47 protein-coding genes, 1 tRNA gene and 1 pseudogene are annotated in these 52,159 nt (G+C 55.5%); 8 read left to right on the top strand and 41 right to left on the bottom strand.

The features are described from left to right. Window positions 1-1,451: 1,451 nt before the first annotated feature. The 11 genes from Q1A74_RS18240 to Q1A74_RS18190 form a co-directional block, all read right to left on the bottom strand. Window positions 1,452-1,793 carry a hypothetical protein gene (locus tag Q1A74_RS18240; protein WP_299599684.1) on the bottom strand — a complete coding sequence of 114 codons (342 nt, stop codon included), beginning with the start codon at window positions 1,791-1,793 and terminating at the stop codon, window positions 1,452-1,454. Between the two features lie 123 nt (window positions 1,794-1,916). After that, window positions 1,917-2,495, bottom strand: a complete 579-nt coding sequence (locus Q1A74_RS18235; protein WP_299599682.1) for a hypothetical protein — start codon at window positions 2,493-2,495, stop codon at window positions 1,917-1,919. A gap of 132 nt (window positions 2,496-2,627) precedes the next feature. Beyond that, window positions 2,628-3,161 (bottom strand): DinB family protein, encoded by a 534-nt coding sequence (locus Q1A74_RS18230; protein ID WP_299599680.1) that lies wholly within the window; start codon window positions 3,159-3,161, stop codon window positions 2,628-2,630. A gap of 589 nt (window positions 3,162-3,750) precedes the next feature. Continuing rightward, on the bottom strand, window positions 3,751-4,185 hold the full coding sequence (locus tag Q1A74_RS18225; protein ID WP_299599678.1) for a hypothetical protein: 435 nt from the start codon (window positions 4,183-4,185) through the stop codon (window positions 3,751-3,753). A gap of 731 nt (window positions 4,186-4,916) precedes the next feature. Beyond that, window positions 4,917-5,516 carry a hypothetical protein gene (locus tag Q1A74_RS18220; RefSeq protein ID WP_299599676.1) on the bottom strand — a complete coding sequence of 200 codons (600 nt, stop codon included), beginning with the start codon at window positions 5,514-5,516 and terminating at the stop codon, window positions 4,917-4,919. Window positions 5,517-5,630: 114 nt separating this feature from the next. Then, on the bottom strand, window positions 5,631-5,960 hold the full coding sequence (locus tag Q1A74_RS18215; protein ID WP_299599674.1) for a nucleotidyltransferase domain-containing protein: 330 nt from the start codon (window positions 5,958-5,960) through the stop codon (window positions 5,631-5,633). Window positions 5,961-6,101: 141 nt separating this feature from the next. Next, window positions 6,102-6,527 carry a GFA family protein gene (locus Q1A74_RS18210; protein WP_299599672.1) on the bottom strand — a complete coding sequence of 142 codons (426 nt, stop codon included), beginning with the start codon at window positions 6,525-6,527 and terminating at the stop codon, window positions 6,102-6,104. Window positions 6,528-6,659: 132 nt separating this feature from the next. Further along, a complete protein-coding gene (locus Q1A74_RS18205) occupies window positions 6,660-6,821 on the bottom strand; it encodes a hypothetical protein (protein ID WP_299599670.1) in 162 nt (53 codons plus the stop codon). Then, window positions 6,818-7,351 carry a hypothetical protein gene (locus Q1A74_RS18200; protein ID WP_299599668.1) on the bottom strand — a complete coding sequence of 178 codons (534 nt, stop codon included), beginning with the start codon at window positions 7,349-7,351 and terminating at the stop codon, window positions 6,818-6,820. The genes Q1A74_RS18205 and Q1A74_RS18200 overlap by 4 nt, the downstream gene beginning before the upstream one ends. Before the next feature lie 660 nt (window positions 7,352-8,011). After that, window positions 8,012-8,449 (bottom strand): hypothetical protein, encoded by a 438-nt coding sequence (locus Q1A74_RS18195; RefSeq protein ID WP_299599666.1) that lies wholly within the window; start codon window positions 8,447-8,449, stop codon window positions 8,012-8,014. Window positions 8,450-9,050: 601 nt separating this feature from the next. Further along, window positions 9,051-9,374 (bottom strand): hypothetical protein, encoded by a 324-nt coding sequence (locus Q1A74_RS18190; RefSeq protein WP_299599664.1) that lies wholly within the window; start codon window positions 9,372-9,374, stop codon window positions 9,051-9,053. Between the two features lie 337 nt (window positions 9,375-9,711). On the opposite strand from Q1A74_RS18190, the gene Q1A74_RS18185 reads away from it, so the two are divergent. Next, complete coding sequence (locus tag Q1A74_RS18185) at window positions 9,712-10,749, top strand: integron integrase (protein WP_299599662.1); 1,038 nt, start codon at window positions 9,712-9,714, stop codon at window positions 10,747-10,749. A 103-nt stretch (window positions 10,750-10,852) separates the two neighbouring features. On the opposite strand, the gene groL is transcribed toward Q1A74_RS18185, so the two are convergent. The 5 genes and pseudogenes from groL to Q1A74_RS18160 all read right to left on the bottom strand — a co-directional run bounded on the left by groL (window position 10,853) and on the right by Q1A74_RS18160 (window position 15,578). Beyond that, window positions 10,853-12,493, bottom strand: coding sequence for a chaperonin GroEL (groL, locus tag Q1A74_RS18180; protein ID WP_299599660.1), 1,641 nt, complete (start codon window positions 12,491-12,493; stop codon window positions 10,853-10,855). A 46-nt stretch (window positions 12,494-12,539) separates the two neighbouring features. Continuing rightward, window positions 12,540-12,833: a co-chaperone GroES gene (gene groES, locus Q1A74_RS18175; protein WP_299599658.1), complete on the bottom strand. Its 294-nt coding sequence runs from the start codon at window positions 12,831-12,833 to the stop codon at window positions 12,540-12,542. A 492-nt stretch (window positions 12,834-13,325) separates the two neighbouring features. Beyond that, window positions 13,326-13,652 (bottom strand): annotated as a pseudogene (locus tag Q1A74_RS18475) (FxsA family protein); the annotation flags it as partial. 96 nt (window positions 13,653-13,748) lie between these two features. Beyond that, a complete protein-coding gene (locus Q1A74_RS18165; protein ID WP_299599654.1) occupies window positions 13,749-14,510 on the bottom strand; it encodes an SDR family oxidoreductase in 762 nt (253 codons plus the stop codon). A 42-nt stretch (window positions 14,511-14,552) separates the two neighbouring features. Next, the gene (locus tag Q1A74_RS18160; protein ID WP_299599652.1) at window positions 14,553-15,578 is read right to left on the bottom strand and encodes a DUF481 domain-containing protein; all 1,026 of its coding nucleotides are present in this window, start codon (window positions 15,576-15,578) and stop codon (window positions 14,553-14,555) included. A 158-nt stretch (window positions 15,579-15,736) separates the two neighbouring features. Between Q1A74_RS18160 and Q1A74_RS18155 the strand changes: the two genes are divergently transcribed. Next, window positions 15,737-16,054, top strand: coding sequence for an MGMT family protein (locus tag Q1A74_RS18155; protein ID WP_299599690.1), 318 nt, complete (start codon window positions 15,737-15,739; stop codon window positions 16,052-16,054). A 36-nt stretch (window positions 16,055-16,090) separates the two neighbouring features. On the opposite strand, the gene Q1A74_RS18150 is transcribed toward Q1A74_RS18155, so the two are convergent. The 7 genes from Q1A74_RS18150 to Q1A74_RS18120 all read right to left on the bottom strand — a co-directional run bounded on the left by Q1A74_RS18150 (window position 16,091) and on the right by Q1A74_RS18120 (window position 26,214). Continuing rightward, on the bottom strand, window positions 16,091-17,452 hold the full coding sequence (locus Q1A74_RS18150; RefSeq protein WP_299599650.1) for an MFS transporter: 1,362 nt from the start codon (window positions 17,450-17,452) through the stop codon (window positions 16,091-16,093). Between the two features lie 61 nt (window positions 17,453-17,513). Next, entirely contained in the window at window positions 17,514-18,143 is a 630-nt protein-coding gene (locus tag Q1A74_RS18145; RefSeq protein WP_299599648.1) for a YbhB/YbcL family Raf kinase inhibitor-like protein, read from the bottom strand. A gap of 57 nt (window positions 18,144-18,200) precedes the next feature. Next, complete coding sequence (locus Q1A74_RS18140) at window positions 18,201-19,232, bottom strand: threonine/serine dehydratase (protein WP_299599646.1); 1,032 nt, start codon at window positions 19,230-19,232, stop codon at window positions 18,201-18,203. 70 nt (window positions 19,233-19,302) lie between these two features. Continuing rightward, window positions 19,303-20,232: a regulatory signaling modulator protein AmpE gene (gene ampE / locus Q1A74_RS18135; RefSeq protein ID WP_299599645.1), complete on the bottom strand. Its 930-nt coding sequence runs from the start codon at window positions 20,230-20,232 to the stop codon at window positions 19,303-19,305. Window positions 20,233-20,314: 82 nt separating this feature from the next. Further along, window positions 20,315-20,890 (bottom strand): 1,6-anhydro-N-acetylmuramyl-L-alanine amidase AmpD, encoded by a 576-nt coding sequence (ampD, locus tag Q1A74_RS18130; protein ID WP_299599643.1) that lies wholly within the window; start codon window positions 20,888-20,890, stop codon window positions 20,315-20,317. 194 nt (window positions 20,891-21,084) lie between these two features. Beyond that, the gene (locus tag Q1A74_RS18125; protein WP_367275434.1) at window positions 21,085-23,400 is read right to left on the bottom strand and encodes a DUF1631 domain-containing protein; all 2,316 of its coding nucleotides are present in this window, start codon (window positions 23,398-23,400) and stop codon (window positions 21,085-21,087) included. Between the two features lie 534 nt (window positions 23,401-23,934). Next, a complete protein-coding gene (locus Q1A74_RS18120) occupies window positions 23,935-26,214 on the bottom strand; it encodes a DUF1631 domain-containing protein (RefSeq protein ID WP_299599641.1) in 2,280 nt (759 codons plus the stop codon). Between the two features lie 416 nt (window positions 26,215-26,630). On the opposite strand from Q1A74_RS18120, the gene nadC reads away from it, so the two are divergent. Further along, window positions 26,631-27,488: a carboxylating nicotinate-nucleotide diphosphorylase gene (gene nadC / locus Q1A74_RS18115; RefSeq protein ID WP_299599640.1), complete on the top strand. Its 858-nt coding sequence runs from the start codon at window positions 26,631-26,633 to the stop codon at window positions 27,486-27,488. A gap of 27 nt (window positions 27,489-27,515) precedes the next feature. On the opposite strand, the gene Q1A74_RS18110 is transcribed toward nadC, so the two are convergent. The 13 genes from Q1A74_RS18110 to Q1A74_RS18050 form a co-directional block, all read right to left on the bottom strand. Continuing rightward, window positions 27,516-27,911, bottom strand: a complete 396-nt coding sequence (locus Q1A74_RS18110; RefSeq protein WP_299599638.1) for a GtrA family protein — start codon at window positions 27,909-27,911, stop codon at window positions 27,516-27,518. 69 nt (window positions 27,912-27,980) lie between these two features. Beyond that, on the bottom strand, window positions 27,981-29,450 hold the full coding sequence (locus tag Q1A74_RS18105; protein ID WP_299599636.1) for a hypothetical protein: 1,470 nt from the start codon (window positions 29,448-29,450) through the stop codon (window positions 27,981-27,983). A 40-nt stretch (window positions 29,451-29,490) separates the two neighbouring features. Further along, window positions 29,491-30,930 (bottom strand): isoprenylcysteine carboxylmethyltransferase family protein, encoded by a 1,440-nt coding sequence (locus Q1A74_RS18100; protein ID WP_299599634.1) that lies wholly within the window; start codon window positions 30,928-30,930, stop codon window positions 29,491-29,493. Between the two features lie 182 nt (window positions 30,931-31,112). After that, window positions 31,113-32,006: a sulfite exporter TauE/SafE family protein gene (locus tag Q1A74_RS18095; protein WP_299599632.1), complete on the bottom strand. Its 894-nt coding sequence runs from the start codon at window positions 32,004-32,006 to the stop codon at window positions 31,113-31,115. Between the two features lie 14 nt (window positions 32,007-32,020). Then, on the bottom strand, window positions 32,021-32,260 hold the full coding sequence (gene ccoS, locus Q1A74_RS18090; protein WP_299599630.1) for a cbb3-type cytochrome oxidase assembly protein CcoS: 240 nt from the start codon (window positions 32,258-32,260) through the stop codon (window positions 32,021-32,023). A 26-nt stretch (window positions 32,261-32,286) separates the two neighbouring features. Then, window positions 32,287-34,791, bottom strand: coding sequence for a heavy metal translocating P-type ATPase (locus Q1A74_RS18085; protein ID WP_299599621.1), 2,505 nt, complete (start codon window positions 34,789-34,791; stop codon window positions 32,287-32,289). Between the two features lie 4 nt (window positions 34,792-34,795). After that, window positions 34,796-35,332, bottom strand: coding sequence for a FixH family protein (locus tag Q1A74_RS18080; RefSeq protein ID WP_299599619.1), 537 nt, complete (start codon window positions 35,330-35,332; stop codon window positions 34,796-34,798). A 15-nt stretch (window positions 35,333-35,347) separates the two neighbouring features. Continuing rightward, window positions 35,348-36,763 (bottom strand): cytochrome c oxidase accessory protein CcoG, encoded by a 1,416-nt coding sequence (gene ccoG / locus Q1A74_RS18075; protein ID WP_299599617.1) that lies wholly within the window; start codon window positions 36,761-36,763, stop codon window positions 35,348-35,350. A 159-nt stretch (window positions 36,764-36,922) separates the two neighbouring features. Continuing rightward, window positions 36,923-37,831, bottom strand: coding sequence for a cytochrome-c oxidase, cbb3-type subunit III (gene ccoP / locus Q1A74_RS18070; protein WP_299599615.1), 909 nt, complete (start codon window positions 37,829-37,831; stop codon window positions 36,923-36,925). Continuing rightward, window positions 37,828-38,052, bottom strand: coding sequence for a cbb3-type cytochrome c oxidase subunit 3 (locus Q1A74_RS18065; RefSeq protein ID WP_299599613.1), 225 nt, complete (start codon window positions 38,050-38,052; stop codon window positions 37,828-37,830). The genes ccoP and Q1A74_RS18065 overlap by 4 nt, the downstream gene beginning before the upstream one ends. 14 nt (window positions 38,053-38,066) lie before the next feature. Beyond that, window positions 38,067-38,684, bottom strand: a complete 618-nt coding sequence (ccoO, locus tag Q1A74_RS18060) for a cytochrome-c oxidase, cbb3-type subunit II (RefSeq protein WP_299599611.1) — start codon at window positions 38,682-38,684, stop codon at window positions 38,067-38,069. A gap of 12 nt (window positions 38,685-38,696) precedes the next feature. Continuing rightward, window positions 38,697-40,157, bottom strand: a complete 1,461-nt coding sequence (ccoN, locus tag Q1A74_RS18055) for a cytochrome-c oxidase, cbb3-type subunit I (RefSeq protein ID WP_299599609.1) — start codon at window positions 40,155-40,157, stop codon at window positions 38,697-38,699. 144 nt (window positions 40,158-40,301) lie between these two features. Continuing rightward, a complete protein-coding gene (locus tag Q1A74_RS18050) occupies window positions 40,302-41,522 on the bottom strand; it encodes an argininosuccinate synthase (protein WP_299599607.1) in 1,221 nt (406 codons plus the stop codon). A gap of 353 nt (window positions 41,523-41,875) precedes the next feature. On the opposite strand from Q1A74_RS18050, the gene pyrC reads away from it, so the two are divergent. The 4 genes from pyrC to Q1A74_RS18030 all read left to right on the top strand — a co-directional run bounded on the left by pyrC (window position 41,876) and on the right by Q1A74_RS18030 (window position 46,215). Continuing rightward, window positions 41,876-42,913, top strand: a complete 1,038-nt coding sequence (gene pyrC / locus Q1A74_RS18045; RefSeq protein ID WP_299599605.1) for a dihydroorotase — start codon at window positions 41,876-41,878, stop codon at window positions 42,911-42,913. A gap of 66 nt (window positions 42,914-42,979) precedes the next feature. After that, window positions 42,980-43,672 carry a ribonuclease T gene (rnt, locus tag Q1A74_RS18040; RefSeq protein WP_299599603.1) on the top strand — a complete coding sequence of 231 codons (693 nt, stop codon included), beginning with the start codon at window positions 42,980-42,982 and terminating at the stop codon, window positions 43,670-43,672. Window positions 43,673-43,790: 118 nt separating this feature from the next. Beyond that, window positions 43,791-45,758, top strand: coding sequence for a PHB depolymerase family esterase (locus tag Q1A74_RS18035; protein ID WP_299599601.1), 1,968 nt, complete (start codon window positions 43,791-43,793; stop codon window positions 45,756-45,758). Between the two features lie 259 nt (window positions 45,759-46,017). Continuing rightward, complete coding sequence (locus tag Q1A74_RS18030) at window positions 46,018-46,215, top strand: hypothetical protein (protein WP_299599599.1); 198 nt, start codon at window positions 46,018-46,020, stop codon at window positions 46,213-46,215. 174 nt (window positions 46,216-46,389) lie between these two features. Here the strand turns inward: Q1A74_RS18030 and secF are convergent, their stop codons facing one another. The 4 genes from secF to queA all read right to left on the bottom strand — a co-directional run bounded on the left by secF (window position 46,390) and on the right by queA (window position 51,685). Then, on the bottom strand, window positions 46,390-47,391 hold the full coding sequence (gene secF / locus Q1A74_RS18025; RefSeq protein WP_299599596.1) for a protein translocase subunit SecF: 1,002 nt from the start codon (window positions 47,389-47,391) through the stop codon (window positions 46,390-46,392). A 10-nt stretch (window positions 47,392-47,401) separates the two neighbouring features. Beyond that, entirely contained in the window at window positions 47,402-49,270 is a 1,869-nt protein-coding gene (secD, locus tag Q1A74_RS18020) for a protein translocase subunit SecD (RefSeq protein ID WP_299599594.1), read from the bottom strand. Between the two features lie 164 nt (window positions 49,271-49,434). Continuing rightward, window positions 49,435-50,568: a tRNA guanosine(34) transglycosylase Tgt gene (gene tgt, locus Q1A74_RS18015; protein WP_367275432.1), complete on the bottom strand. Its 1,134-nt coding sequence runs from the start codon at window positions 50,566-50,568 to the stop codon at window positions 49,435-49,437. Between the two features lie 61 nt (window positions 50,569-50,629). Continuing rightward, window positions 50,630-51,685 (bottom strand): tRNA preQ1(34) S-adenosylmethionine ribosyltransferase-isomerase QueA, encoded by a 1,056-nt coding sequence (queA, locus tag Q1A74_RS18010; protein WP_299599592.1) that lies wholly within the window; start codon window positions 51,683-51,685, stop codon window positions 50,630-50,632. 140 nt (window positions 51,686-51,825) lie between these two features. On the opposite strand from queA, the gene Q1A74_RS18005 reads away from it, so the two are divergent. Next, window positions 51,826-51,912: transfer RNA gene (locus Q1A74_RS18005), tRNA-Leu, on the top strand. A 28-nt stretch (window positions 51,913-51,940) separates the two neighbouring features. On the opposite strand, the gene Q1A74_RS18000 is transcribed toward Q1A74_RS18005, so the two are convergent. Next, on the bottom strand, window positions 51,941-52,159 hold a 219-nt coding region (locus Q1A74_RS18000; protein ID WP_299599590.1), incomplete at its 5' end, for a hypothetical protein.

The following is a 52,159-nucleotide window of genomic DNA, read 5'->3' as shown; positions in this document are numbered from 1 at the left end:
TGAATGCGATGATTCGAGAAAAACAAGCGTGGTGCGCAACTTAAATTTGGGGTGGTTGACACCACAGTCGCTTGTTAGGGTTTATACGCTCTGAAGCCAGCACCAGGCACATACCAAACCCGCCGCCGGAACCAGGGTAAAAAGGCTAAAAATTATTTTTACATTTACGATTGATCTTGACCAACCTACTAACCCCAAAACTAGCGCTAAAGCTAAAATTCCCAAGTATATTTTTAAATAGCTAACGCTACATTTTAGCCCTGCGAGCTTATCACCCGGGTTATTTTCGACGTATTCCGTGCATGACAATAGCAGTCCATATGAAAGCAAAAGAATTCCAAGGAAGCTGACAACCGTACCGAAAACCGTCAAATGCTTTCTCATTTCAGCTTGACCCTAACGCCGCTAGCAGGGGCAGCTTACCTTGTGCGCTTTTTGCGCGAAAATGGGAGCGCAGCGACCCGCGCAAAACATGCACAAGGTAAGCTGTCCCGCGGAGGGCCGAAGGCCCGTAGCTTTACTGCCTGGCTTTGTTAACTTTGAACCCCGGTTAGACCTTTGGAATGGGCTCGTAACACCCCTCTTCTGCGTGCCATATTTCTATGTCTTTATGAAAAAGCACATTTCTTACAAAGCAAATTAGCTCAAGAGTATCCGGCGAACTAAATTTAACCTCCCATGGATCGGAGATTATGACCCGATCCTCATCTTCGTATTTTCTCAATGAAAACTTCGTATTCCCAGAGATGATGCAATAGTCATCCCCAACATAGGAATAGCCAAGCTCTTCATCTACATCTTCAAAGTGCCTTTTTTCTAATATTTCCGGCATAGCTCTAAAAAGTTAACGCCGCGTTATGGGGCCGGAGTGTAGGTGCTTGGCTTTGTGTTAGCGTAGCGACCAACACAAAGCCAAGCACCGAAACGGAGGTGCCAGCAGCCGAAGGCTGCGAACATGAACGCTTTGTTAGATGATTGATTAGCCATTTACTTTAGCCCCGCAGTTTTTTTGATTAAGTAAGCCTTGTAATTTATGTTTGGCCATTAACTTTGATGGTGCGAGTTTTAAACTAATTGAACTAGATTTACATTTTTGACTGCAATGAACTAAAAAAGTGCAAATGACCAAACTCCATCTCTCTTTCTCCCCAACACTTTACGGCGCGATTTCACATTGAAATGTGGAACACGTTTTGATGACTGAAACGACACCCGTAATCTCTCTCTTTATTTCTTCTGATAGATTAACTCTAATCCATTCTTACGTTTATTACGACCAACTTCCGATGTATGTTTGTTTTTGCTCTGCGCACATCTAACGCCCACAGCAGGGGCGGCTTACTTTATGCACGGTTTGCGCGAAAATGGGAGCGTAGCGACCGCGCAAAACGTGCATAAAGTAAGCCGTCCCGCGGAGGCCCGAAGGGCCGGAGCCTCGCTGCCTGTGATTGTTAGGGCTTGATATCACTGCCGCGCTCGTTGTTACTATTATGTAGGAATACCCGACTACTCAGTGAGCTACAGCTTATAGCTGAAGCTACTTTATAATTTCCCTCTTTTGCGCTCACCTCGGCAAGAACTAACTTTTGACCAGTATCATCAATAACTTTTTGGCTCAAATAAGTGTTGCCTAACCCAGCGATACCTTGGGTACAGCTATGGTAAGCCGCTTCATACTTACCTTTTTCAATTTCCGCATTCCCTTGAGCCAATAAGGACTCAACTCGCACCATATCTTCAGAAAAAGCAGAATGCGAAATGAGCAATATCGACGCTAAAAAGTATCTCTTCATGGCTAAGAGCCCTAACGCCGCGCTCAGGGGCGGCTGACTTTGGGCGCATTTTTGCGCAAAAATAGGAGCGAAGCGACTGCGCAAAAAGGTGCACAAGGTTAGCCGTCCCTTTGCAGCGCCTTGTTAAGCTGCTGCCTCTTCGGCCTCAAATCCCTGCTCTTTCGCTATCTGATTTAGATTGTCATAAATTGCAGATCTTGTGGAATCAATGTTACCCGCAGCGTGATTGATCATGTCAATATTGCCATGACCAATTGAGTTCAAAAAATACTCAACCATAACATTAAGCATTCTTATTTTTCTCGCTACATGTAGAAGTTGATGGCTCAATCTGGAATCAAATTTTCCTGATAAAGCCACCTTTTCCATTGCTATAGGTTGAATGTTTGCGACTAAAACTTTACGAGTTACACCACCCGGCAAATTGATGGTCATCAAATCTTCTGTAACCATTGTGTTTTGGATATCAATCATTTCGGCTTTCAGAATTTTACGTAAATCCTCTTTCTCGGATTTAGATGTCGTTTTTCTCTGATTTTCGAATAGAAGCAAACCAGTAATCACTGCCATCGCGGATGAAATCAATACGGCAATGATGGCATTAATCCACAATGCAAGTTTATCGGGATAAATTTTATAGACCGCGAAAGTGTAAGCTGAAACAAGAAAAACAATTATTCCGATAGCATACCGTTTCTTCACTCAATTTCCTCACTCATAGCTTAACGCCCAGCGCAGGCGCAGCCAGCGCGGAGCACCTTTTGTGTTAATGTTTGAGCGCCAGCGAGTAACACAAAAGGTGCGTAGCGTTGGCTGTCGCTCTGCCGCTGATTGTTATAACCGGGGATCACTCGGGATGCACATAAGTAGATCAGTAGCCCCTACATCATGCCCAAGCTGGTTAAAGAGAGTACTAACCTGTCCCCTGTGATGCGTTTGATGGTTAAACATATGCTGCAAAAGGTGACCGAAGTTTTTGCTAAACTCCTCACCCTTTGTATTGCGATAATTTAACGAGGAGTCGGCATCCGTTTGCGATATTTCTTTTGAAAAGCTGACTATTATTTCATCAATAATTTTTCTTTCACTAGACAAAACAGATAAATCACTATGTGTAACTTCTGCCAGAGATTTAGGTTGCGCTCGATTTCTCAGATAGATCAGCGATGAAAAATCTTTAGGATGTTCCGAAAAGCGCTTTAACCAAATAATATCACCAACGAGAATATGGTTAAGCGTACCCAAAACCGATCCAAAAAATGCACCTCTATCTTCAGCTAACTCATCCTCACTGAGCTTTTCAGCACAAGTGTATATTTTTTCATTCATCCATTTATTGTACTGTGCCATTAACTCAAAGGCTTTCATTCCTGGAACTGCCTCGATTGGTTATAACGCCCACAGCAGGGGCGGCTTACCCTATGCACGTTTTGCGCGAAAATGGGAGCGTAGCGACCGCGCAAAACATGCATAGGGTAAGACGTCCCGCGGAGGCCCGAAGGGCCGGAGCCTTGCTGCCTGTGATTGTTATGTTTTCCGTGGTCCGGGTGTATCTGATTCATCAAAAAAAAAGTACTGCTAAAATTATTAAAACCACCATGATCAATGGAAAAATAATGGCATTTTTATTTACATAATAATTTTTCTTGTAAACTGAAATCATTTTTCTGCAATCACTTTCTGAAAACTCATGCCCACAGTTAGGGCATACTAACATGCCCTCTCGAACCCAAAACCCACACTTAATACATGCGTATTTGGATTTCGTACGCTGGAGCCCCCAAATATCGTCTCTTTTCAAAATTTTGATTCTCTAAAAACATAACGCCGCCGGCAGGGGCAGCTTACCTTGTGCGTGTTTTGCGCAAAAATGGGAGCGCAGCGACCTGCGCAAAACGTGCACAAGGTAAGCTGTCCCGCGGAGGGCCGAAGGCCCGGAGCACACTGCCCGGCTTTGTTAAGCGGTGCTGGCACTGGAGCTCCGACCGAAGCAATAGAATGCCAGCGGCAAAGTTATAAATAGTACTAATACACTCCAAATAATCTGGAAATTCCCTGATGTGAGTATCGCGGAAGACAGACCTCGGTTCATGATAATAGCTACTATCAGAGAAGCGAGTGTTACGGCGATTATTGAGCGGACTTTAATGATTTTTGCCAAAATAAATGCTGCAGGAATGGCAAGCACAAGATTAATCAGTGTGTCATGCGCATATAAAATTGCATTGAACAACGCTTGGTTGTTCACGGCAAAATCTGAAGCTAAATTCGCAAGAACGGGGTTGATTTTGTTGTATTGCGACCAAAAAATCGCCATTGCAAAATATACGTAAAGAAACCAGCCGATAGCAGCTAGTGGTAAATCTCTATACCAAACTTTTAGCTCTCTCATAATTCAATCTCCTACGCTTAACGTCGCCGGCAGGGGCAGCTTACCTTGTGCGCGTTTTGCGCGAAAATGGGAGCGCAGCGACCTGCGCAAAACGTGCACAAGGTAAGCTGTCCCGCGGAGGGCCGAAGGCCCGGAGCAAATTGCCCGGCTTTGTTAAGTGTGCGACTGCTTCCGCCCTCACTTCGACCTGATGGCATCTTGCAAAGCAATAATGGAATCGCGGTATTCAGTAAACAGATTATTTGTATTAGATAATATAGATATTAGGTCGTCGAGTAACGACAAATGCTCTTCATTGATTGACTCGACACTCTGACTTGACAGCAAGACATTCAACTCCCGGATTTTTTCTGGTGTTGATGGTGTATCCGTTTCGATTGCTAATTCTATAAGTCTTTCATAACCACTCATCATGAGCTTTCACCTTTCTGACCGAGCTGTAAGAATATGAGAATACATAGTGGGATATAAAGAATGACAACCAGCCCTTCAGACTTGACCGTAACTCCTCCTATCCAAGGACCTACTAAAGCGAGAGCATATGAAAATATTTTTTGCTGCTTCGTAAGATTCTTGTACCAATTCTTCATTTTATTTCCTCAGATTGACTCGAAATTACACTTAACGCCGCGCTCAGCCGCGACTAACTTTGGGCGCTTTATGCGCGAAAATGGGAGCGTAGCGACCGCGCATAAAGTGCACAAAGTTAGACGTCGGCCTGCAGCGCATTGTTATGAGTTTCGGCCTTCCCGAAGGACTTCCAGCAAACCATACGTAGCATTTTCCCACCTATCCGTAGGGCCAACACTACTCCAGCTTGCTCCATTATTCATCAGACTTTCTAGGTTACCCATTAATTCAGAGAGCTCGTTTAGTAGTGCCTTAATGTCATCTGGCTTAATGCCATGCTTGCCGTAAAGATCCGCAGGCTCAACATTCGACTCTTTGTGAGCGATTAATTTTGATCGTACTGTAAGAATATTTGAAACCAGTTTTCGAAAAGGTTTCAAATTCGTATCAAATTTGGCTGCTAACTCTCGAAATCCATTTTCAATCATCAGTTCTTTCAGACGCATGCAACGATCGGCACGATCATCAGTATCAAATATGCAGCCCGTTTCTATGAACATGAGCTTATAGTGAGCAATATTGGCCGCGTGAAAGAAGTCGACATACCGATAATCATTCATCACGCTCAGATACTCATCAATAGCTTTTCCTTTTCCTCTAAGGGTGAACCAAATTTGATAATGCCCGAGTGCAGCATTAACACTGTCTTTAACGTTCGCAAAGCACTCTTGAAGTTCTTGTTCGGCACATCTCACTTTCATGACTCATAACGCCGTGCTCAGCGGCGGCTTACTTTGTGCGCGTTTTGCGCGAAAATAGGAGCGTAGCGACTGCGAAAAACGTGCATAAAGTAAGACGTCAGCTGCAGCACCTTGTTAATTGCTGCTGGGGCGATGCACATACAGAACTCTGCTTCCTTCGAGCAACCCGTTTACTACTTGGTCGCTAGTTGATGATACGAATTGAACGTCACTTTCTGGAAGCCCGGTGATTTCACAAAACTGTGTTTTCCAACCTTGCTCCTCGAAATGCCATGTACCGTACCATCCCTCATCTATCTGGCTGTTCAGCACGCAGCATATATCCCAATCACTACTCTCTTTCTCCGTGCCTCTGGCACGACTACCGAACAAGATTACTGCACAAATTTCCGGGATTTTTTGTGCCCAGTCGGTTGTTTTTCTACTTAGCGTTTTTATATCCATGGCAATTAACGCCGCGAGCAGCGGCAGCTTACTTTGGGCGCTTTATGCGCAAAAATGGGAGCGAAGCGACCTGCGCATAAAGTGCACAGAGTAAGCTGTCCGGTGGAGGCCCGCAGGGCCGGAACGAACTGCCTCGCTTTGTTAAAACTTGCTTGGCAGCGCCGGAAACTCCGGGCTATCCTGGATGCCCTCAACCCAAGTACATCTATCTTCACAAAAAATTCTATCATCTGGTGTGATGTGTACATCTTCATTGAGACTTCCGACCGGTACGACTAAAAATGTACCTGACCGGTTTACATATGGCACGCTAGAACCACATACTTTACAAAACTGTTTTGCCCAACTTTTAGCGGACTCCAGCTCGAAGCGCTGGATTAATTCTTTTCCCGAACGCCAAGAAATATTTTCGGGTTGGGTAAAAATACTTGAAGCATGGGCAGAACCTGTAGCGTGCCTACATCTAGAACAATAACAGATATGAAATGAAGAGATTTCTCCATCTATTTCATATTTGACGGCTCCACATAAACATTGACCTGAAGCCTTCTCAAATTTTCGACTCATTTTCTGGCCTCATGGTTTTAACGCCGCGCTCAGCCGCGGACAATTTTGGGCGCTTTATGCGCGATAATGGGAGCGCAGCGACCGCGCATAAAGTGCACAAAGTTGGCCGTCGGCCTGCAGCGCTTTGTTAACTTATTCTTTCTCGTCGCTCCGATCCACCAGGTTATCTGGGGAACCAAAGGTATCTTTCTTTCTCAACTCATCTTCAATATCTTTAGGACGAGGCTTAAAGAGATCTTCAGATGATTTCTTTAATTCCTCTTCAATTTTCTTTAATTCATCACTATTTTTCATAGGTTTTTCACCAAGTAGTGCGGTACGCCTTGTTTCCCTGGGCGTAGAGTAAAACCACCGTGAGACGAATAGTATTTTACTAACTTTTCGTTTAGTGGATCCATGATTCTAATTTGAGTCGCGCCGATCAGGCGCGCATACGCTTCATATGCCAACAATGAAACAGGAAACATATCATTTGCGAACAAAACATGCTTGTTGAAACGCTCAATAAAATCCAAACGTATAGCAGTGCCTCTGTAGGTCGGCCGGCCAAGCGTCATTGAGCACAAAGTACTTCCATGCCATACCGAAAGATCAAATGCCTTCGGATAGAAAATTTTGTAACGACTAGAAAAATTCCAATCCCAGCTCACTGAACGCTCTTGAGCCAAATCTATCGATTTGAAAGCAGCAAGAGCCTTGTGATCTATTGCTTCTAACGCAATCTTTCCGAGTAGATGTCTTGGCAAGCTTCTGGATGCCATATCTCTCGCTTGAGAGCCCAACTTCTCGTATTTATTGATTGTTTCTATATGCGAAACCTGCATTTCAATTCCTTCTGTCGATTTTACTTCCGTATAAGTTAACGCCCAGCGCAGGCGCAGCCAGCGCGGAGTACCTTTTGTGTTAATGTTTGAGCGACAGCGAGTAACACAAAAGGTGCGTAGCGTTGGCTGTCGCTCTGCCGCTGCTTGTTATGTGCATTTCCCTGGAGGGACAATGCGAAGGGTCTCCGCGCCCAACTTAGTTGTATTCTTTGACAGGCAGATTTGTTCACCTACTTTTACTTGCCCCGCAGAAGATACATTTACGTCGGCCAATCTTCCATCGTTTAACTTAACCCTCAACATCGAACGATTACCAAGGTCAGATCCTACATAGAAATTTTCTATTGCGACAGCCCATGTATATGAAGTTTTCGACGCGGGCATTCCAGAATATACAAGCAGGGAAACTACAATTGCTACTACAGTAAACCCTATCAATAGTGAGTTTTCGGCAATGTAGAACCTTATTAAATTTTTCACTTCACTCCGGAACTATTTCTTGCACATAACGCCGCGCTCAGCCGCGGACAATTTTGGGCGCTTTATGCGCGATAATGGGAGCGCAGCGACCGCGCATAAAGTGCACAAAGTTGGCCGTCGGCCTGCAGCGCATTGTTATGAGTTTTGAACCCCCTCTCTTGGACCCATAGTCTAAGGATTTTACCGCTCGACCCATATAACCTCATGCCCACTATCAGGGGGAACCTCCCCCCAAGATAAAGTAATTTTCTTTTTGGTTCGTTTTTTAAGGCCATCAAAAGACATGACGACACCATGATCCATACAACCTTCCACCAATATATAACCGCGGCTCGGACGCATCTTAACTATTTTTAAGTCAAGAAACTGTGATGGTAAAGATTCTCCATCTCCGTACGAACTATAGACTGGCTGGACATTGGCGCTTTTGGATAATGACTCAAAGTCAAAATATAGCTTCCCCAGCCGTTCTTCAGATAAAGAACGTACGAACGCTACTGCCTCCGAATCTTCGCCGCAACTAGGGCTATACCAACCAAGTACAATAAAAAAACCGCTAACAAAAATGGTACACATAGCAATTAATGTTAGTAGAGCGATCTTGAAAATTCTGAACATGAGCTACTCATAACGCCGCCGGCAGGGGCAGCTTACCTTGTGCGCGTTTTGCGCGAAAATGGGAGCGCAGCGACCCGCGCAAAACGTGCACAAGGTAAGCTGTCCCGCGGAGGGCCGCAGGCCCGGAGCGAATTGCCCGGCCTTGTTAATGTTTGATGACCTGAAAGTGATTTAACACTGACAAGGCTACCAAACTCAACGCCCTCAAATTACCAACATACTGCGAGCGGCACGATTGGCTGTACCACGCCACGCTTTCCCTGGAGCGGCTTACACGCCCAAAAGGAAAACCCCACTCTCTTTCTTCCGCCGCCAGTGAAAACCTTAACGAAGGGAAACCACTGGGGGCTTTTTATATCAACCGTAAATCCCTGCTAGCGATACCACTTTTACAACGCTAGAGGTCGCCGAATCGTTCATCAAGCACACCGAAATTTTTAGGCGGCGGCATGATGAACCTGAACATTAACGCCGCCGGCAGGGGCAGCTTACCTTGTGCACGTTTTGCGCAAAAATGGGAGCGAAGCGACCTGCGCAAAACGTGCACAAGGTAAGCTGTCCCGCGGAGGGCCGAAGGCCCGGAGCAAATTGCCCGGCCTTGTTATGCATTCTTGGCACGGGCCCTGGGTGCAGTACGATCCAAGAACTCTGCTGACAACCTCTCCAAATAATTTTTATCTACTAGGTTTTTTGAGCGGATTTGAAGTAACTGAAAAACAGCTTTTGAGCGGCTGAGGTTGTCAAAAATATTGTCCATCTCACTACTGTGAGACTTCATCAGTTGATCAATTTCCATACATCGTTCACTGGGACAACTAGTATCATCATTCAGAATATTACTTATATTACTAAGAGCCCGAAGAGAAAGCTTATCCATTGCCTTCTCTCGAATCTCTTTAAATATTTTCCAATCTAACTCTGTCATGTTCGTGAACTTTCTGATGCATAACAGTTTTATTCATACGCCATAGGCTTCTTTTGTAAATTGAATTTTTCCTTGGCACACTACTCAACAACCCGCAGAAAGGCGTTTTAAAATCAATACTTTACGTATTCCAACTTCACCACCCCTACCTGTAAAAGAAGCCAGTGGCTTTTGTTCCACTTTTTTAGGTGGCCTAATTGAATACACAAATCATTTGAATATCAATGAGTTAGCCTATCCGATTCCCTGCACACAAGCCATAGGCTTCTGAACCCGGCCTTGACGCTTTGTTGCCCACCAACTACTGTATATAAAAACAGTTACCGTCGGGTAAGTTATGGACAATCTTAGACACAGAGTTCCCGTACGTCCCGTTCGTTTTTTGGACACTCTTCGGCTGCACATGCGCGATGCAGGACTGGCTTATACGACTGAACGGACTTACATTCACTGGATTAAACGCTTCATTCTTTTTCACGACAAACGGCACCCACAGGATATGGGTGTACCAGAGGTGGAGCATTTTCTGACGCATTTGTCGGAAGCGCGTGATTGTTCAGTAGGTACTCAGCGTATCGTTCTGAACGCTCTGGTCTATCTGTTTACGCGGTTTCTGGAGGTTGAGCTGAAAGGCCTTTCGTTTACAAAGGCGAAGCGCCCTCGGAGGCTGCCAGTGGTGTACAGCCGCTCGGAGATTGCGCTGATTTTATCTCACCTTTCTGGGCCTGGAAGACTGCGCGTACAACTACTATATGGCTCGGGCTTACGCTCGGCAGAAATGCTTTCTTTACGTGTGAAAGATATTGATTTCGGGAGCAACAATATTTTCGTACGGAGTGGCAAGGGCAATAAGGATCGAACAACGATATTGCCACAAGGACTTATTGGAGACCTGCGACGCCAGATTGAGCGGGTACGCATTCTTCACGAGCAGGACATTGCGGATGGGTTAGCCAATGTATATCTCCCTGATGCACTTGCACGGAAATATCCCAGTGCGCCCAAGGAACTCGGATGGCAGTTCCTGTTTCCTGCATCCCAAACTGGGCCTTGCCCGCGTACTGGTGAAGTGCGGCGGCACCATTTACACCCTACGGCGCTGGCCAAGCAGATTCGCCGTGCAGTGAAGGCCGCGGGTATTCACAAGCCGGCGCGAGCACATGCGTTCCGGCACAGCTTTGCAACGCATCTACTCGAATCGGGATACGACCTTCGCACGATCCAAGAATTACTGGGTCACTCAGACGTAAGCATTACCGAAATTTATACACACGTGGTAAACCGCGGCAGTAAAGGCGTACTCAGTCCGATGGACTGCTTGAATCCCAGTCGCGAAGTAACAGAAGCAGCACCGGTATATCAAATCGCTTGCTGACCCGGAACTGAGCACTAATTGGCATACTGTAAAAATTGGCCACAAAAAAACCCGCCGAAGCGGGTTTTTTTGTGGCCAGCAGTTGTCTGGCTAATAGGCCGGCTTACATCATGCCGCCCATGCCACCCATTCCGCCCATGCCACCCATGTCAGGCGCAGCCGGCTTCTCTTCCGGGATCTCTGCAACCATGGCTTCGGTGGTGATCATCAGGCCAGCAATAGATGCGGCAGCCTGCAGCGCAGCGCGGGTTACTTTGGCCGGGTCGAGGATACCCATTTCCAGCATATCGCCGTACTCGCCGGTGCCCGCATTGTAACCAAAGTTACCTTCACCCTGCTTCACCTTGTCTACAACGACGGAGGCTTCATCACCAGCATTGGTAACGATCTGACGCAGCGGCATTTCCATGGCACGCAGTGCCGCGGCAATGCCGTGGTTCTGGTCTTCGTTGTCGCCTTGGACTGAAATCGCCTGCGTAGCGCGAACCAGTGCGGTACCACCGCCAGGTACGACACCCTCTTCGACAGCAGCACGGGTTGCGTGCAGGGCGTCTTCAACACGGGCTTTCTTCTCTTTCATTTCGACTTCGGTGGCAGCACCAACCTTGATCACTGCAACACCGCCGGCCAGCTTGGCAACACGCTCTTGCAGTTTTTCTTTGTCGTAATCAGAAGACGATTCTTCGATCTGGGCACGGATCTGTTTAACACGTGCTTCAATGTCGGCTACGTCACCGGCACCGTCAACGATTACGGTGTTTTCTTTGGACAGGGTAACGCGCTTGGCAGTACCCAGGTGCTCCAGGGTAGTTGCTTCCAGCTCCAGGCCAACTTCTTCGGAGATCACGGTGCCGCCGGTCAGGATCGCGATGTCCTGCAGCATGGCTTTGCGACGGTCGCCGAAGCCCGGCGCTTTAACCGCAGCTACCTTCACGATACCGCGCATGCTGTTCACAACCAATGTAGCCAGCGCTTCGCCTTCCACATCTTCAGCGATGATCAGCAGCGGCTTGGAGGCCTTGGCTACCTGCTCCAGCAGGGGCAGCAGATCGCGAATGTTGGAGATTTTCTTGTCGACCAGCAGGATAAACGGGCTGTCCAGCTCGGCAGTCATGTTTTCCTGGTTGGTGATGAAGTACGGGGACAGGTAGCCGCGGTCAAACTGCATGCCTTCAACGACATCCAGCTCATTTTCCAGTGACTGACCTTCTTCAACAGTGATCACACCTTCTTTGCCCACCTTCTCCATCGCTTCGGCGATGATGGTGCCAACGTGTTCGTCGCTGTTGGCGGAGATGGTGCCTACCTGGGCGATTGACTTGCTGTCGGCACAGGGCGTGGCAAGGCTGGCGATGTGCTCAACTGCAGCAGCTACGGCTTTGTCGATACCGCGCTTCAGGTCCATAGGGTTGAAGCCGGCGGCTACGGACTTCAGGCCTTCGGTTACGATGGCCTGGGCCAGAACCGTGGCTGTGGTGGTGCCGTCACCGGCGGTGTCAGAAGCCTTGGAGGCAACTTCTTTCACCATCTGTGCGCCCATGTTTTCGAACTTGTCTTTCAGCTCGATCTCTTTGGCTACGGATACGCCGTCTTTGGTGACGGTCGGGGCGCCAAAGGCTTTGTCCAGTACCACGTTACGGCCTTTCGGGCCCAGGGTGGTTTTTACGGCGTCAGCCAGGATGTTTACGCCGTTCAGCATTTTCTGACGAGCGTCATCACCAAACTTAACTTCTTTTGCTGCCATGATCTTTATTCCTCAATTCTGCTCGTGGATGTCCTGTACCGGGGCCTCAGCCCTCCAGTACACCGTAAATGTCGCCTTCGCTCATGATGATCAGCTCTTCGCCGTCCACCTTGAGGGTGTTGCTGTCGGCATAGCGGCCGAACACTACGGTGTCACCAACGTTTACAGACAGTGCGCGCACATCACCGTTATCCAGCAATTTACCTTCGCCAACGGCAACCACTTCGCCCTGGTTGGGCTTTTCTTTCGCTGCACCCGGCAGCACGATGCCACCAGCAGTTTTCTGTTCTTCTTCCTTACGGCGTACTACCACGCGATCGTGTAAAGGACGAATTTTCATGGATTGGCTCTCCAATGAGTCGTTTTGGGGTTGCAATGTCAAGTGGCTCGAGCCCGCTTTGCGTGCTCTCTGCCAGACCTGCTCCGGGTTTCCGAAACAGGAAAAACTTGGGGTGCAGCCTATCTGGGGGGGACTCGAAGGGATTTCAACAGCGGCGGGTAAAAAAACTGGAGGATTTTTGGCGAAATGAAGCAGGAGATCGGGTTGTCCGGTGACGGCGATCAATAATCAACCGCCCTTTGTGGGATCGTCCTTGTTTTGGCGCTTGTGGTCGCGCTGATCGTCCTGCCCCGCTATTCGCCCGTCCCTTTGCTCTTCCCGTTGAAACTCGCCATCAATAATGTCACGGGAGCGGTCCTGACCGGGCTGTTGGAATGGGCCCTGCTGGCGCGGCCCCTGGTGCTGGTGTGGCCCCTGCTGGAAAGGGCCCTTCTGGAAAGGACCCTGAGTGTAGGTGGAGCCTCGCACCACCACTACATGGCCGAGGAGCCTGCCGATAATCAGCTGCCGCACGCCGGGAATGAGGCAGGCAAACCCAATGGTATCGGTAATAAATCCAGGTGTGAGAAGCAGTGCACCACCTACAGCGAGGAATATGCCTTCCGCCATCTCCTTTGCGGGCATCTCCCCGGCCTGCATCTTCTGCTGCGCCCGCATCACAGTTGAAATCCCCTGCCGTTTCAGCAGCGCCAGGCCGATGACCGCAGTGAGCAGAACAAGACCAATGGTCGGCAGCGCACCAATTTCTTCTCCAACACTGATCAAAACCCACATTTCAAGGATCGGCAGAAGGATAAACAGCAGTAGTAGAGGACGCATTGTGATGGTTTCCTGTTTGCCCGGCTGAAGCCGGGAGTGGAGATGCCGACGCAGTCATGCAGGGTTGTATCGGTTCACCCCTGGCGCCGAAATAACCTACATGCGGGCTCCGCCGTCGATTTCTACCACACGACCGGTGAGATAGTCATTTTCAATGATAAACGACACAGTGCTGGCAATTTCATCCGGCTCTCCGATACGGCGCAGTGGAACCTGCTTTACCAGGCCCTCAAGAATTTCCGGGCGCATCTGAGCAACCATTTCGGTACCTATAAAGCCCGGCGCAATGGCAGCCACCCGCACACCGTAACGCGCCAGTTCCCGCGCCCAGGTAACGGTCATGGTGGCAACACCCGCTTTCGATGCGGAATAATTGGTCTGCCCCATGTTGCCCGCGCGGGAAACGCTGGAGATGTTGACGATAACACCCCCATCGCCCTTCTCCGCCATGATCCCGGCGGCCGCCCGGGTACACAGGAAAACACCCGTCAGGTTGACGTCGATCACCGACTGCCACTGAGCGAGGGACATACGATCGGCCACCTTGCCATCTTTGACTTTCAGCAACATGCCATCGCGCATGATACCGGCGTTGTTTACCAGCACATCCAGCCCACCAAAATCCTTGTTGATGGCCGCAAAGCCCTCGTCGACAGCGACTTCATTGGCCACATCGATCACGTAGCTGCGCGCTTCTCCACCCACTTCACTACAGGCGGCAACACTTTCATCGAGCCGCTCCTGATTGACATCGATCAACGCGAGGCGGGCGCCGCGACCGGCAAGATATCTGGCCATGGCCCGGCCCAAGCCCTGGCCCGCACCGGTAATGGCAATAATGCTGTTTGCAACCTGCATAGGTACCTCAACGTATTGTCAATATTTTGAACAGGCGTGCTTTTACCAGGAATAGCCCACGCCAATGGTCATTTTGGTGTCTTCTTTCTCACTATCCAGAGATGGTGTGTTGTCGTACTGCCAAGCGTACTTGACTTCCATCAGGATGCCCTTCACCAGTGGCGTGCGGACACCGATTTCTGCATTGCTCTGATAGTCATCACTGCGATCCAGCGACTGCAGCAATTCCTGGTTGTAATAGATTTCCGGGCCCAGATCGAATTTGTAACGGAAGTCCCACGCCGTACGTCCAGCTGCATAGCGCTTACTCGGGTCCTCATTCAAGCTCGGATCGATATAGTTTTCTTTCAGGCTGCTCACACCACCCTGGATAGACAGCGCCGATTTGTCGGTGTCGAAAAACAGATAACCAAGACCGAGACCAACGGTGGATCCGAGATCCAGGTTCCGCGCCTCTTCATGAAGCAGGGAGCTGTTGCCGGCGGCGAACCACTTCTCTGCGAAGATCCAGCGCAAGTCGTAGCTCAGCCGGTACTTTTCCAGGTCGTCCACTTCGGAACTGTTCTGGTTCTGATATTGGGTGCCTATAAGGTGGTGGAAATCACCATGACGCACATCAAAATTGGCGTTGATATCCCAGTCTTCCCGCTCCCGGTTGCCCTCTTCGAACACACCAGAGGCGGCGACATTTCCACGGAAAATAATCGGGTTACCGACAAAGTTGATATACGGCTCGGCGCGGTCAATCGCCGGAAAGTCCATCACCCAACCGGAACCTTCATCACAGTAAAGCTCCCACTGCTGACGGCGGTGACCAGCCAGCGCGCAGGGTTCATCCCGGCCGGCGATCTTCAGGTCCTTGTCGGTCTCCAGGGAGAGGATTTTCTCCTTGGCTACGGTAATATCCCCAAAGGTTTCCGATTTCCACACCACATTGTCCCGGTCCACTACCACCAGCTCACCGTGAATACGGTCGCCATTGGTCAGACTCAGCACGCCGGCATTTGCCAGCGAGGTAAATGTGGTAAACGTCAGGGCCACAAGGCCGCTGAGCACCTTGAGTGCCACACGCGACCGGAAAGAAATATGGAAAAAAGAAGTACTGGGTACAACAGAAAGCACGAAACAACCTTTCGATAGCCTGGAGTTATTGCAGAAAATTGACTGATAAGCCAGATAGCAAAGCCAGCGCCGACTCACCCGTGCATGATCTGCAGGGCAGAAAAATGAAAGGGCATGATGCCACAAGTCGCATCTGCCTTGCACTTGCACGGGTTCCTACGGGACGGGTGGTTACATACGGTGGACTAGCCGAGCTCGCAGGTCTCCCCAGAGCCGCCAGACTCGTGGGGCAGACACTGAGAAAACTACCCAGAGATACCCGCCTGCCATGGCATCGGGTGATCAATGCTCAGGGAAAAGTCTCCCTGCCTGAACCGGCGGCAAAACGCCAGCTGGCGAGGTTACTCGATGAAGGGGTGACGCCTGTGAAGGGTAAGATTGATCTTCGGCACTACGGCTGGCCGAAGCCAGGACAGCTTTGACAGCGCGCGGGAGAAAGGCCTGAAGGGAAACGCCGATCACCCCGGCGCTGCCTCTTCATCTTCTGCCGCTTCTTGATCCCGGTTCCGATACCAGATGTAAATTGCCAGTAGCACGGCAGGAATACCGAGAATCGCCACGAGAATAAAGAAATACTCATACCCCTCCCCGTCCACTACGATTCCAGAGAATCCACTGATAAATTTGCCGGGCAACGTCATCAGTGAACTGAACAGGGCGTACTGGGTAGCGGTATATGACTGATTAACCAGGCTCGAAAGAAAGGCAATAAACACCGAGTTGGATATCCCGGCACTGACGTTATCCGCACTGATTACGATCGCCAGCCACGTTTTGTCCGGCCCTATCGTCGCCAGGTGGGCGAATAACAGATTGGTCGCCGCCACCATGGCCGCTCCAAGAATCAGCGGGCGCAGGATCCCGAAACGTACCACCAGAGCCCCGCCGAGAAACGCACCGAGCATCGTGCAGAAAAAACCGAACAGCTTACCAATCTGCGCGATGTCATCCTTGCTGAATCCCAGATCCAGATAGAAGGGGTTGGCCATCACCCCCATGGCAATATCGCTGACGCGGTAAATACCAATAAACAATAGAAGCACGATCGCGAAGCGGCCATTGCGCTGGAAGAAGTCAATAAACGGACACGCCACCGCGCGCACGAACCACTCGCTTATCCGGCCATGCTTGCCACTGCCAAGCACCCGGTCGACCCAGGCGTGCTGAAACTCCTGGCCCTGAGCGCGCGCCTTCTGGTGATCCGGTTCCGAAACCAATAGCGTGGTGATAATCCCCACACCCATCAGCGCCGCCATGCACATATAGGAAATGCTCCAACTGGCGTACTCGGCGATAAACAGCGCACCTGCACCAGCGATCAGCAGTGCCACCCGGTAGCCAAACACATACATTGCCGCCATGGCACCCTGAAACTCGGTATCCACCGCTTCGATCCGGTAGGCGTCGATGACCACGTCCTGGGAGGCAGAGCAAAACGCCACCAAGATGCCAAACCCGAATACGGCAGGTAGCGCCAACTGCGGGTTAATCTGGCTCATGGCGAACAGGCCAAATGCGACACCAATCTGTGACACCAGGATCCAACTGCGCCGCTTCCCCATCACGTTGGTCAAAAACGGGATTCGCAGGGAATCGATGATAGGTGCCCAAATGAATTTGATGGAGAAGGTGATACCGATCCACGCGGTAAAGCCAATGGTGGTTCGGCTGATACCGTAATCGCGCAGCCAGGCGGTGAGGGTGGAAAAAACCAGCAGTAGTGGCAACCCGGCGGAGATACCAAAGAAAAACATCGCCAGCACTTTCGGCCGGGTATAAACCGTGAGCGCTTCTCCCCAGGTCATTTTTTGCTTTTGCATGGGCAGGCTTTGCTTCCTTTTATCTGCTTGCCTGGCGGCAATGACGCCGGGGTGCCCGGGGTCAACGGCCGAATTTCACTTCGAGCTGTGCTTCAGCGAGTTTATTGGCATTGATCTGATACGCCACCATAGCCGCTGGCGCATTTTCATCCAGCTGCAATTGCTCCACTTTAAGCGCGTACACCCGGAATTGATAGCGATGGTCGCCATGCCCTTCCGGCGGACAGGCTCCGCCATAGCCGGGACTGCCAAAATCTGTGCGGCTCTGGATCGCCTCGGGGATCAGGCCGGACTTGGGATCTCCGGCCCCCTCGGGAAGCGCCGTCACCGTTGCCGGAATATTGAAGACCACCCAGTGCCACCAACCACTCCCCGTGGGTGCATCCGGATCGTGCATGACCACCGCAAAACTGCGGGTGCCCTGCGGAGCCCCCTGCCAATGGAGTTCAGGGGAAATGTTTTCGCCGCTACAGCCAAACCCGTAGTAAACCTGCGCTTTGGTCATACGGCCACCGCTTTTCAGGGTGGTGGACGCCAGCCGGAAGGACTTCGCACTTCCGTCTTGTGCAGCTACCGTAGGCGCAATCGCCAAAAAAAGTGACACCGCCAGAGTTGCCAACAGTGTAGCAGGCCGCCGGACGCTACCGATGACCCAACTGAAGATCCCGAGTCGCTTGATTTCCTTTTTCATGACTTTCCTTAGCGCGGTAATGCGCACATCCATTCTGGTGCAGTCCCACACCTTCGTTCATTTCATGGACTGATGGTGGCCGCTTACAAAGCCTGCAGCCGCCGCGATATCCACATTGCCACCGGTCAACACGATCACCGCACGTTTGTTGCGAAAACGCGCGGGATGCTCCATCACCGCAGCCAGCCCCACCGCCGCCGACGGTTCGACAAACTGCTTGGTGCGGCGCCACAGCAACACCAGCGCTTCGCCAATGGCCGCCTCGGAAACCGTCACCACGTCGTTGACACACGTGCGTATCAACGCAAAGTTTCGCACCCCCAGAGTTGTACGCAAACCGTCCGCAATGGTGTCCGGCACCAGCTCGGTGACACGGGTTCCACTGCGGAATGAGCGCTGAGCGTCGTCGGCACCGGCGGGCTCGGCGCCCAGTACTTTTATCTCAGGTGCCAGTGCGGACGCAGCAAGGCCAACACCAGCGAGAAGGCCGCCGCCGCCCACCGGGGCAACGATAAGGTCTGGCACAAACCCCAGCGCACGACACTGCCCCACAATTTCCTGAGCGACCGTACCCTGCCCGGCAATAATGCGCGCGTCATCAAATGGCGGGACGACATGGGCACCGCAAGACTGCACCAGATCCTCAAGCGTGGACTCCCGTGCCTGCAGTGTCGGCTCACAAAATACGATCTCTGCTCCGTATGCAGCAACCGCTGACTTTTTTACCTCTGGTGCATTCTCCGGCATCACCACCTTGCAGCGAAGCCCCTGCTCCGCCGCTGCCCACGCCAGTGCGGCGCCGTGATTACCGGAGGAATGGGTGGCGACAATCTTCGTGCCCGCCGGTACCTGTGACACAGCGTTGGCGGCACCGCGCGCCTTGAAAGCGCCGACCTTCTGCAGGTGTTCACATTTGAAATACAGATCAGCGCCAAGCAAGCCGTTCAGGCTCGACGATGCGATCAGTGGAGTGCGGTGAATTCGGCCGGCGATGCGCTCGGCCGCGGCGAATACATCCGCAGCGGCGGGCAAGTCCAATAGGCCGGCTCCCGTATTATCCGCTGGTGGTTCACCACAGGCCTCTGTCACGCAATCTCCTTACCGTCGACGAATAAACAATAGGCTTCGAGAATCAGAACTCGGATCAGCCGGACCTTTCTCAGCTGGCAAAAAGACCGTACAGCGCCATCAGCGTCACCCACATCAACAGCGCTCGGGACAACAGCGCCTGCATGCCCTCGATTTCCGCACCGCACAAACGCTGCCCCTCGCTGACGGCGGCACCGGCGCTGCACTCGCTGCTGTCGATCCCGCCAAGAGCGCCCTCAAGATAGTATTCCAGCACATCATCCGTCGCGCTTTGTTTGCAGGTCAGATGATCGCGCCAGGCGCGGTAGCAGCCGGCAAAATTACCCACGATAGCAAGACTGAAGCCGATCGCGCGCACCGGCAACCATTCGATCAGCCACAGCCAGCGCGCCGCCAGCGCCTGATCACCGGCAGTCGCTGGCGCGGAAGATTCACCCTCCGAGAGATTCTTTTTACTGAGCGCTCCATGAGCAAGATGGCTGAGGCGATACAGCATAGCCCCCGGAATACCCAGCAACAGGAACCAGAACAACACCGCAAACAAGCGTTCAAAAGCGCGGTACGCAGCGGCCCGGAACACCAACCGGTGCAGCTCCTGTCCATTGGAAATCTGCTGCGCGCGCTCGAAATCCGCAGGCTCCATCAACGGCTCTGCCGCCTTTCTGGCGTCTTCCAGGTTTCCCTGATACCAGGCCCGCAGATAGCCCGCCAGCGCCTCGTTAAAATTACCGCGCCCAAAGCTGTACAGCAGTACAGGCACACTCACCAGAAGCACGCCCAACCAGCCGAGCGCCGCTTCCGCGAACGCCAATACGATGGCCGTACCCAGCACCGGCAGCAGTACCACCAGGCCGAAACCGATACCCGACTTGCCCTGCACCACGCCGCGGCTGTAGACAAAAGTCTGCCACCGGCCAAACCAGCCATCCCGGTGCAGCGGGCCGCCAGAGCCCCAGATCTGCACCAGTCCCAATGCCAATAACACAATCAAAAGCGCCATAGCGCCCCCTGTAAATTTGTTGTATTGCGTGTTGTAGTTGTTTTGCGAACCTGTGGATCAGGGTGCCTCACCAGACGGCATCTCAGCCCTCAGGCACGTCCCCCTGCACCTGATCCAGTTTTTTAAAATACAGGTCCCAGTCAAACCCCGGACCCGGGTCCAGCTTTCTTCCCGGTGCGATATCTGAATGCCCGGTGATCCTCGACCGGTCAATCGCCGGATAGGCTTCTGTGATTGCACGGGTTACTTCCGCCAGAGATTGGTACTGCGCCGGCGTGTAGGTATCGGTATCCAGCCCTTCCAGTTCAATGCCGATGGAGAAGTCATTGCAGTTTTCCCGCCCGCAAAACGTCGACTGCCCCGCATGCCAGGCGCGCTGATTCAGCGGCACATACTGGGTAACTCGGCCGTTGCGATCGATCAAGAAATGTGCAGAAACCTGCAATGTGGCAATTTCAGAAAAGTAGGGGTGGGCATCAATATCCAGGTGACCGAGGAAAAATTCATCGATATAGGCGCCGCCGTACTGCCCCGGTGGCAGGCTGATACAGTGAATCACCAACAGATCCACTTCCGCATCGTCGGGACGACTGTTGCAATGCGGACTGGGTACCCGGCGCACACCGGACAGCCACCCTGACTGGACCTGATATTTCACAAACGCGACCCCGCGGGAATTGAGCAGAGGGGTATTTTATGGAAGCGAAGAAGCAACTGCCAATAGCCGTGTCAAATAATGGGCATCCGCCCCACCGAATGCGCGTGATGCAGTATAGAAAATAAAACCCAGACAAAGAAAAGCCGGGATACCCCGGCTTTCATCTCGCTCCATGCCGCTCCGCCCGCGGGGGCTCAGACATGGATCTCTATTTTACTTTCCCCGCAGTGACCAACCACATACTCCAGGGCCCGCTCAAACAGAGGCCCCTGCTCCAGCGGCAACAGCTCTTCATTGCGCAGCGCATGGGCCAGCTCGAGTCGGGTGTAAACCCCCACTTTGGCGCCCTGGCGGTTCACAAACATAAACTGGTCCAGGTCACTGATGATGGCCGCCAAACGACAGCGTACCGGAAGCTTTTCCGGATGACGCAGCAGAAACCAGCTGTCTTTCAGATGGTAGGTCTGTTGCCAGTGGTGGTCGTCCTGAGGCACGGGTTTGACTTTCGGTGACGCACCGACTGTCGCCTGGCTCACCACCCGTTGAATCTCTTCCACCGCCGGCAGCGCTTTTTCACCAGCGGGCAGCTCCCTCACCTCATCCTGGGCGACTTCCGCCTCGCTCTCCAGCGTAGCCACATCCGCCTCTTCGACCGGGATGGACAGGATACTATCCGCTTCGCGCCGCAGCTCCTGAACCAGACGTTCCCGGGTCCTGCGTTCGCGCTCGGACTCAACCCGCTCGCCGAGCTTCTGCCGCTCCTGATAGAGCGCTTCCAAGCCAGCCAACAGGCGCTGCTGATCACCCGCCCCCAACGACAGGGATTGCGCTCCCTGCTGCAGGCGCTTTTTCAGGTCTGGCAGCAAACGGCGCATTTTTACGCTGCTCTCGGGCATCGGCGCCACCACACTCCAGATCAGGTCCCGCGCAGTGAGTACATGCTGACGCCACAGGCCACTACCGGTACCTTCTTTCAGGCAGGTACGGAAAAGAATGCTGCTCCATACCCGGGTCAGCCACTCGTGTACGATTTTAGGCAGCTTGCGCTCCGCGGTCAGCGCATCAAAAACGGCGGCTACGCGGGTTTTGGCGGCTTCTACACGGGCCGCGCCCTGCGCCTCATCAATAGTCCGGCGCTCCATAACCGCCGCCCGCTTGCGCTCGCGCACGGAAAACTCGCGGAAGGTTTCCAGCAGACGGACGAACACCTGATCATCCTCGTCATACTCCGCCAGTACGCCGTCGACGATGGTACTGATTTCCCGGTAGAGCGGGTCGTTGAGATAATTTTCGCCCGGCTGCCAGCCGATGGCGGCATCGGCCATTTCATTCAGCAGACGCCGTGCCGGGTGCCCGCCCTTGCTGAAAAATGCCTTGTCGGCAACCGCCAGCTTGAGCATTGGCAACTGCAGCCGGATCAACTGGGCCTTGACCGGCTCCGCCAGATTGCGGTCTTCCAGCATAAAGGAAAACAGCATATCCACCAGACGTATGACTTCGCTATCCAGCTCGTGAAGGGATGCGCTCTGGTTGCTCGCCTTCAGGTGCTCCTGCAGCAGCTCGGTAACGTTGACCAGCTGCCCTGCGGGCGCCGACTGTACCGGCAGCGACATCTGGAACTGACCCAGTTGCTGGAACAGCGCCGGTGTCGCCATGGGCGCTGCACCGGACCCTGCGGGCATCAGCCCGTAACCGCCACCGGAGGCCATAGCTCCGCCAGAGCCGGCAGCTGACGCATAAGAGCTATTGAGTTGGGCGCTAGCGGGCTGAGCACCACCAGGCCCCCCAGCACCATAGGCTCCTGCCATCTGCCCATCCGGCGGCAGCGAAGCCTGGGCACTCTGCCCTCCCGATACTGTGGACTGGGGCGAGCGCCCACCATTGCGATTGCGATGACGCAATGGGTCTTCAATCGTGGGCAACACACCCTGCTCGATCAGCAGGCTATTGCAGCTGTCGTAGAGCTCGCCAAGTCGATTGACCAGGTGCAGTTCAAATTTCTTGAATACCGTCATCCGCGCGCGCAGTGCGATATCGACGTCCTCTAGAACCTCGGCAAACGCCGCACAAATGGCCGCCGGCCCCAGGGGTAGGTTCTCATCGTAAACTTTACACGGAAGCAGGGTATCCAGACGCAGCGACAACGCGGCGATGGATTCCGCATGATCGCGCTTGATATTGGAAATCATGGTGCGGATAGCGACCTGCTGCTCCAGGTCTTCGTCATTCACCAACGACAGGCTTTTCAGTGAGGCCTCACTGCCAACCCCCTCTTCATCCGGGTGGTCATTGCGCGGGTTACGAAAGCGGTCTTCCACCCCATCGCAAAACCCGTCCACCAGATCGCTGAGTTCCACTCGCAGGGCGCGGATGGCGTGAAACAGACGATCCTGCTCATCCTGCTGATGCGCCTTCTCCGCCATGGCAAACAGGGAATCGTCTACCTGGGCAAACACTTCTTCAGCCCGCGCCTGTACCCACTGTATTGTTTTTTGATTAATCAGATTCACGGTTTTGGAAAGCTGCCTTGAGGCACCGGCGCGTGAGTGAGGGCGAGCCCCGGACTCTCGTCCACTCGAGACACCACCGGTAATAACAAAAAGTTCGTTCTTGTTCTGGTCCATATCGTCCCTGTTCACTGTTCTTTGCCCTCCTGGCATCGACTCAGAGCGTGCTTGCTGCGGATTTCATCGTTCCAACCCCAAAACATCCACATGGGGAACGCCGAATCAAACCGGCAATATTCAATTCAATCTTTCTCGTAAGGCACACTCTATCGCGGATCAAGTGGTTTGCGCCTGAAAAATTAGAACTATTGCTCAATATCCGGCAAACAAATACGACACGCAAGTGCCAATTAGGGCCAATTCCCCTAAAAAAAGTAGGAACTTAATCGGGAGTCACAAAAGTCAGGAGGGTACTTGCGCAAAAGGGAGTGCGGCAAACAAAGTTCACCGCCAAATAGAGGATTTAACTGACAAATATTTCAGTTTTATTACGAACTCTAGTCCTGACGGGCGAGCAAAAAATGTCGCCCGCCAGAATCAGCTCATCTCGCCGCGGGACTTGCGCACGGTGCCAATCACCGACTGAAGCGCGCGCTCGAACAGCATACCGTCATCCAACGGCATCAGTTGCGCATTACGCAGTGCATGCGCTAGCTCCATTCGGGTAAATTCAGCAACCTTGGCACCGTTGCGGTTCACAAAAATAAACTGGTCGATGTCCTTGATTACCGCCGCGAGGCGACAGCGGAACTGTTCTTCATCACCGCGTTTGAGCTCAAACCAGCTGCCCTGCGCCAAGCGGAAGGTCTGCTGCCAATGGGAATCACTCTGTGAAAGCGCCTCCGCTTCACTGGCAGACTCCACTGCAACTTCCGCCTTGGCAACCACCTGCTCCAGCTCTTCCATTTGCGGAAGCTCGACAACAGGTTCTGCGGGTTGCACCTCGGTGACTTCAATCTGAGCAGCTTCCGCCTGCACCACTTCGGCGTCATTGCTGCGTTCTTCATTTACTTCGTCACGCACTTCGTCGCGTGCCTTGCGGCTGCGCTCTTCGGCGATGCGCTGCGCCAGCGCAAAACGCTCCCGATACACCTCCTTCAGCCCGGTGAACATACGGCGGGCATCGAAGGTATTCAGAGAAACCGCCTCAACACCGGCCTTCAGCCGCTCTTGCAGGGCAGGCAACAGGCCCAGCAACTGCTTGCGACTATCTGGCATGGGGGCGTGCACGCTCCACACAAGATCCCTTGCGGTGCGTACATCGCGGTTCCAGCTTTCACTGTCTGTCCCCTCTTTAATGCAGGTCAGGAACAGCATGTTGGACCAAACTTTCTCCAACCACTCAGAGACAACCGGCGGCAGATCACGCTCCGCCATCAACGCGTCCATTACCGCAGACACACGCGCCCTGGCAGCCTGGGTTTTTGCCTTGCCATCGGCCTCATCAACAATCCGTCGCTCCAGCTTTTCTGCGCGCTTGCGCTCACGCAGGATGAACTCGCGAAAGGACTCCAGCAGTGTGGAGAAAATATTGATGTCCTGGTCGAACTCCGCCAGAACTCTGGCTACGACCTCGCTGATCTTCTTGAACAGCGGGTCGGACTGGTAATTGTCTTTGGCCTGCCAGCCGGTGGCGGCATCCGCCAGTTCGTTCAGCAGCTTGCGCGCGGGGTGCCCGCCCTTACTGAAGAAGGATTTATCGGCAATGGCCACTTTCAATAAGGGCAATTGCAAACGCCCCAACTGGGACTTGATCGGTTCGGCGAGATTGCGATCTTCGAGGATGAAGGAAAACAACATCTCGACCAGCTTGATGATGTCACTGTCCATTTTTGCCAGTGACGCAGACTGACGCACTTCCATCAGGCGCTGCTGAAGCAGATTGCCGACATTCAGCAGCTGGATTTCTTCGCCTTCATAGCTTTCCGGGAGGTGGCTCTGCAGTGCCCCCAGGTGCGTCAGCAGATCTTGCGGGGGCATCGGCGCAACACCAGCGCCCAGCGGCACCAGGCCGTGTCCGCCCACTGGCGCTGAGCCGCTGTTGGAATATGACGAGTCCGGTGCTTGCTGCCCGCCCTGCATACCCTGAGTCCGCGGCGCCGGGCGCTGTTGGCGCGCCGCACGGCGTTGCTGCTTCAGAGACGGCAATACACCGTGGTCAACGAATAGATCGTTGCACTGCTCGTACAGCTTACCCAGATTCACCATCACCAGCTGCTCGAATTTTTTGAGCAGGGTCAAACGCGCGCGAATATGCAGGTCCAGCGGACGGCAAGCCTCAATAAACGCATCGCAGATCGCGTCCGGGCCAATGGGATTGTTCTTGTCGTAGATTCTGACGGAGAGAAGCGTGTTCAGACGCAGGGAAATCTCGGTGAGCGGCTCGGAAAAATCCCGTTTTGCATTGGCCACCATGGTATCCACGGCCACCAGTTGCTCAAGATCGTCGTTGTGTACCAGAGACAGGTTGTCCGCAGAATACGGATCGTCCTTTTCATCGGTAGACGATTCACGCACCAGGAATGCGCTACCCAGATTCACGGAAAAGCGCTCAACCACTTTGCGGCGCTCAACCCGCAACAGGCGCAGCGCCTGGAACAGGCCGTCCTGTTCTTCCTGGCCGTGGGCCTTCTCGGCCATGGCAAACAGCGAATCGTCCACTTTGGCAAAGACCAGCTTGGCCTGCTCGGCGAGCAGTGCCTGGGCCTTGTCCCTTACAGCGGTTACGGATGCGGGCAGGCTGAGAGTGCGCTTGGCCTCTCTCTGCTGCTCCTTGTACACACCCTGCATGGATACCACGTTATTGGAGTCTTTCATTGCCACATAGCCTTGGCCGGCCGCCCCGCTACGGGGAACTACAAGGGCTGCCGGGAGATGCAACCGCAGATGGCTCTGGGAAACCAGCTGCGAACCTGTTTATTTGTTGTTCGAGCCTGCGGGGAAACCCACCCGGTACATTACAACTCCGGGATCCCCTGCGCGGACCAAGCGATTTTGGTCGACGGTAGATTCTACGGACTACCGCGCCAATAGCACAACCGTATCGTCGCTGGCGCCTGTATATTTGAGGGTATTTGAGACCATCGTCACAAGCATCGCTGACGCTCGGTCGGTGTCGCTCACAATCTCACCAGAATGAACACTTTCTGTCGGCCACCCCACAGGCTATGCACGGCTGACAGCAGCGCGCTACATTTTGCTAGTATGCGCACCGCCATATTCGAGGATTTCACATGACTCCAGCCACCGCCAATATCCCAAACTTACTGAAAGACATCGAACGCAGCGTGCGCGAGGCCCTGGCCGAGGATGTTGGCGATGGGGATATCACTGCACAATTGATTCCCGCAGAGCGTCAGGCGCGCGCCCGCGTAATCACCCGGGAAGACTGTGTCTTTTGTGGCAAGGCCTGGGTGGACGAGGTGTTCCGCCAGCTGGATCCAGCGCTGGAGGTGATCTGGTATGTGCAAGACGGTGAGCGAGTGCACGCTGACAGTACACTATTTGAACTGGCTGGCAACGCAAGAAGCATTCTGACCGGCGAGCGGTCCGCGCTGAACTTTGTGCAAACGCTTTCAGGCACTGCGACCACCGCGGCAACCTATGCTGCGCTGACCAAGGGCTCCGAGATCAAGATTCTGGATACCCGCAAAACCATTCCGGGCCTGCGCACTGCGCAAAAATACGCGGTGCTGTGCGGCGGTTGCGACAATCATCGCATCGGCCTTTTTGATGCCTTTTTGATCAAAGAAAACCATATTACCGCTGCCGGCGGCATCGACAATGCGGTCCGACAGGCACACCAGATCAAACCGGGCGCACTGGTCGAAGTGGAAGTAGAAAGCATTGCTGAGCTGTCCCAGGCGCTGGACGCAGGAGCCGATGTGATCATGCTGGATGAGTTTACCGACGAGATGACGGCAGACGCCCTCAAACTGGCCGAGGGGCGCGCGAAGATTGAGATATCCGGCAGTGTGAACGAAGAGCGCCTGCAGCAACTCTCAGGGTTGGCGGTGGATTACATATCTTCCGGCAGCCTCACCAAACACCTGCGCGCCATTGATCTGTCACTGCGACTGATCGAGGAGTAATAGGCAAGCCGGCCGCATCTGCATAACTCAGTATGTTTGCGGACTGGTCTCTTCTCGGTAGATCCACAAGTGGTGCAAAAGGTAGTTGCTGAACAATGTGACCAGCGTCGCCACAACCTGGGCAATCAGATACGGGGTCACCACCAGCACCAGATAGAAGCACAGGGTGTTCACCCCCAGCCCCACGCCAACCACCACCACAAATCGCGGCAGAGCCTGGCGGTGCCCTGCCCGGCCGCGGAAGGTGATATGAAAATTCAGCAGGTAACTGACGAGCGCACCACAACCGTATGCCAGGGCCGACGCCCAGACCGGCGCCACCTCGGCCAGCTCGATCAGCATAACCAGCGCAAGGTACTGCGTCGCGGTGGCGAAGCCACCTACCGCAACAAAGCTGCCGAACCGCCCGATCAGCCTCAGCATTGACGCCTCCCGAGCGAGTATATGTTGTGCACTTTCCTGTTTTTTACGGGTTCAGGGTTTTGCATGGAGTCAAACCAGAACCGGCTCTTTTTCCGGCACGTCCATTTCAACGCCCGCTGTCGCGTCCCCGGGTACCTTTTCCGACTCCGGCAGTGCCATGTGCTCTGCGTTCTCTTGCGCAATCGACGGCTTCCGTCGGCGCAGTGCCGCAACCAGCACTACCGCCTGCACCAACAGTATCCCCTCCAGCGGTTTGCGATAGCGCCCTTCGTTGACCGCAAGCGGCAAAAACCCCTGCACCAGTATCCAGGTAAATAAGAGCACCGCCAGCAGTCGCGCATTGCCGAGCCGACACCACAGTAATGCCGTACCCAGCAACAGCAGCAGCGTGGCAGGCGTCCATATCCAGCGGCTGTGGTGGTTTACCGCTTCCAACCAACGCTCGCGATTATTGTCCGGCCAGGAAGAACCGAAAAATAAATAGATAAGGTTTTCTTTAGCCAGGAACAGATATCGGTCCAGCGTCATGGGATAGCGGTTCATCGCCCGTGCCCAGTCTTCGCTGGCGTGCTCGATACGCACCCGCGCGTGTACCCGCCCTTCCCGTGCCGTGGTCCAGTCGCTCAGCGGCGCGAAAGGCTTTTCTCCCGTGGACGGCGAGCCAAACCCGTAGGTCCAGCGGGCACCTTCGCGACTGTAATCAATCCCGATTTCACGGTTTCCGGAGCGCACATACAGCGCATTCAACTGGCCGATACCATGAGGCGACAGCAGGTTCATGGCGGCGTGACTGCGAATAGTGAGCGGCCCCATCACCAGCAACAACAGCAGCAGGCAGTAGCCAGCCTTGGCCACTTTTTGCGGCTGGATCAGCCACAGCCAAGTTGTCGCCACGGCGGCAAACGGAATCGCAATACCGCGAGTCAGGCCCGCGGCAATCCAAAAGCCCACCATAAGCATAAAGCTGGCCAGCGTCTGTTTGCGGCGACAGCGCCAGGTCGCGTAGAGAGCCGCACCCAGCAGCGGCAGCAGGAGCGTCTCCTGCATGAAATAGCTGTAGATGGCAATCCAGGATGGCAGTAGAGAGATAGCCGCCCACACCGCCGTTGCCTGCAGGCGGCCGGGTAGTAATTCGCGGGCGAAGCGGTACCAGATCCAGGGAGTAACGCAGGCCAACAGCGCCGTGTACAGCGCAATCAGCAAGGGTTCGCCCAAGGTCATCTTGGCGAGCAGTCCGATATAGAGCTGATACATCACCGGATCGGTGAGGGTCATAGGGTCGGTGCGCAGGGTTTCAGTGCCCTGCTCCCAGTGCCGCTGGGGGTCGCTCCAGATATGGTGGATCGGGTTATAGGCAAAAATCTGGTCTACACGCAGCCAGATCCCGATGGCGATCAACAGGTACAAGCCCGCATACAGCCACCAGCGACGATTGACCTGTGTCAGCCCCGGGGGCAGCAACGGCAATCTGTGGTGATACCCGTATCGATGCCGGAACAGCTGCCCGAATGGTTGTTCAAACAAACTTCCCCACTTCATCGCTCCTGCCCTTCCGCAATGAACGCGGACAACGTCCCACTCACGCCGGTTCGGCCTGGGCTTGACCGCCTTTCAACCCCGAAATCAGAGGTTCCGCTGGCGTGTTGTCGCCAGAATTGAACAACCGGCCATGACCGAAGCGCAGCACAGGTAACCACCGCCCGAGGAAAGCAAAGGTGCCGCGCTGTTCGATGTAACGCGCGTAAGCCACATAGGTTGGGTCCCAGGACAGATGGCGCTCTTCAGTGCGCGCGCGCATGAAATAAATGAAGTTCACCAGCAACAGCAGCAGCGAGTGCCGCAGAGCTTCGGGCCCACTGGCGCTGACCATAAATGGCATGGAGATCATCCACCAGGAAATATTCTTGCTGATATACGCCGGGTGCTTGGTAAAGCGGTACGGACCGTTGGTGAGAATGCCCCGGTGGGTCAGATTAGAGAAACGGATACCGAAGGGGATACTCGCCCATACATAAATCGCGATCAGCAACAGGATACCTGTGCCCCAGATGCCGTACATCATCGGCGTATCCCAGAACCAGAAGCCCCAGGCTGGCGCGTCGTCGTATTTCAGGTAGGTGCCGGAGAACAGGCTCCAGAATGGCTGGTAGCCGATCAGGGCCACCCCCCAGCCGAGAAAGCTGGGTTCCGCGGTGCGGATATGGGAATCAAACAGGCGCAGGGTGCACACATAACCGACGGTCACGAACAGCAGGTCAATGTAAAACAGGAAGTTGAAGGTGAAATCGAACACCGCTTTGAAGCTGCCGAACAGACGCTCGAACTCAAAATTCAGCAGTGTGTTCAGGTTGTTGCCCATGTAGACGAACATCAGCGGCAGGAAGAACAACTTCACCAGCCAACCGAGATATAGCTGCCCCACCGCCTTGCCGGAAACACCCTTGCGATTACCCAGAACCCAACTGCCCAGCTGCCAGTAGCTGTCTTTGGGCTCGGCCATGGCACCGTCGAGAAGGTAAAAATAGGGCACCGCCAGCAGCATCCACCAGGGCAATACCGCGCGCACTACAGAGAAATAGTTGTCGTAGAAGGAGCCGTGATATTCCGGGAACAACCAGTACACAAAGCCCACGGACCCCACCGCCAGGTAAAAGCCCAGCAGCTTCACTGCAGTGCGGCGCAGACTGTGATTTTTGCGGCGGAAATCGAGCCCCGCAGAAGGATTGCGGTAGGGTTTGAGAAACAGCCATTCCAGCACAATGATCGGCAGCGCCAGGGCGACGGCCACGATCACCAGAGACTGGGTTCTCACGGTCAGATCCTGGCCGTACTCCCGCAGCCACACCACCGCCGCCAGAGACACCGCCAGGGCAAACACATTAATCCACACACTGGTGGGGGCCTCGGGGCAGCCGACACCATCTGTGGGCACTTGAGCCTCAGCCTTTTGACGTCCGGAGCTGGGGTTTTGCTGGCCGGCGCTGTTCGCCTTGGCCGATCTGCTTTTTATTTTTTTCATGCTGAATCCAACTGGGTACTACATGAGCACTACACGACTTACAGCCCGCCACAGACCTCCATGCGCCAGGGCGCTCGCCAATAACAGGGAAGTGGCCAGACCAAAGGTCAGAATTCCGCCAGTTTACCCCCATCGGCTCCCGGCTTCCACGGCATAACCGCCAGCGGCCTGCGGGACGGGAATCAGTCGGCAGTCCCGGCGCCGGGTTCTTCGTCATCGGAGCCTGCATCATGCGCGTCAGACCTATGATGATCCTGATGATTGTCGTGGTGACGATGGTTATGAGAAGAGTGCGCCGCTTCCTCATCGGCATCCACAGCTTCTGTATGTGACGCTTCCGCGCCCGCCATCGGCTCCTTCTGGGGAGAGTGATGCTGGTGAGCATCGTGTGACCCATGCCCCTCATGCCCTCCATGCCCTGCAGCCCCCCACAGCGTCCACACGCCAAAAGTAAACACGAGCAGCGCCATAGCGAGGCGTACCCCGGGCTTCTGAACCAGTGTACGCAACCGCGCCGCGGCAGCGCCGGTGGCCAGTACCGCAGGCACCGTGCCGAGACCAAAGGCGAGCATGGCAAGCGCAGCCTGTGCGCCGCTGCCCTGTGCCAGGGCAAAGGCCAGCGCGCTGTATACCAGCCCACAGGGCAGCCACCCCCACAATGCACCGAGTGCGATAGCCTGAGGCGTCGAGTTGACCGGCAGCAATTTGCGCGACAATGGCTGAATAGCTCGCCACAACACGGCCCCACCGCGCTCGAGCCAGACCAGCCCCCGCCACCAGTCGGCCAGGTAGAGCGCCATGGCAATCAGCATCAGCCCCGCAATAATCCGCAGCGGTGCCAGCCCGCTGGCGATATCCGTAGCCAAATAGGCGCCCAGAACCCCCACCAGCAAACCCATCAGCGAGTAGCTGGCCACACGGCCGGTGGAATAGCCGATCAGTCGCGGCCAGGCAGGCTTCTGTCCGGGCACCGCAAGGCCCAGAGCACCGGAAATTCCCCCGCACATTCCGATGCAGTGGCTACTGCCAAAAAACCCGATGGCCAGCGCTGCACCCAAGGTACTCCAGTCAAGCATTCCCAAATCCGGCATCAGTGATGCTCCGCGGAATCATCGGTTTTTTTGCGGACTTGCTGCCCTGCCTCCGGCGCATCAGCCTCACCTGGAGCCGGGGGTTGCGACCGAGCGCGGGGCTCGTCGTCAAACAGGATGCGGCGCCCTTCGGTCTCAAGATCGTCGTACTGGCCGCTGTTGACCGCCCAGAAGAACAGTTTTACCGCGCAGGCAACGAAAAAAATAACGATGGGAACCAGCAGGAAAATACTGTCCACGACAACCTCGGGAAACGTACGTCAAATTAACCGGCAGAATACTGCCAACGGGACAGGCGCAGGGCGTTGGCCACCACCAGCAACGAGCTCAGGGACATGCCAATGGCCGCCGCCCAGGGCGGCACCATCCCCAAAAAGGCGAGCGGCAAAGCCAGCACGTTGTAGAGAATCGCCCAGGCCAGATTCTGACGAATAATTGTGCGGCACTTGCGGGCCAATGCAAAGGCCCGCGGCAATGCCCGCAAGTCCCCCTGCAGCAGAATTGCGTCAGCGCGAGACTGCGCCAGGTCCGCCGCCGACATCATGGCAACGGACACATCCGCTCCCGACAGCACCGGCACGTCGTTGATACCGTCGCCCACCATCAACAGTCGCTGCCCTTCCGATTGCAGCGCGCGCAGGTGGGCCAGTTTCTGCTCCGGCGCCACACCACCGCGAAACTCGCCGATTCCGGTAGCCTCAGCCAGCCGCGGCACTTCCGCGGACTGATCGCCGCTCAGCAGCTCGGTGCCCAACCCCTGCTGTTGCAACTCGGCAATCGATTCCGCCGCCGTCGGCCGCACCTCATCCCCCAGGCACAGCCAGGCAATGGGGCCCGCGGTATCGCCCAGCAACAGCCACTGCCCCTGCTCTTGCGGTGTTTCAGGCACCGGAGCGGCATCCGCCAGTTCGCCAACAAAGTCCGGGCGCCCGAGCCGATAGGCCACCTCCCCGCAGACTCCGGACACACCGCGTCCGGTGACTGAATGCAGGTCCCGCGCGGCACGGTTGCCGGACCAGGGGCGAAACGCACGCGCCAGCGGGTGATTGGTGTAACTCTCCAGTGCCGCGGCGATATCCCGCACTTCGGCTTCATCAAAACGATCGCGCAATATACGAATGGACCGCAAGCGAGGCTCGCCTTCCGTCAGCGTGCCGGTTTTGTCGAAGATCGCCCGGGTTAGCCTGGGCAGGGTTTCCAATACATGCCCCCGCGCCACCAGCAACCCCAGCTGCTGCAGACGCAAAGTAGCCGCTGCCAGCGCGGCGGGTGTCGCAAGCGACAGCGCACAGGGACAGGTGACCACCAACACGGAAAGGGCGATCCAGAACGCTCGATCCGGCGCCTGTTGCCACCAGAATACGAAAGCCGCTACCGCGATACACAAGACTGCGGCAATAAACCGCCCCGCAATCCGGTCCGCCAGCGCGACTTGAGAGGGCTTGTCTAGCTGGGCCTGCTCGACCAGCTTCTCGATGGCCGACAGGCGTGTGCTGCCCCCGGCCGCGCTGACACGCACGGTCAGTGAGGAATCACCGTTCACGCTACCGGCAAACACCGGACTCCCTTGCGCCTTCTGCTGCAGGGCAGACTCACCGGTGAGTATTGATTCATCCACGCCGCTGGCGCCATCGGTCACGATGCCGTCGGCGGGTACCGTATCTCCGGGCCGCAGCAGTATCCGGTCGCCCACCGCCAGCGCCGTTACTGGCACCGACTCGGGAGCAGCTGATTCATCGGTGAAACGCAGCGCGGCCAGCGGCAACAGCTGCGCCAACCCACCGCTGGCCAGCCCCGCGCGATGACGCGCGCGCATCTCCACCGAGCGCCCCAGTAGCAGGAAGAAGGTGAACATGGAAACCGATTCAAAGTAGACCTCGCCGGTTTCAAATACCGTGGCGTAGACGCTGGCTGCGTAGGCCAGACCGATGGCGAGCGAAACCGGCACGTCCATCACCAGCTGCCCACTGCGCAGCGCCCGCCAGGCGGCCGCAAAAAAAGGCTGCGCCGCATAACACACCACTGGCGTGGCCACTACGAGAGAAACCCAGCGGAAAAACTGCTCGAACTGGCTGTCGATGCCCTTGCTGTCACCGAAATAGAGGGCGACGGCAAACATCATCACCTGCATGGTGCCAAGCCCGGCAACGCCGAGGCGACGCATGGAGGCGCGGCGCTCCTGCAGGATCAGGCGCTCACTATTCGCGGCGGTAGCCGGCGACGGGCGATAACCAATGGAAGACAGGGAAGAAAATAGAAGACTGACTGGCAGCAGCTCGGGATCGAACACAATCTGCGCGCGGTGGGTACTGGCGTTGACCGATACCCGCTCCACCCCGGGCAGGCGCGCGAGGTGCTTTTCGATCAGCCAGACACAGGCTGCACAGGTAATACCGCTGACCAGCAGGCTCGCCACACGCAGCGGCGACCCGGGCTCGGCCGTGGCGCCGGCTTCCGAGTATTCACGAACGAATTCACCCTGCACTTCCGGCAGATCATAAGCACTCCAGCGGTCATTCGGCGCGTCCGAATCCGGGCGCTCACTGTTTTGCTCACGGAAGCGATAGAAGTTATCCAGCCCACCGGCAACAATGGCCCCCGCCACGGCTTCACAGCCCGGACAGCACATGGGCCGGCGCGCGCCATCAATCGACACGGAATACTGGCTACCGGGCGCAACCGGCAGGCCGCAATGGTAGCAGTCCGCGACTTCCGCCCCGGATGTGGCGGCACTGGGAGATCGCGACGAAAGTGTGAGCGGGTCTGTCATGGGCTCACTGCTCGATCGGCTTCAGGGGCACTCCATTGCCTAGATTGAAGTTGATCTCGCCCTTAAGACGCCAGATGGCGTCGCGAAACTGCTCGGGATCCAGCTCCGGCATCAACAGCAGGTACCAGCGATGTTGCAGTGGTGCCTCTACCTGGCCGCGATAGCGACCGATGGAGATCTGCTCAAGTACGATGTGCTCGTCAAGATCCGCTTCCACCGGGTGACTGAGGGTCAACAGCAACTGTTCCGGATACTCGATATCGCCGCGCAGATCGAAGGTCACGGTTTTGTTCTGCGGAGAAAACAGTAGCATGCCCGCCAGCCCCAGCGCCCGGGCACGCTCATCCTGCTCGGCACTGTAGTGGTACATGCGGCTATCCTTGTAATAGGTGTCGCTCACCACGTCGTCTCCATAACGCACGGCGATCGACACCATGGTCAGTGAGACGATCACCACCACCACCAGTGGCGCCATCACCACCCAGAACCAGGGCTCGCGATACCAGACGCCCGGCACTTCTTTTTCAACGCTTTGTGTCACTGACTGTTCAACCATTTATTTGGGGCCGATAAACACCGTCTTGTGACGGTCTTCGAGTTCTGGCGCATCCTTGGCCTGGATCACGATCACGATATCGTGCTTGTAATCCTTGAGCTGCGCTTTGGGCACACTCACCCGGATGGGGACAGAGTATATCTCGCCCGGGCGCAACTGAATGCCCCGCTGCATGCGCAGGGCGTAGTCGTAGCCGGGCTTGCCTTCAACGCGAACGCTAAACTGGTGGGGCTTCTGGTCCATATTGTTGATTTTGACCGTATACACGTTCTGCACCATGCCCTGGGAGATCCGGTACATACGCGCACCGCGATCCCGCTGCACTTCGGCCTGTACCGGAGAGCGGGTCAACACCTGCTGGGCAAACAGGCCGAACATCAACAGCAGTACCAACCCGTAGCCAATCAACCGCGGCCGCACATACTGAGTCTTCCCAGTCTCCAGCTCATCCTCAGACGTAAACCGGATCAGCCCCTGCGGATACTCCATCTTGTCCATCACACTGTTGCAGGCATCCACGCACAAGCCGCAGTTGATGCACTCGTACTGCATGCCATCGCGGATATCGATATCCACCGGACACACCTGCACGCACCAGTAGCAATCGATACAGTCGCCCAAACCCTGGGATTTGTAATCGATATTTTTCTTACGTGGGCCCCGCGCCTCACCCCGTCGCGCATCGTAATGCACGGCGATGGTGTCTTTGTCGTACATCACCGACTGAAAGCGTGCATAAGGGCACATGTACTTGCACACCTGCTCGCGCATAAACCCGGCATTGAAATAGGTGGCAAAGGCAAAGAAGGCAACCCAGAAAGCGCCCTGGGGATGGGCGGTAAACGTGGCGAGGTCGACCACAAGATCGCGGATACCATAAAAATACCCGACAAAAGCCAGTGCCGTCGCCAGAGAGATGATCAACCAGATGGTGTGGGTGCCACCCTTGCGTAGCACTTTCTCAACGCCCCAGGGCGCCGCATCCAGCTTCATCCGCTTGCTGCGATCCCCCTCACACACCCGCTCCGCCCAGATGAACATTAGCGTCCACACGGTCTGCGGGCAGGTAAAACCGCACCAGACACGACCGAGCCAGGTGGTAATGGCAAACAGGGCAAAGGCAGAAATGATCAGCAGCCACGCCAGCAGAAAACCATCCTGGGGACCAAAGGTTGTCCAGAAGATATGAAACTGGCGCGCAGGGAGATCGAAGTGCACAGCCTGGTGCCCATCAATGTTCAGCCAGGGGATAAAGAAGAAGGCCAGCAGAAGTGGCAAACCGGTGTATTTGCGGATACGGGTGAACACGCCGCGGATATGGCGAATGTACACCTTGTCGTCAGACTCATAGAGCATGCGATAGCGGACTTCGCCATCGCCTTCCTGCTCTTCACGGGTAGGTATTCTATCGCTCACAAAACCTCACTCACCCGACGTGAATCGGGATGGATACTGCAGTCGTTGCAATGAGGCTTGTTATTCTTCCCTGCGGTGCCCTTCCCGGCGAATTGGGCGGCGGCAAAAAGCCGCCGCCCACTCCCTCATTCGGCGCAGATGGTATTGCGCCGATAAACGTTACTGCTGCACATCTTCCTGACGCGACAGGCTGTAGACATAAGCGGCAACCAGACGGATCTTGTCTTCGCGCAACTTATCTTTCTGCGACGGCATATTGTTGCTGCGGCCACCGCGTACGGTGTGCTGAATCTCCTCGCGGCTACCGCCGTAGAGCCAGATATCGTCCGTCAGGTTGGGCGCGCCCAGTGCTATAGAGCCTTTGCCGTCAGTGCCGTGACAGGCCATACAAACGGTACCAAACACCTGTTTGCCCTTCTCAGCCATGGCGGCATCGTGCTCCTGGCCGCTGAGCGCCAGCACATACTCAGTCACATTTTTCACACCGGCCTCACCGACGACCGGCCCCTGGGGCGGCATCAGGCCCTGGCGACCATTGTGCAGGGTCTCCAGAATTTTTTCCGGAGTACCACCGTACAGCCAGTCGCTATCGGTCAAATTGGGGAAGCCGTAGTTGCCGCCGCCATCCGCACCGTGACACACAGCGCAGTTGTTGGCGAAAATCCGCGCGCCCATTTTCAGCGCTTCGCGGCTCTCGGCGATTTTCTCGATCGGCATATCCACATACTGACCGAAAGACTCCTTGAATTCCGCCTGTGCTTTGGCCTGATCCGCCTTCAGTGCACCCACGGATGTCCAGCCGGCAATACCTTTGAAATTACCCATACCCGGATAAATCACCAGATAAACAGCGGAAAACACCAGAGTCAGAATAAACAGTAAAAACCACCACTTGGGCAGTGGGTTGTCGTATTCCTCAATGCCATCGTAAATGTGGCCGGTGGTGCGGTTTTCCGGATCGTCCTGATCGTCCACCGCCACTTTACGGTTGGCAAAAAGAACCCACGTCACCAATACAAGGTTGATAAGGGTGAGCACAATTACCCAGCCACTCCAAAATGCACTCATTTGTCCTGCCCCTGTTCCTGTTTCTCATCGGCATCGTTGCCGGTACTGGTTTCGCTCTCGCGAGCGGCCTTGTCAGAAGTTTCCTGCTCGTCGGCAAATGGCAAATTGGCGTCTTCCTCAAAGCGCTTTTTGTGCTTTGGCGAAAAGGCCCACCAGCAGATTGCCAGAAAGGCAAGGGAGCCAAGCACCACGCCAACCTGCCGCAAAATGTCGATATCCAAACTGTGCCCTGCCTTTAACGTTTCTGCTGAACAAGCGTGCCCAGCTGCTGCAAATAAGCGACCAGAGCATCAATTTCGGTGACACGGCCACCGATAAACGGCTTGCTGGCATTAGCGATATCTTCATCGGTGTAGGGCACGCCCACCACGCGCATGGCACGCATCTTGGCTGCGGTGTGCTCACCGGTAATCACGTTGTCAAACAACCAGGGGTAAGACGGCATGATGGATTCCGGCACCACGTTGCGCGGATCGTACAGGTGCGCACGGTGCCACTCGTCGGAATAGCGGCCACCCACACGGGCCAGATCCGGGCCAGTACGTTTGGAGCCCCACAGGAAGGGGTGCTCATACACGTGCTCCTGGGCCATGGAGTAATGACCGTAACGCTCTACTTCCGCACGCAGCGGGCGCACCATCTGGGTGTGGCACACGTGGCAGCCTTCGCGGATATAAATATCGCGGCCTTCCAGCTCGATCGCGCCGAGCGGCTTGAGACCTGCAATCGGCACCTTGTTGTCCTTGATAAAGAACTGCGGAACGATTTCCACCAGGCCGCCAAAGCTGATTGCAACGACCACCAGTACGATCATCAGGCCGATATTCTTTTCTACGATGTCATGATTCTTCACGATCGTTTCCCCTTAAGCATTCTTCGCGATCGGCAGATTTTCGTCGTGACGCACTTCGTCTTCCCTCGGCTCGTCGGTGACGGTGCGGAACACGTTGTACGCCATCAGGAACATCCCGGTGAGGAAGAAAGCACCACCGAGCCAGCGGACGATGTAGCCCGGGTGGCTGGCAATCACGCTCTCTACGAAGCTGTAAGTCAGAGTGCCGTCCGCATTGAACGCGCGCCACATCAGACCCTGGGTAATACCGTTCACCCACATTGCGGCGATGTACAGCACGGTACCAACAGTGGCGAGCCAGAAATGCGCATTGATGAGCTTGACGCTGTACATCTCTTTGCGATTCCACAGTACCGGCACCAGGTGGTACAGGGCACCGATGGAAATCATTGCTACCCAGCCCAGCGCACCTGCGTGCACGTGACCAACGGTCCAGTCGGTGTTGTGAGAAAGCGCGTTCACGGTTTTGATGGACATCATCGGCCCTTCAAATGTGGACATACCGTAGAACGACAGAGATACCACCAGGAAGCGCAGTGTCGGGTCGGTGCGCAGCTTATGCCAGGCACCGGACAGGGTCATGATGCCGTTGATCATGCCACCCCAGGAGGGCGCCAGCAGGATGATGGACATGATCATCGCCAGGCTCTGAGTCCAGTCCGGCAGTGCGGAGTAATGCAGGTGGTGGCCACCAGCCCAGACGTAAATGGAGATCAGCGCCCAGAAGTGCACGATGGACAGCTGGTAGGAATACACCGGGCGGCCCGCCTGCTTGGGAACGAAGTAATACATGATGCCGAGGAAGGCGGCGGTCAGGAAGAAGCCTACCGCGTTGTGGCCGTACCACCACTGGATCATCGCATCGGTTGTACCCGCATAGGCCGAGTACGACTTCCACGCGGAGACCGGAATCGCCAGGTTATTGACGATGTGCAGCACCGCAATAGTGATGATGTAGGCACCGAAGAACCAGTTGGCTACATAGATATGGGAAGTGCGGCGCTTGGCAATGGTGCCGAAGAAGACGATCGCGTAAGCAATCCACACCAGCGCGATCAGGATATCGATCGGCCATTCCAGCTCGGCGTATTCTTTGGTCGACGTGATGCCCAACGGCAACGTGATCGCCGCCGCCAGAATCACAACCTGCCAACCCCAGAAGGTGAACGGGATCAGCCAGCCGCCCCACAGGCGCGTCTGGCAGGTGCGCTGCACCACGTAGTAGGAGGTCGCAAACAGCACGCTGCCACCAAACGCAAAAATCACCGCGTTGGTGTGCAGCGGACGCAGACGACCGAAGTGCGTAAACGGCTGCCAGAGATCATTCAGCGCCGGCCAGGCCAGCTGTGCGGCGATAAGAACGCCGACGCCCATTCCAACAATGCCCCAGACCACCGACATGATGGTGAACTGGCGCACGATGTTGTAGTCATAGTCCGGCAACTTGCCGGCCTCTGCCACCGTTGTCGTCATTGTGTAACTTCCGTTGCTTTTTAAGATTCGTTTCCGTCACGCGTGAGAGAGTCCGCCAATACATTAGCGGCTGTACCTCTCACGGTAGACCGGGAGGGCACAGAAGCGACGATTTAAACGCTTGAATCGCCACTTCTGCCTGATTTAGATCAAGTCTCTGCCTTTCCCTGCGGCAATCCGCAGGCGCAGCGCATTCAGTTTGATAAAGCCTTCGGCATCTTTCTGATCGTATGCGCCCGCATCGTCTTCGAAGGTGGCGATTTTTTCATCGAACAGACTATCTTCAGAGCGACGACCGACGGCAGATACGCTGCCTTTGTATAGCTTCAGACGTACTTCGCCGTTCACCACAGACTGGGACTGATCGATCGCCGCCTGCAGCATTTCGCGCTCTGGGGACCACCAGTAGCCGTTGTAAATCAGTTTCGCGTAGCGTGGCATCAGCTCGTCTTTCAGGTGTGCCACTTCGCGATCCAGGGTGATGGATTCGATCGCCCGGTGCGCTTTCATCAGGATGGTGCCCCCCGGCGTTTCGTAACAGCCGCGGGATTTCATGCCGACGTAGCGGTTCTCGACAATGTCGAGACGGCCGATACCGTTGGCGCCACCCAGCTTGTTCAGTTTTTCCAGCAGAGTCGCGGGGCTCATGCGCTCGCCATCAATGGCAACCGGGTCGCCATTCTGGTACTCCAGCGTGATGTAAGTGGCCTTGTCCGGCGCCGCTTCCGGGCTGACACTCCAGCGCCACATATCGTCCTCGGCCTCCGCCCAGGGCTCTTCCAGCACACCGCCTTCGTAGGAGATGTGCAACAGATTGGCGTCCATGGAGTAAGGGGACTTTTTCTTTTTGTTGGAGAAGTCCACCGGGATCTTGTGCTGCTCGCAGTACTCCATCAGCTTTTCGCGGGAGTTCAGGTCCCACTCACGCCAGGGAGCAATCACTTGAATACCCGGCTTCAGTGCATAAGCGCCCAGTTCGAAGCGCACCTGATCATTACCTTTGCCGGTCGCACCGTGCGAAATGGCATCGGCGCCGGTCTCATTGGCAATCTCGATCAGGCGCTTGGCGATCAGCGGGCGGGCGATGGAGGTACCCAGCAGGTACTCCCCTTCGTAAATAGTGTTGGCGCGGAACATCGGGAATACGAAATCGCGCACGAACTCTTCGCGCAGATCGTCAATGTAGATTTCTTTTACACCCAGGGCCTCTGCCTTGGCGCGCGCAGGCTCTACCTCTTCGCCCTGGCCGATATCGGCGGTGAAAGTGACGACCTCGCAACCGTAGGTATCCTGCAGCCAGCGCACGATTACCGAAGTATCGAGTCCACCGGAATACGCCAATACCACTTTATCGATCTTGCTCATTACTATCCTCTGTATAGTAGGCCCGCATGCGCGGGCAGTGCCGTCACTACAGATACACTGCCGCCGTACCAGGACGGTGCACCTGTGAAAATTTCGGTCTGGGGGAGTTATTTTTGGATGTGTGCCCAGGAACTGCGGGTAGGCCGCCTTTTTTCGGGGCGCGATTGTAGCGTCTAGAAACGTCTACGACTAGCACCAGAAAACGAGTCGAGATATCGCTCAAAAAGCAACCAGCAGACTCTGACTACTTTATATTCAAACTGGCGAACGATGAGGCATTCACCGCAGTTTTCGCATTTTATTGGCGCTTCGGGTAGCATCGGCGCCGCGATCAATCCGGGAGGAGATATTCGGTGGACTCCAAGCAGCAAATAACCCTGCGCGCACCTGACGACTGGCACATTCATTTACGCGACGGAACAGCGCTAGCTCGCACCGTGGGCGATGCCGCCAAACAGTTCCGACGCGCCATCATCATGCCCAACCTGGTGCCACCGGTGGTCAACGCCGAAGATGCCCTCGCCTACAAAGGGCGCATCGAATCAGAGGTTCCCGAGGGCGGTGACTTCACCCCCCTGATGGTGATCTATCTGACCGATAACACCACCGCGGAAGTCGTTCAGCAGGCCCACGCGGCTGGCGTTGTCGCCGCCAAACTGTATCCGGCGGGTGCCACCACAAACTCGGATTCCGGTGTGACCGACATCGCCAATATTTACCCGGCGCTGGAAGCCATGCAGTCCTGTGGCATGAAGCTACTCCTGCACGGTGAAGTAACCTCCAGTGATATCGACATTTTCGACCGCGAGCGCGTGTTTATCGAAAATATCCTGGGCCCCGTCGTGGATGATTTCCCGACACTCAAAATCGTACTCGAACATATCACCACGGCGCATGCGGTAGAGTTCGTTTCCCAGGCGCGAGAGGGCGTTGCCGCCACCATCACCGCCCATCACCTGCTGTACAATCGCAACCATATGCTGGTGGGCGGCATCCGCCCTCACTACTACTGCCTGCCGATTCTCAAGCGCAGCTCACACCAGACCGCCCTGATTGAGGCGGCCACCAGCGGCAGCCCGAAATTCTTCCTGGGCACGGACTCCGCACCCCATATCCAGGGCAAAAAAGAAGCTGCCTGTGGCTGTGCCGGGTGCTACACCGCATTCAGCGCCATCGAGCTCTATGCCGAGGCCTTCGAGCAGGCGGGCAAACTAGAGCAACTAGAAGGGTTTGCCAGCGAATTTGGCCCGGATTTTTACGGCCTGCCACGCAACACCGGTACCATTACCCTGATCCGCGATCCCTGGACGCTGCCCTCAGGTCTGCCCATGGGAGCCGACTCGCTGATTCCGCTGGCCGCGGGAGAAACCCTGAACTGGCGCCTTGCGTGATACCGGGCCAAGCCCGAACATTGCCTTTACCGATCAAATACCGATACGCAGATAGCAGGATATTCCGTGAACCCAGCAGAAGCGCCCTCCGGCCCCAAAAGCCTACTGGCTCAACGATTCCGCGGCTTCCTCCCCGTGGTGCTGGACCTCGAGACGGCCGGCTTTAACGCCCGTACCGACGCTCTGCTGGAGGTGTCCGCGGTCATCCTGAACATGGATGAAGACGGCACCCTGTTTGCGGACGAGACCCACAGTTTTCATATCGAGCCCTTTGAAGGCGCGAATATCGAGCAGACGGCACTGGATTTTATCGGTGTTGACCTGGAATCCCCGGATCGCGATGCCTGGCCGGAAGAAATCGCGCTGCCGGAGATGTTCCGCAAGATCCGCAGCGCGATCAAATCCCACAGTTGTACCCGCGCGATCATGGTGGCGCACAACGCCCACTTCGATCTCGGCTTTATCAATGCCGCCGTGGAACGCTGCGGACTCAAACGCAACCCCTTCCACCCCTTCTCCTGTATGGATACCGCCACACTGGCGGGCCTGGCCTATGGCCAGACGGTGCTCGCCAAGGCCTGCCAGACTGCCGGCATCGCGTTTGATAACAACGCCGCCCATTCCGCCGAATACGACGCGGAGAAAACCGCCGAGCTGTTCTGCGGCATCGTGAATCGCTGGCGCGACTTGGGCGGCTGGCCACTGAGCGTCCCGGCCTCCGCGGAGCTGGAACAGGCACCGGACGACAACAGCCCCTAGCCTTGCCAGTGCCCACCCGCCTTTTCTCCAACAACTGCCTACTACCTTAGTCGCATACCCACCGTTCAAGCACCTCGCTAGGCTGAGGTCGCTTCTTATAAAAATAACGGTGAAAGCGATGATCAAGACCTCGACAAGCAAGCTCTTGGGCGCAAGCCTGAGCGCGCTACTCGCAGTTGGCGCAACCCACTCCCATGCCGGCAGCTGGCAACAGAACGTGTCCATCGGCGGTTTCAACAAAGTCCATATTTATACCCCCGACAGCAGCTCTCCAATCGGCGACGGCAAGTCCCTGCTGGTGGTATTGCACGGCTGCACCCAATCCATCGATGCCTACCTGACCGCCAACCTCGAAGCGGCAGCAGAGGAATACGGCATGGTGATCGCAGTACCCGACGCCATGAATAAAGCGGGGTTCAGCTGCTGGTCCTACTGGCAGGGCGCCAAGTCCCGGACCTCAGGCGACTACAAAAACCTGATCACCCTGGCCAACACGATGAGTGGCGATGCCAACCGCGGCATCGACCCGGACCAGGTCTATATATCTGGCCTCTCCTCCGGTGCCGCATTCGCCAACACCACCGCGTGTATTGCCCCAGATGTGTTTGCGGGCATGGGCATCAGCGCCGGCCCGAGTATCGGCACCAGCTCCAACGGCGCTATTGGCAGCTGCGAAACCGCCAATGTCACCAGCCGGTGTAATAGTTATGCCGGCAGTTACGCCAGCAATTTTGATACTCAGATTGCGTCCATCGCCCACGGCACCAGCGATACGACCGTGGACGACTGCTACAACACCCAGAACGCGGAAGGGATGGCGGGGGTGTACAACGTAGATGAGTTACCGGGCACCAATACCTTTAGCGAGGGCAGCCGCACCGCTACCGAAACCCTGTGGCAGGACGGGCGTGTTTCCATGTTGTGGCTCAACGGTGTGGACCACTCCTGGTCTGGTGGCCAGGGCGCCAGCGGTAGCTATGTCAGCGGTGCGGGGGTCAACTACGCCCGCTACCTCGGCGACTACTTTATCGAGCACAACAAACGGGTAGACCGCAATAGCGGCCCAGAGCTCAGCAATATTACCGTGAGCACCAGCGGCAGTCAGATTTTGGTAAGTGGCACGGCCACGGACATTGAAGGTAGCGTGCAGAGTGTCACCGCTGAATTTTCAGGCAGTACGACAGACTCGGTGAGCGGAGGCACCGACGCCAGTGGTTTTTTTACCCTGACTAGCCCCAGCCTCGCCGATGGACTTTATGCCGTCACCGTAACCGCCACCGACAATGAAGGCGCTGCGGGCGAGGCCTATACCGAAACCCAGCGTGTGGGCCCAGAACCCCCGCCCGCCGCACCGGAACTGAGCGGGGTGAGCGCTCAGGCGAACGGCCAATGTGTCAGCGTAACCGGTACCGTGGTCGATCAGAACCAGGATCTGGATACAGTGGAAGTTGCCTTCAGCAACGGCACTGTTCCCGCCTCGGTTGTGGGCACTGCGTTTTCCGCAGAGCAGTGCAACCTTCCCGGTGGTGCCGGGAGTGCCACGGTAACCGCTACCGATCTGACAGACCTCTCCAGCACTGAAACAGTCGCCTTTGTTGCCGATGCCGGTGTCACAGCCACCCTGGACCAGCATATCTCTGCCGGCCGTCTGGACTACACCAACTACGCCAACTGCTACCTGGAATACAGCACCGCGGCGTTTCGTCTGAATGAAGTCTCGGCAGGTGGCGGCCAGTGCCTGTGGCAAGATGATGACGCTTCCTGTACAGGCCCGCAGGTGAGTTGCTCTGGCGGCAGCGGAGGTGGGAGTGGGAGTGGGAGCGGCAGCAGTGGCGGCAGCTCCAGTTCGAGCTCCAGCTCTGGGGGATCCGGCTCAGGTTCCAGTAGCGGCGGAGAAAGCTGTACCGAGCACGCTACCTACAACTACTACCAGAAGACCGCGGGACGGGCGTACAGCACCGGTAACGCCATGGCACCGGACTATTTTGCCCAGGGAACCGATACGCCCATGCCGGGCTCGACCTGGGGGCTGAACACCCTGCACAGCACAGATGGAACCAGTTGGTCACTGGGCAGCTGCCCCTGACGAGCAACCATCAGTGGAAAAATGAACAGCGGCCTCTCCTGTGGAGGCCGCTTTGCTATCCCCCCCTGAGTGCCAGCTAACCGATTGAATTGCCTTGCCTTTTCGACACCCCCCCTTTACCTCAACGCCTGCAGGCTGCCCTCTTGCGCTCGTATAAACCGCGCTTTGCCCTCTCCGCCAAAGCTCTGATCGATACCGGGTGATTTTTTGCACAACTTGCGGTAATATCTACCGTTCATGTATAAAAGTGGACAGAATAGTGGCTAAAAAGGCATCCAGCGCGAGCAAACGCGGCAAGGAAACGGTATCAACCGAGTCACGCGAAGCGATCGAATCCCAGATTCAGGCCTTTCTCGCCAGTGGCGGGGAAATCGAGCAGGTACCCAAAGGTGTCAGCGGTCAGACCAACACCTCCGGCCCCAAGCACATCACCCTCGGGAAAAAGCCCCGCGCCTGAACGTCTTCCGCCCCAGAATTGCCCAGCGCACAGACACGCCAGCCATTTGGCGACTGCCGCTCTGCAACAGGCATTTGCGCCGGAAACCGGCCGCTATCGGCAGGGCACGAATCAGACAGGCACAAAAAAGGCGGGAAGATTCCCGCCTTTTTTATGCCTGTCTGAAACACCGCGTCAGGGCATTTCATCCAGTTCCGCGCCTTCTTTCACCGGCGGCATCAGGTCTTCTTTAGTGGTATTCATAGCCATCAGGATATTGGCAGCCACATAAACGGACGAGAAGGTACCGATAACCACACCGACGATCAGCGCCAGCGAGAAGTTGTGAATCAGCTCGCCACCGAAGAACTGCAGTGCCCAGAGTACCAGCAAGGTGGTAAATGAGGTCATGAAAGTCCGGCTCAGCGTCTGGCTCATGGAAATATTGATCACTTCAGCGGGATCGGCTTGTCGCACCTTACGAAAATTCTCCCGCACCCGGTCGTACACCACGATAGTATCGTTGATCGAGTAACCGATCACCGCCAGTACTGCTGCCAGTACCGTAAGGTCGAAATCCAGGCGAAAAACCGCGAAAAAACCGAGCACGATAATCACATCGTGAATCAACGCCACCACGGCACCCACCGCAAACTTGTACTGGAAGCGCAGGGCCACGTAAGCCATCACCACCGCCAGTGCGAACAGCATCCCCAGACCGCCGTCGTCGCGCAGCTCTTCACCGATCTGCGGACCGACCATTTCCACACGGCGCAGGTCGATTTGGCCATCGGAGTGCTGGCGCAGCGCGCCGACAACCTTGTCACCAATCGAGTCAGTCGCTTCCGCGTCGCGGGCGTTCTGCTGGGTCTGCTTTTCCGCAACTTCCGGAGGCAGCTTGATCAACAATTCGCTGTCTGAACCAAAGCGAACCACCGCAGCGCCTTCAAACCCGGCCTGTTCCAACTGACTACGCACATCTTCGATTTTCGGCGCATTCTCGTAACCCACTTCGATCTGCGTACCGCCGGTGAAATCGAGGCCCAACTTCAGGCCATTCATTCCCAGAGCCACAATGGAAGCGACTACTAACAGTAGCGAAACCACCGCGGCCAGTTTGCGCCAGCGCATGAAATCGTACACGCGCTTGCCCATGTACTCGGTGATTTTTCCGTTTTCTTCTTTGGTATTGCTCATCACCGTCCCCTTAAATCCACAGTTTCTGAACACGGCGGCCGCCGTAGAACAAATTGATCAATGCCCGCGTGCCCATGATGGCGCTGAACATGGAGGTGAGAATGCCGATGGACAGCGTCACCGCGAACCCCTGTACCGGGCCAGAGCCGATGGCATACAGAATCACGGCAACAATCAGGGTAGTAATGTTGGCATCGACAATTGCACTGTAGGCATTGTCGAAGCCGGCGTTAATCGCAGACTGAGGGGGTAACCCGTTGCGCAACTCCTCCCGTATTCGCGAGAAGATCAACACATTGGCATCCACCGCCATACCGATGGTCAACACCATACCGGCAATACCTGGCAGTGTCAGAGTGGCACCGAGAATGGACATCACCGCCACCAGCAGAACCAGGTTAACCGCCAGTGCAATATTCGCCGCAAGGCCGAATACCCGGTAGAAGAGCAGCATACAGATAACCACTGCCAGCAGGCCGATCTGCACGGACGTCACACCAACATCAATATTGTCAGCACCGAGAGACGGGCCGATCACCCGCTCTTCCACAAAGTACATGGGTGCCGCCAGGGCACCGGAGCGAAGCAGCAGTGCCAGCTCCTGAGCCTCTGCCGGGCTACCCAGACCTGTGGTGCGGAACTGGCGGCCCAGCGGGCTCTGTACCGTCGCCAGGCTAATGATCTTCTTATCGTCGGTACGTTTCTGGACGATGATTTCGTTGCCTTCCGCATCCATCTGCTTTTCAGGCGTAAAGCGGCTCTCAACGAACAGGGTGCCCATGCGGCGCCCGACATTCTTCCAGGTAGCGCGGTGCATCATCTCGCCACCGCGGGAATCCAGGGTGATATTCACCTGCGGGAAGCCACTCTCGTCGTAACCAACCCGGGCATCGGTCACCCGCTCACCGGAAATGATAATCTTGCGTTCCAGCCAGGCACCACCGTAGGCAGCCCGCTCCTGCTCATCGCGGTATTCAAAGTACTCTTTACTGGTTACCAGCGTGTCGGACTTGGCTTCCATACGGTATTCGAGGTTTGCGGTCTTACCGATGATGCGCTTGGCTTCGGCGGTGTCTTGTACCCCAGGCAGTTCCACCACGATCCGGCTGCGCCCCTGGCGCTGTACGATGGGCTCGGCAACCCCCAATTCATTCACCCGGTTTCTGAGGGTGGTGAGGTTCTGGGTAACCGCATAGTCTTCCAGCTGTTTGATTTCCTGCTCGGCGAGGGTCGCGCGAATCTCCAGATTGCTGCCACCGCCCGCTTCTGTCAGCTGCAGGGTGGGGAACTCTTTGCGCAGGGTACGCATGCCCAGGTTGCGCAGCTCCTCATCGCGAAATTTGGCAACGATTTCCCGATCGTCTTCCAGGTCCACACTGCGGTAACGGGCTTTGGCACCACGCAGCTTGGACTTCACGTCGGAGACGTACCCTTCCATGTTGGTCTTCACAATGGAGTTGGTATCCACTTCCATCAGAAAGTGCACACCACCGGCGAGGTCGAGACCCAGCTTCATCGGGCTGGCACCCATGCTTTGTAGCCACTCCGGCGTGGTGGGAGCCAGGTTCAGTGCCACTACGTAGTCGCTGTGCCCCAGGGATTCCTGGATGGCGCGCTTGGCCGGCAACTGTTCTTCAATAGACTTGAGGCGAATCAACACCGACTTGTCTTGTACCTCACCACCGAAATAGGCGATACCCGCGTCGTCCAATGACTTCTGGACTTCATTGAGCACATTTTGATCGATTTGTAACGCGCTGGATTGACCAGACACCTGTACTGCTGGGTCGGGGGGATACAGATTCGGCGCTGCGTACAACAGCCCCAACCCGGTAATGATCAGGATCAGGAGATATTTCCAGAGGGGGAAGCGATTCATGCTGTTCTCATTGTTGGAGTGGCCCGCTCCACGGGCACATTTTTTTCGATAACTGACGATATGCGGACGCAGCCCGGTGATTACAAGCCAACAGGCGCGTGGAGTTGAATTGGGGGGTGATTATACGGGGATAGACAGGTGGCACAAATCGCCACCCGACCGGTTCACCCCAGCGCGGGCACCTCTCGCCCCAACCCCTTATAGAAAGACGCTACGTACTCTTCAAGTGTCCCTGCCGCAATGGCGTCTCGCAGGCACTGCATCAGGCGCTGGTAGTGACGTAAGTTATGGATAGTATTGAGCTGAGCACCGAGTATCTCGCCGCATTTGTCCAGATGATGCAGGTAACTGCGAGAGAAATTTTCACAGGTATAGCAGTCACAACCCTCCTCCAGTGGCCCAGTATCGTGACGGTGCCTGGCATTGCGAATCTTCACCACGCCGGCAAAAGTAAACAGGTGGCCGTTGCGCGCATTTCGCGTCGGCATCACACAGTCAAACATGTCGACACCGCGGCGTACACCTTCCACCAGGTCCTCGGGCTTACCCACGCCCATCAGGTAGCGGGGCTTATCTTCCGGCATCTGGTGCGCAAGATGATCGAGCACCTTGATCATCTCTTCCTTCGGCTCGCCGACCGACAGGCCGCCGATAGCGTAACCGTCAAAGCCAATCTCCGTCAGTCCGGTCAGGGAAATATCCCGCAATTCGGGATACATACCGCCCTGCACAATACCGAACAGCGCCGACGGACTGTCGCCATGGGCATCTTTCGAGCGCTTGGCCCAGCGCAGGGAAAGCTCCATAGACTTGCGCGCCTCATCCGGCGTTGCCGGATAAGGAGTGCACTCATCAAAGATCATCACCACGTCCGAACCCAGGTCCTGCTGTACCTGCATGGACTCTTCCGGGCCGACAAATACCGGGCTGCCATCCACCGGTGACCTGAAGGAAACCCCCTCCTCGCTGATTTTGCGCATCTTCCCCAGGCTGAACACCTGGAAACCCCCGGAGTCCGTCAGAATCGGGCCCTGCCACTGCATAAAGTCGTGCAGGTCCCCGTGCGCTTTGACCACCTCGGTACCGGGGCGCAGCATCAGGTGGAACGTATTACCCAGGATGATGTGCGCACCGATTTCCTCTACATCCCGCGGCAACATACCTTTCACAGTGCCGTAGGTACCGACGGGCATAAATGCCGGTGTTTCCACCACGCCGCGCGGGAAATGCAGCCGCCCACGGCGGGCTTTACCGTCGGTGGTATCCAATTCAAACTTCATAAAGCAGGCGCGGCTCAAGAGAATCTCCTCGTACTGTGCGCTACCGGTAGTAACCGGGTTGATTACAGGCGACTTCAGGTTATTTGACGCCCACTTCCGTGGGATCCACCGCCGGATTACGCTCGATCAGCATGGCATCGCCGTAACTGAAAAAGCGATATTGGTTTTCCACCGCGGCGGCGTAGGCATTCATCGTGTTGCGGTAACCGGCAAATGCGCTTACCAGCATCAATAACGTAGATTCCGGCAAATGGAAATTGGTGATCAGGCGGTCGACGACTTTGAAGGTGTAACCGGGGTAAATGAAGATATCTGTTTCACCCTGGGTCGGCTTCAACGTGCCGGACGCGGCCGCACTCTCCAGGGCCCGGACGCTGGTTGTCCCCACCGCGATCACACGGCCACCGCGCGCCTTGCACGCCGCAACCGCATCACAGACACCGGCTGGCACATCCAGGATCTCGGTGTGCATCTTATGGGTATGAATATCATCCACACGGACGGGCTGAAAGGTCCCCGCACCTACGTGCAAGGTCACAAACGCGGTATCAACACCTTTGCTACTGAGAGACTCGATCATTTCATCGTCAAAATGGAGGCCTGCAGTGGGCGCAGCAACAGCGCCGGCATTGCGGCTATAAACGGTCTGGTAGCGCTCTTTATCAGTTTCGGTATCGGCCCGATCGATATACGGCGGCAATGGCATATGACCAAGCCGCTCCAGTAGGCTCAACGCACCTTCTTGCGGAAACTCCAGCTCAAACAGCGCATCGTGTCGCGCAACCATGGTTAACCGGGTGCCGTCTTCCAACAGGATTTCGCTGCCCGACTTGGGGGATTTACTCGAGCGGATATGTGCCAGCGCACGATGTTCACCGAGTACCCGCTCGATCAAAATTTCAAGTTTTCCTCCACTGGCTTTCTGCGCGAACAGGCGCGCGGGTATGACGCGAGTATCATTGAAAACCAGCAAATCCCCAGGCTCGACCAGGTCCAGCAGGTCGGCAAACTGCCGGTGAGCGAGCTCGCCAGTCTCTCCATTCAGACACAGCAAGCGGCTGCCACGACGCTTTTCAGTGGGCGCCTTGGCGATCAGTGATTCCGGCAAGTCGAAGTAGAAATCCTGGCGTTGCATGAGTTCAGTCTAGGTGGTTATTGATCGGCCGCGAAGAGTAACGGAAAGCACTCTCTCAGCCAAATCTGGTTGACCCAAATCGGCCCATCGCTATAATCATCGTCCTTTCCGGGCAGATAGCAAAATCTGTTCGAGAAACTGCCAGAGTGGTGAAATTGGTAGACACAGGGGATTCAAAATCCCCCGCCTTAACGGGTGTGCCGGTTCGAGTCCGGCCTCTGGTACCAAACATGAAAGCCCTGATCGCGCGAGCGGTCAGGGCTTTTTTGTTTGTATTGTTTGCACTGGGGATTGTGTATCTCGGAGAGAAAACCCCGCATCGCAGCGCGCGATTAAACAGTTCGATTTTTCGCACGCAAAGAAAAAGGCCGTACAGATTCCTGTACGGCCTTTTGGGATAGAAGCCTGACGATGACCTACTCTCACATGGCGAAACACCACACTACCATCGGCGATACTGCGTTTCACTTCTGA

The organism is uncultured Microbulbifer sp. (assembly GCF_947504145.1).
Taxonomy (GTDB): domain Bacteria; phylum Pseudomonadota; class Gammaproteobacteria; order Pseudomonadales; family Cellvibrionaceae; genus Microbulbifer.
Note: the sequence above shows the minus strand (reverse complement) of the source record. Positions and strands in the feature narration are given on the sequence as shown.

What these genes read in the sequence shown, in the direction of transcription:
- Q1A74_RS18240 (WP_299599684.1), bottom strand. Translation starts at nt 1,793, where the DNA reads ATGAAGAGATACTTTTTAGCGTCGATATTGCTCATTTCGCATTCTGCT.
- Q1A74_RS18230 (WP_299599680.1), bottom strand. Translation starts at nt 3,161, where the DNA reads ATGAAAGCCTTTGAGTTAATGGCACAGTACAATAAATGGATGAATGAA.
- Q1A74_RS18225 (WP_299599678.1), bottom strand. Translation starts at nt 4,185, where the DNA reads ATGAGAGAGCTAAAAGTTTGGTATAGAGATTTACCACTAGCTGCTATC.
- Q1A74_RS18220 (WP_299599676.1), bottom strand. Translation starts at nt 5,516, where the DNA reads ATGAAAGTGAGATGTGCCGAACAAGAACTTCAAGAGTGCTTTGCGAAC.
- Q1A74_RS18215 (WP_299599674.1), bottom strand. Translation starts at nt 5,960, where the DNA reads ATGGATATAAAAACGCTAAGTAGAAAAACAACCGACTGGGCACAAAAA.
- Q1A74_RS18210 (WP_299599672.1), bottom strand. Translation starts at nt 6,527, where the DNA reads ATGAGTCGAAAATTTGAGAAGGCTTCAGGTCAATGTTTATGTGGAGCC.
- Q1A74_RS18205 (WP_299599670.1), bottom strand. Translation starts at nt 6,821, where the DNA reads ATGAAAAATAGTGATGAATTAAAGAAAATTGAAGAGGAATTAAAGAAA.
- Q1A74_RS18200 (WP_299599668.1), bottom strand. Translation starts at nt 7,351, where the DNA reads ATGCAGGTTTCGCATATAGAAACAATCAATAAATACGAGAAGTTGGGC.
- Q1A74_RS18195 (WP_299599666.1), bottom strand. Translation starts at nt 8,449, where the DNA reads ATGTTCAGAATTTTCAAGATCGCTCTACTAACATTAATTGCTATGTGT.
- Q1A74_RS18190 (WP_299599664.1), bottom strand. Translation starts at nt 9,374, where the DNA reads ATGACAGAGTTAGATTGGAAAATATTTAAAGAGATTCGAGAGAAGGCA.
- Q1A74_RS18185 (WP_299599662.1), top strand. Translation starts at nt 9,712, where the DNA reads ATGGACAATCTTAGACACAGAGTTCCCGTACGTCCCGTTCGTTTTTTG.
- groL (WP_299599660.1), bottom strand. Translation starts at nt 12,493, where the DNA reads ATGGCAGCAAAAGAAGTTAAGTTTGGTGATGACGCTCGTCAGAAAATG.
- groES (WP_299599658.1), bottom strand. Translation starts at nt 12,833, where the DNA reads ATGAAAATTCGTCCTTTACACGATCGCGTGGTAGTACGCCGTAAGGAA.
- Q1A74_RS18165 (WP_299599654.1), bottom strand. Translation starts at nt 14,510, where the DNA reads ATGCAGGTTGCAAACAGCATTATTGCCATTACCGGTGCGGGCCAGGGC.
- Q1A74_RS18155 (WP_299599690.1), top strand. Translation starts at nt 15,737, where the DNA reads ATGAAAGGGCATGATGCCACAAGTCGCATCTGCCTTGCACTTGCACGG.
- Q1A74_RS18150 (WP_299599650.1), bottom strand. Translation starts at nt 17,452, where the DNA reads ATGCAAAAGCAAAAAATGACCTGGGGAGAAGCGCTCACGGTTTATACC.
- Q1A74_RS18145 (WP_299599648.1), bottom strand. Translation starts at nt 18,143, where the DNA reads ATGAAAAAGGAAATCAAGCGACTCGGGATCTTCAGTTGGGTCATCGGT.
- ampE (WP_299599645.1), bottom strand. Translation starts at nt 20,232, where the DNA reads ATGGCGCTTTTGATTGTGTTATTGGCATTGGGACTGGTGCAGATCTGG.
- Q1A74_RS18120 (WP_299599641.1), bottom strand. Translation starts at nt 26,214, where the DNA reads ATGAAAGACTCCAATAACGTGGTATCCATGCAGGGTGTGTACAAGGAG.
- nadC (WP_299599640.1), top strand. Translation starts at nt 26,631, where the DNA reads ATGACTCCAGCCACCGCCAATATCCCAAACTTACTGAAAGACATCGAA.
- Q1A74_RS18110 (WP_299599638.1), bottom strand. Translation starts at nt 27,911, where the DNA reads ATGCTGAGGCTGATCGGGCGGTTCGGCAGCTTTGTTGCGGTAGGTGGC.
- Q1A74_RS18105 (WP_299599636.1), bottom strand. Translation starts at nt 29,450, where the DNA reads ATGAAGTGGGGAAGTTTGTTTGAACAACCATTCGGGCAGCTGTTCCGG.
- Q1A74_RS18100 (WP_299599634.1), bottom strand. Translation starts at nt 30,930, where the DNA reads ATGAAAAAAATAAAAAGCAGATCGGCCAAGGCGAACAGCGCCGGCCAG.
- Q1A74_RS18095 (WP_299599632.1), bottom strand. Translation starts at nt 32,006, where the DNA reads ATGCTTGACTGGAGTACCTTGGGTGCAGCGCTGGCCATCGGGTTTTTT.
- Q1A74_RS18085 (WP_299599621.1), bottom strand. Translation starts at nt 34,791, where the DNA reads ATGACAGACCCGCTCACACTTTCGTCGCGATCTCCCAGTGCCGCCACA.
- ccoP (WP_299599615.1), bottom strand. Translation starts at nt 37,831, where the DNA reads ATGAGTGCATTTTGGAGTGGCTGGGTAATTGTGCTCACCCTTATCAAC.
- ccoN (WP_299599609.1), bottom strand. Translation starts at nt 40,157, where the DNA reads ATGACGACAACGGTGGCAGAGGCCGGCAAGTTGCCGGACTATGACTAC.
- Q1A74_RS18050 (WP_299599607.1), bottom strand. Translation starts at nt 41,522, where the DNA reads ATGAGCAAGATCGATAAAGTGGTATTGGCGTATTCCGGTGGACTCGAT.
- Q1A74_RS18035 (WP_299599601.1), top strand. Translation starts at nt 43,791, where the DNA reads ATGATCAAGACCTCGACAAGCAAGCTCTTGGGCGCAAGCCTGAGCGCG.
- secF (WP_299599596.1), bottom strand. Translation starts at nt 47,391, where the DNA reads ATGAGCAATACCAAAGAAGAAAACGGAAAAATCACCGAGTACATGGGC.
- secD (WP_299599594.1), bottom strand. Translation starts at nt 49,270, where the DNA reads ATGAATCGCTTCCCCCTCTGGAAATATCTCCTGATCCTGATCATTACC.
- queA (WP_299599592.1), bottom strand. Translation starts at nt 51,685, where the DNA reads ATGCAACGCCAGGATTTCTACTTCGACTTGCCGGAATCACTGATCGCC.